Source organism: Bacillus sp. D7-8, assembly GCF_052055895.1.
GTDB classification, from domain to species: domain Bacteria; phylum Bacillota; class Bacilli; order Bacillales; family Bacillaceae; genus Bacillus; species Bacillus velezensis.
In genome coordinates this window covers 3,794,864-3,852,534 of record NZ_CP179922.1, presented here as the reverse complement: position 1 = coordinate 3,852,534, position 57,671 = coordinate 3,794,864, and the positions used below count along the sequence as shown (strand labels likewise).

Genomic DNA, 57,671 nt, shown 5'->3' with positions numbered 1-57,671 from the left:
GACATTAAAGCAGATGGGATATGAGGAGAAAGCACCCGAAAACCCGTACTGGGAAGAAAAAGGCGTGACCATCGAAGATCCTGACGGCTGGCGGGTCGTCCTGATGAATACAAGCGGCATATAAGTGACTGTCTGAAGAACCCTGATTACGGGTTCTTTTTCTTGTTAAAGCATGAAAGTTTCGGGAGTAATAGATAGCAAATGAAAGAGAAAACGCTTTTAATCATGTTTAAGGCGAACAAACATAGATTGATAAGATTTAAATGTTCGGATTTACGATTGACTTTCTGTTTCGGCACTGATACACTTAATTTGTTTGAATGAGATATCGTTTTGAAAGGTTAACGGAGGTGCACGGATATATGTCTTCAGTAGTCGTAGTAGGTACGCAGTGGGGCGATGAAGGAAAAGGTAAAATTACAGATTTCCTATCAGAAAATGCAGAAGTGATCGCACGTTATCAAGGCGGAAACAATGCAGGACATACCATCAAGTTTGATGGCGTCACGTACAAGCTTCATTTAATCCCATCAGGAATTTTTTATAAAGAAAAAGCGTGTGTCATCGGGAACGGAATGGTTGTTGATCCGAAAGCGCTCATAACGGAGCTTGCGTATCTTCATGAACGCAATGTGAGCACGGATAACTTGAGAATCAGCAACAGAGCCCACGTCATTCTTCCATACCATCTGAAACTGGATGAAGTAGAGGAAGAACGCAAAGGGGCCAATAAGATCGGCACAACGAAAAAAGGCATCGGACCTGCTTATATGGACAAAGCGGCGCGGATCGGCATCCGGATCGCAGACCTGTTAGATCGTGACGTGTTTGCAGAAAAGCTTGAACGGAACCTTGAAGAGAAAAACCGTCTGCTTGAAAAAATGTATGAAACAGAAGGCTTCAAAATTGAAGATATTCTGGATGAGTATTATGAATACGGCCAGCAGATTAAAAAGTATGTATGCGATACATCCGTCGTCTTAAATGACGCGCTGGATGAAGGCCGCCGCGTTTTATTTGAAGGTGCTCAAGGGGTTATGCTTGATATCGACCAAGGGACATACCCGTTTGTCACTTCATCCAACCCGGTCGCCGGAGGGGTGACGATCGGTTCAGGCGTAGGCCCGACAAAAATCCAGCACGTCGTCGGTGTATCTAAAGCGTACACAACCCGTGTCGGTGACGGTCCTTTCCCGACTGAGCTGAAAGATGAAATCGGGGATCAAATCCGTGAAGTCGGACGCGAATACGGCACAACGACAGGCCGTCCGCGCCGTGTCGGCTGGTTTGACAGCGTTGTTGTCCGCCACGCCCGCCGCGTCAGCGGAATCACAGATCTTTCTCTGAACTCAATCGATGTGCTGACTGGCATTGAAACATTGAAAATCTGTGTCGCTTACCGCTACAAAGGTGAAGTGATTGAAGAATTCCCGGCAAGTCTGAAAGCTCTTGCAGAGTGTGAACCGGTATATGAAGAAATGCCTGGCTGGACGGAAGATATCACAGGCGCAAAAACATTAAGCGATCTTCCTGAAAATGCGCGCCATTATCTGGAACGCGTATCTCAGCTGACAGGTATTCCGCTTTCTATTTTCTCTGTCGGTCCCGACCGTTCACAAACGAACGTCATCCGCAGTGTATATCGCGCTAACTAAGAATTTGCAGCAAACAAGCCTCCGGTCACGGAGGCTTGTTTTTTTATGTAGGAAAAAAATAATAGATTTTTTTCAAAAAAGTAGTTGCCACTTTCGAATGTTCTATGATATTATAAATCTCGTTGTTACGGAACAGCTTCAATAGAGTACTGCAAGAAAGCTTTTGTCTGAATGCTCTATGATACATAATCCGACACATCAGGAGCCATTAGCTCAGTTGGTAGAGCATCTGACTTTTAATCAGAGGGTCGAAGGTTCGAGTCCTTCATGGCTCACCACTTTTTATGGCCCGTTGGTCAAGCGGTTAAGACACCGCCCTTTCACGGCGGTAACACGGGTTCGAATCCCGTACGGGTCATTGATTTACTTTAGCGTTATTGCTAACTCCTTATTTGTCCTCGGAGGGCCGCCACGATACGGCTCTCCGGACAAATTACTGTAAGGTCCGGTAGTTCAGTTGGTTAGAATGCCTGCCTGTCACGCAGGAGGTCGCGGGTTCGAGTCCCGTCCGGACCGCCATTTTACTTTACTTTATAGTATAGAAAAGAAACATCTGGCTCGGTAGCTCAGTTGGTAGAGCAACGGACTGAAAATCCGTGTGTCGGCGGTTCGATTCCGTCCCGAGCCACTTACCCAAACGCATCTGCAATAGTAGGTGCGTTTTTTCTTTTGTTATAAAAAAAGGGAGAGCCGGCTTTTCAGCCGGCCCAGAAGAAGACGTCAAACACTAGACGGCGTTTTTTTTCGTGAGGTTTCAAAAAAATATTATTTTTTAAAAGAAAATAAAAAACATGACAAAAGGATGGCAGTTCAATACGTTTTTGCGCTGTTCTCTTTAATTTTTTTATCTTTTGACCTGAAACCGTTATAATAGACGGGGAACGTTTTTTACGATCCGAATTGTGATCATCATGAAACATCAATAGATGAAATGAAGTCATTCTGGCAGGAGGAAAATCAAGATGATGGATAAGAAAATCCTTGTAGTCGATGATGAAAAACCGATTGCAGATATATTAGAGTTTAATTTAAGAAAAGAAGGCTATGACGTGCATTGTGCGTACGACGGAAACGAAGCCGTGGAAATGGTGGAGGAGCTTCAGCCTGATTTAATTCTTTTAGATATTATGCTTCCGAATAAAGACGGAGTTGAAGTGTGCCGGGAAGTCCGGAAAAAATATGATATGCCGATTATTATGCTGACGGCAAAAGACTCGGAGATTGACAAGGTCATCGGGCTTGAAATCGGAGCGGATGACTATGTCACGAAGCCTTTCAGCACGCGTGAGCTTCTGGCCCGCGTCAAAGCGAACCTGCGCCGCCAGCTTACGGTTGCGCCGGCTGAGGAAGAATCAGCTTCTAATGACATTCATATCGGTTCTCTCGTCATCTTCCCTGACGCTTATGTCGTATCAAAAAGAGAAGAAACGATCGAGCTGACTCATCGTGAGTTTGAATTGCTTCATTACTTAGCCAAACATATCGGACAGGTTATGACGCGTGAGCATCTGCTGCAGACTGTGTGGGGCTATGACTATTTCGGTGATGTGAGAACGGTGGATGTAACAGTGCGCCGCCTTCGCGAGAAAATCGAGGATAATCCGAGCCATCCGAACTGGATCGTCACAAGACGGGGTGTCGGTTATTACTTGAGAAACCCTGAACAGGACTAACCGGCGATGAATAAGGTTGGTTTTTTTCGGTCGATTCAATTTAAGATCACGCTGATCTATGTGCTTCTCATTATCATCGCCATGCAGATTATCGGCGTGTACTTTGTGAAACAGGTGGAGAATTCTCTTCTCAAGTCCTATGAATTATCGTTAAATCAGCGCATTGACAATCTATCCTATTATATTGAGCAGGAATATAAAGGAGATAATGACAGCACCGTCATTAAAGATGACGTCAAACGGATTTTGAATGATTTTACGAAAAACAATGAAATACGGGAGATTACATTTGTTGATAAAAGCTATGAGGTCGTCGGTTCTTCGAGGCCTTATGGCGAGGAAATAGCGGGGAAACAGACGACTGACCCGATTTTTAAACGGATTTTCTCAACAAAACAGGCCTATTCAAAAAAATATTATGATCCTAAAAGCAAAAACAGAGTGCTGATTTCAGCAAAACCTGTCGTCACAGAGAATCAGGAAGTTGTCGGCGCGATATATGTCGTGGCCAGTATGGAAGATACCTTTAACCAGATGAAAACCGTCAACTCGATTCTTGCTTCAGGAACAGGCTTAGCCCTTGTTCTGACGGCTCTTCTCGGTATATTTCTCGCCCGCACCATTACCCATCCGCTGTCGGATATGCGTAAGCAGGCGATGGAACTGGCAAAAGGGAATTTCTCCAGAAAGGTGCGGAAATACGGGCATGATGAAATCGGTCAGCTCGCAACGACGTTCAACCATCTGACGAGAGAGCTTGAAGATGCCCAAGCCATGACGGAAGGGGAGAGAAGAAAGCTTTCTTCCGTTATCGCGTATATGACGGACGGTGTCATCGCTACGAATCGCAATGGAGCTATTATTCTTTTAAACAGCCCTGCGCTTGAGCTGCTGAATGTTTCACGTGAAACGGCTTTAGAGATGCCGATTACGTCTTTATTAGGCATAAAAGAGAACTTTACATTTGAGGATTTAGTAGAACAGCAGGATTCCATGCTGCTGGAGATCGAACGTGACGATGAAACGACTGTACTGCGGGTGAATTTTTCCGTTATTCAGAGAGAGCACGGAAAAATCGACGGTTTAATCGCGGTTCTTTATGATGTCACCGAACAGGAAAAACTCGATCGGGAACGCAGAGAGTTCGTTGCCAACGTGTCTCATGAGCTGCGGACACCGCTGACGACCATGCGAAGCTATTTAGAGGCGCTTGCAGAAGGCGCGTGGGAAAATAAAGATATCGCTCCGCGTTTCCTAATGGTGACCCAAAATGAGACTGAGCGCATGATCAGATTGGTGAACGACCTGCTTCAGCTTTCTAAATTCGACAGCAAAGATTATCAGTTTAATCGGGAGTGGATTCATATGATCCGCTTTATGTCACTGATTATCGATCGTTTTGAAATGACAAAAGAACAGCATGTCGAATTTATCCGCGAGCTTCCGGACAGAAATCTGTACGTGGAGATTGATCAGGATAAAGTGACGCAGGTTCTCGATAATATCATTTCTAACGCACTGAAATACTCACCGGAAGGCGGACATGTCACTTTCTCAGTCGATGTGAATGAGAAAGAAGAGCTGCTTTATATCAGCGTAAAAGATGAAGGTATCGGCATTCCGAAAAAAGATGTGGAAAAAGTCTTTGACCGTTTCTACAGAGTGGATAAAGCGCGCACGAGAAAACTCGGCGGCACCGGGCTCGGCCTTGCGATTGCAAAAGAGATGGTTCAGGCGCACGGCGGAGACATTTGGGCCGACAGTGTAGAAGGCAAAGGAACGAAGATTACATTTACTCTTCCATATAAAGAAGAGCAAGAGGATGATTGGGATGAGGCGTGAAAATATAAAAACAGTCATACTGTCAGTGCTGGTCGTCATTAGTCTTGTTTTAACATGGGGAATTTGGACATTCCAGCCCAATTTTTCAGAAGGCACGGCCTCTACCAAATCGACTGTCCGGGAAAAGCATAAAATTGATAAAACGAGCCAAAAAGTGTCGCAAACGGTAAAACCCCGGGATATGTTTATTCATACAAACGGCTCTCATTATAAAGTGGATGATGAGACGCTCTTTAATGACCTGTGGGCGGATTTGCCGCAATGGGAAGTAAAAGGGATGAAGGATATTTCCGATCAATACGACAAGCTCGGTTTTAAAAATTGGCTTTACGGCAGAAACGGCAATTCGGCAAAGCTCGATCTGCAATTCAATGACACCATTCCGATTGATTTCTTCCAATCGATGTTTAAATGGTCGAATCCGTCAATGGAATACAGCTCATTTGACCATATTGTCATTCCGTTTAATGAGAATAAGACAAATAAGAAGATTTACATGGTCTCATACAGCAAGCAGCTGATTTTGGAAGTGACTGTGGAATCGGCGAATTACCGCAATCTGATGAATGAGCTGTACAGCAAAAAGTCGAGTATGCCGTTATACCACCTCTATTCGGTCGGAAAAAGCAAAGAATTTCTCATGCCGAATGCGCGGTTTAATATGAAGGAAAAAGAATTTATCACTGAAACCATTAAGACGAACCTGTTTAAGCAGACGCTTTTTAATGATCCGAGCACGGTCAGAGAAGACCCGAATTACAATCGGAATGTGCTGACTGACGGAATCAGCCGTCTGGAAATCAATTCGACACAGCGGCAGATTCAATTCCAGCATCGGAACCTGGCACAAAGCGCTTCTTATCAAACAGGGGAGCTGATTAAGAAAAGCTATAAATATTTAGAGGATACGGGAAGCTGGACGGATCATTATCAATTTTTCAATGTGAGTGATAACCAGCAGCTGAGTTTCTACATGTTTAAAGACCAAATGCCTGTGATTAACAGCACGTCTAAGCCTTTCGGATCCGGACCTGTTTTGACCCTGCAATGGGCCAATGACGAGGTTCTCAGCTACAAGCGGCCGAACTATGTTCTCGGACCGAATCCGATTAAAACAAAAGACGTAAAAATGATGAACGGCAATGAGGTTGTGTCTCTGCTTGAGCAGCAGGATAAATACGACGTGAATAAAATCGACCAGATCTTCCTGTCCTATCAAATGGTCTCTTCATCAACGAATGATCTCGTTGAACTGGAACCCGTCTGGAGTATGAAAATCAACGGGAAGATCGTCCCGATTACGAAAGATCTGCTGGGGAAGGAGGAGGACGATAATGGAGTGGAATAAGACAAAAACGATCTTCATCATTGCCTTCCTCATCCTCGATATTTTTCTCGGCTATCAGTTTTTTGAAAAACGCTCGAGCAGTGAATACGAAGTGATTAAAAATTCAAATGTGGAAAAAGACATGGAGATGGATCATATCACTTTCGGCAACCTGTCTTCTGATTCCGCGACGGGCTACCGGCTGACGGCGGGCCAAAAGGTATTTACCGCCGAAGATATTGATGCTTTGAAAGATCAAAAGCCTTTAATGGAGATGCCGGCGGATGATCACAAGGTTACCACACTGAAAATGAAATTTACCGATCCGGTCGGTTTATCGAAGCAAAAACCGCAAGAGGATGCGGAATCGCTCGTCAGCTCTAAAATAACCGGCGGTGAAAAATATAAACTGTGGAAAGTCGACAAGGATAAAAAACAGATCATTTTTTACCAGATGTATGACGGCCAGTTGATTTATCAGGATTTTGACTCGTCCACGGATGCGATCGGACAGGTGATTCTGCATCTGAACGATAAAAACGAGGTCGTATCTTACGAGCAGACCATGCTGGAGTCATTCAAGCGAATCCAGACGGAGAGCCTGATTCCTGAGCTTGATGCGGTCGAATTATTGTATTCTCAAAATTACTTAAAAGCGAATTGCGCCGTTAAAAGCGTTAAGTTCGGCTATATTGCCCAATATCCGCTGACAAGTACGCAGGTGCTGGCGCCGGTATGGAGAATTACAATTGAAGATAAGTCAAAAGGGACGAAGAAAAAGACACAGCAAACGTACACTGTGAATGCATTGGAAAGCACAGTCATTGATAACAATCAAAATAAATAATGGAGTGAGACACAATGGGCTTGCAATTTAGCGTGCTTGCGAGCGGGAGTACCGGAAACGCGTTTTATCTGGAGACAGAGGAGCACTCTTTTCTGGTGGATGCCGGCCTGAGCGGTAAAGCGATGGACGGGCTGATGGAGAAAATCGGCCGCAAGATAGACGACGTCGACGGCATCTTTGTCACTCACGAGCACAGCGACCATATTAAAGGGCTCGGCGTCATTGCGAGAAAGTACGGTCTTCCCGTCTACGCCAATGAAAAGACGTGGAAAGCGATGGAGAATCAGATCGGCAAGCTGGATACCGGACAAAAGTTTCTGTTCCCGATGGAAAGCGTGAAATCCTTCGGCGGGCTTGATGTTGAGTCATTCGGCGTCTCTCATGACGCGGCCGAGCCGATGTTTTATGTTTTCCACTACCAAGGCAGAAAGCTCGCACTGATGACGGACACCGGGTATGTGAGCGACAGAATGAAAGGCATTATCCGTTCGGCCAATGTGTTTGTGTTTGAAAGCAACCATGATGTCGGCATGCTGCAAATGGGCAGATACCCATGGAGCATTAAGCGGCGGATTTTAAGCGATGTCGGCCACGTCTCCAATGAAGACGCGGCGCTCGCCATGACTGATGTCATCGGTGACGGCACATCGCGCATCTATTTGGCGCATCTGAGCCAAGACAACAATATGAAGGAACTGGCGAGAATGTCCGTGCAGCAGACATTGGCTGCGAAAGGATTTGTCGCCGGGGAAACGTTTCAGTTATTTGATACCGATCCGAAAATCCCGACGCCGCTGTGCGCCGTGTAATTTTTCCAAATGAATCATGATTATTAATCCGCGATCTGACCCACACTATAAGCAAATCGAGTACTCTTGAAAGGATTTGAGATAGGGTGGATTATAATCGCGATGATGAACAGTACGCCTCCGAACAGCCCCGCCGCAGCAAGAGAGGGTACTTTCTATCAAGTCTGATCGGCGTCATCGTCGGGGCCGCGCTCATGGCTTTCCTGCTGCCGTACTGGACAGGCGGAGATCATGGAGAAAACAGCAAAAGCACCAGCCAGCGTCTCGGCAGCGAACAGGTGAAAACAGTCAACGTAAATGTCAATGACGCTGTCACGAATATGGTCAGCCGTGTATCAGATTCGGTAGTCGGCGTTCTCAATATCCAAAAGACCGATATTTGGGGAGAGGGCGGCGAAGCGGGAAGCGGGTCGGGCGTCATTTACAAAAAGAACGGAAACACTTCTTATATCGTAACCAATCACCATGTCATTGAAGGTGCGACTGAGATTGAGATCAGCCTGAAGGATGGCTCACGCGTGCCTGCTGAGCTGATCGGGAGCGACAGTCTGATGGATCTCGCTGTGCTGAAGGTGAAATCTGATAAAATCAAATCGGCCGCCCAGTTCGGCAATTCCGATCAGGTCAAAGTCGGAGAACCGGTCATTGCGATCGGAAATCCGCTTGGGCTTGAATTTGCGGGATCAGTGACACAGGGGATCATTTCAGGCACGGAAAGGGCGGTGCCCGTTGACTCAAACGGCGACGGACAGCCGGATTGGAATGCGGAAGTGCTGCAGACCGATGCCGCGATTAACCCCGGCAACAGCGGCGGCGCTTTGATGGATATATCGGGCAAGGTGGTCGGCATCAACTCAATGAAGATCGCTGAATCCGCCGTTGAAGGGATCGGCCTGTCCATCCCGTCAAAGCTTGTCATTCCCGTTATTCAGGATTTAGAAAAATACGGAGAAGTCAGACGGCCTTTCCTCGGTATTGAGATGAAATCCTTAACGGATATTGCGAGCTACCATTGGAGCCAGACGCTGAAACTTCCGAAAGGCGTTAAAACCGGGGCGGTCATTATGGGTGTCGACGCGTTTTCACCGGCCGGAAAAGCGGGTTTGAAAAAGCTTGACGTAATCACCGGGTTCGACGGACATAAGGTCAATGACGTTGTGGATCTCCGTGAGCGCCTGTATCGCAAAAAGATCGGTGACCGTGTGAACATCACGTTCTACCGTTCGGGAAAGAAAAAAACAGCGGAAGTCAAACTGACAGAAGCGGATCGATTACAGAAATAAAAAAACAGCCCGGACATCCGGGCTGTTTTTTATTGATTCATTTGTTAATATTATACTATTATGAAAACGGGAGGTGAAACACGTGAAAACGGCTGATGTAATCATCGTATTGAATGAAATTGAAGGTGAATGTGAAGGAAGAATTATTTTAGAATGCAGAATTTAAGAACATGAAACATGTCATATCAAACGTCCTTTTTCAGGGCGCTTTTTTTATGCCGTTTTTCAGAAGCCATAAAAAAGAACTGAACGCGGGTCACAACACGTTCAGTTAAAAATGGATATATTTGAAAAAAAGGTAGACATGAACTTAGAACTTTGTGATTGAAACAGACTGGTGCTGCTGAATTGAAGCGGCAGATAATGATTTTTATTTGCAGATGGCTCCGTTTTCAGCGTTTACTTTCACCAATTCAGCTTAGATTCCGTTTTGTTTCAGATAAAAGCGAATAATAGAAGGGGAAGCGAAAAAAATAAAAACAGGCTGATACATCTAAGGAGAGACTGCATCATGGAAAAGTTGAAAGGCATCAAGCTGAGTGCAGACGGCGAGTCTGCACTCATTGATTCTTTAACGATGGGGCTTCATTACGGAACGGTCCTCGGGGAAGACAATATCGTCGAGGTGTACATCCGTTCTTTGCGCGAAAAGCTGAAGGACAAAGAACACAAGGTGATTCGCACGATTCGGGGCGCCGGGTACAGGGTGGATCTGGCATGAAACGGCTGTACAGAACCCTGCGGTTCCAGCTCCTGTTCAGGTCACTGGCGATTTTGGCTTTGCTGTTATGTTTCATCGGCGGCACTCAGTACATGTTTATGACACGGACGATGTATGAAAATCAGGCGATCAGCATTCAGAGTGATATCAATTCAATGGATCAAAGCGTATGGAGGTCCATCAAAACCCTTGCCCGTTCCGAAACACCGGCTCATCCGAATTTGATTTACCCCGGGGTGACGGTTGCTTTTATCAATCAATCATACAAGATGTCTGTTTTATCAGAAGACCCGCACGCGGGGGCCGCTCCTTCTTTCCCGAAAAAAGTGTACAGGGATGCGCTGACAGATACCATGGCGCTTCACTATCAGGTGGCTCACAATAAGTCAGGTCAGGAAATCATCGTCGTGTTTCAGGCGATTTCTGTTGACGGAAGGCAGGCGGGAGTTGTGCAGATGAGCAGGCTGACCCAGCCTTTGAATGATTCGCTTTTCCGCCAGATCAGCATTTTCGCGGTGCTTTCCTTTGCGGCTTTGGTCATCGGACTGTTTGTTTTCTTGCCAGTGATCCGGCTCACACTCAAGCCGCTGTCCCGCATTGTGCGTATGATGGGTGACATTCATGCCGGCAGTCTCGATAAACGGCTGCCGATTGATAAAAGGCAGACAGAAATTGAGTCGCTGGGCATCTCCATCAATCAGATGCTGGAACGGATTGAAACCTCTTTTCAGGCGGAAAAAGAAGCGAAGGAGCGCATCCGGCAGTTTGTATCAGACGCATCACATGAGCTGAAAACGCCGCTTACCTCCATTCACGGCTTTATCGAAATGTTAATGCGCGGAGCGGCGGAGAAGCCGGAGCAGAAAGAAAAAGCGCTTCAAAGCATGTACGCGGAATCCGCCAGGGCGAATAAGCTGATAGAGGATCTTCTGTTTCTCGCGAAGATTGACCGGGTGCCGAGCTTTGAAATGAAAAAAGGCGCATTGGGAGACGTCATTTTGGAAATGGAGGCTCAGCTGAAGCTGCTCGGGAGAAACCGGAAGCTCGAGTTCTTTGTCGATCAAAAGATAGAAGCCGTTTTTGACAAAGACAAAATGAAGCAGGTCATTCTCAACCTCTTTTACAATGCGGTGCAGCATACGGATGAAGACACAGGTGTCATCACCGTCTCCCTGCAGAAAGACGGAGGAATCATGCTTATGATTGCGGATAACGGAACGGGAATCGCTCCGGAGCATGTGCCTCATTTGTTTGACCGGTTTTACAGGGCGGAAACCTCCCGATCCCGTCAATCCGGCGGCGCGGGGCTGGGTCTTGCCATTACAAAAACCATTATCGACAGCCATAACGGAACAATTGAAGTGAAAAGTGAGCAGGGAAAAGGCTCCGTGTTCATCATCCGGCTGCCGGGATAAACCGGGAAGAAGGAAGAAATATCACAATTTATATATAAATTCTAAATTTTCAAAAAATAACTTGTCCTTTTCCAATATTGGTGATAATATCTAGTTATTGGTAAAGGGGGTGTGTACTGATGAAGATTGAAGAACTTGATCTTGATACAGAAACAGCAAGCTTGGTGCATCGTTGCTAGTAAAGCCGTGACTCCCCTCATTGGGGAGTTATTATCTTTCAGGGGGTATGTCATGATGTCAACGGACTGTAAGCGCTGGAAGTTTAAAGACAGCGTGCAGGTGCTGACCTACACGGCGCATATTATCATTCAATATCGAAAGGCGATTAAGCTTGCGCATACGAGTGAGATCAAAGAGGCGGTTGAACGGCTGACCATCGGCTGTGAAAAACAAGAGCTTTCTGATCTTCTGGGAGAGGAAGCGGGAAACCAGTTTTTCGATGCGTTAATGAAATTGGATGCTTTAATAGAGCCATGGCAAAACGGCCGTGAAGGCCGCATCACTGAAAAGCAGCTGTACCATTTTGAGAAATACAACCAAAACCCCAATCTGATCCAAAAGAGATTAGACGGCAGCAGGGCAGCGATCGTGGGTCTGGGGGGCGTCGGAACGATCATTCTTCAAAACCTTTTGGCGGCGGGCTTGCAGCATTTTATTCTCATTGATTTCGATGCCGTATCAGTACATAACCTGAACAGACAATTCGTCTATAATAAATCTTCTGTAGGCAAATTAAAGATCTCAGAATGCAGAGATTATATTGCGGGTATCAATCCCAATGCGGACGCAGCACTTTACCATAAGGAAATTACACAGCCGCAGGACCTGCGTGTGTTAGATCCGTATGAAATTGATATCGTCATAAATGCCGCTGACAAACCCCATAACATTTCTGAATGGGTTTACCGGTATTGTAAGGAGCGGAATATCGCGTTTATGACCGGGGGTGTCGGCAGCTTCAGCGGCCAATGGGGGCCTCTGCTCACGCCTGAATCCTATCAATCCGGCGTCACCTATGAAAAAAACATGCCGGCCGGACTTCTGAACTGTTACCCCGATGAACCGATCAAAGGTTCCTTAGGAGCGACAAACGGTATTATATCCTCGTTTATGTCTCATGACATTATCACATACCTTGCAGGCGGAAGCCCGAAATCCCTGAATACCCGCATCGGCCTGGACTTTGACGGCCTTCATATTACAGAAACGAAGCTTTCTCAAAAGGAAAGCGCTTTATGAAGACGATGCATCGTACGGCGAGAAAACCGGGCGACCCTCTAAAAATAGAAATCGACACAAGCCCGATACGCTTGAACCCATTAGATACGCAGGATTACACAAGCAAGATGATTTGCAGCATTATGTATGAAAGCCTGCAGGACGGCTATAACTGCCGGATCATCCGCAAAGATCCCCGCACCTGTCAGGTGGACATTCACCCGGACTATTTAGGTGACGCCGAGGGTGTGGTTCAAACGATCATCTATCATCTGACGAAAGAAAATCAAAGCCCCCATCTCGGCAGTTTCCTGAACATAAAACAGGCCGTTCCGTATGTAAAAGGCCTCGTCTCATCCGATCAGCTCGGGGTGAACGTAAAAGGCGAAAAACGCTTTGAAGTCACCTTGGACGAGCCGTCTGATGAAATAGAAGCCGTTTTGCAGAGCAGCTTTCTGATTCCGGGGACCGCCGGGGGCGATGTGCCGGAAAACGGCCCGTACCGATTCAAGCGCACGTTTGAGAAGGGGCTGGAATTTGAGCGGAATCCGCAATATAAAATGACGCCCGCGGATCACCGCACGGTTCAGACCATCCAATTTATTTTGAATGTTGATCTGGAAAAAAGCATCGGGCTGTACGAAGCGAATCAAACGGACGTGACCTGCCACACCCAGTTTCATCATTCAAACATGAGGTATCGGCAGTATGCTGATTTTAAAGAAAATCATTTGCCGATGTTATTTACCTTCAAGGTAAAGGACGACATGCTGAGAACTTTCATTCAGCATTATTTTGATAAACAAAAGCTGGCCGGGGATTTGGGGCATATCATCACACCGACTGATTCACTGATCGGTATATGGGAAAGCGGGAGGACACCGCAGAAAGATCCGCCCCTTTTGACAAAAGAAGAACCGATCCGAATCGTTTATGCCGATTATTATCCCAACGGAGAGATCATTGAAAGGCTGGCTGGTCTGTTTCGGCGGGCCGGAGCGGACGTATCCGTCTCCCGCGTCAGTCATTTCAATGATTATTACCATATGGATAAAAGCGGGTTTGATATTGAGCTCCATTTGTTCCTGCCGGCTTACATGCATGAGCTGAGCTATATCAGATATTTCATCCGCGACATCAGCGATCCAGAGAAGAAAAAAACGATCATTGATGCCATAGGATCTGAAAAAAAGAAGGAACTTTTTGGGTTATTCGAGAATACAACTCATTATTGCCCAATTTGTTTTGGGAAAAGTCTGTATCTGCAAGATCCATGTATAGAGGGTTTTAGTGTAAAGACTGACGGGCTCCTTTCTGTTCATGATGTTAAATGCAGATAGCTGGAAAGGGGTATTCATTTGCGGAATCGAAATTTGCTTTACTTCTCCGGTTTTTTCGGAAACTTCTTTTTCGAACGGGGAATTTGGATTTTATATTTAACAAGTATGAATTATTCATTGTTTCTTGTGGGCATCCTGCAATCGGTCCTGAATTTGGCGATGTTTCTGGCGGAAGTGCCGAGCGGCGTCATCTCGGACAGAATCGGGAGAAAAAAATCGCTCTTGCTCGGCCATTTTATGGTCATTATCTATTTGGTGATGTTCCTGAGCTTCCATAACTTCATCGCCCTCTTCATCGCCCATATTATATACGGTATCGGGCTGACGTTTATATCAGGAACGGATCATGCCTTTTTGTTTGATTCACTGAAAGAACAAGGGAAAGAAAAGTGGTACGGCAAATCCATCGGAAATTATAACGGACTTGTCATACTCGGTCTTGCGATCGCCATGGGCATCGGCGGCTACTTGCAGGAAATATCATGGTCGTATGTGTTTATCGCCGGGATTGTCACTCAGCTGATTGCAATGGCGGTCATTACACAGCTGACGGAAATCAAATTTGAAAACAGTGAACACGAAACGCAGACGGTCGGTGACATCTTAAAAGAAGTCAAAGATTTCTTCAGGCTGAACAAAGCCTTTAAATATCTGGTGCTGTCACTCTCCGTTTTCTTTGCGATTACATCGGTTTTTTATATGTACGGACAAGATTTGTTAAGTCAGGAAGGGCTGTCCGTGCGCAATATATCCATTATTTTTGCGGGACTGTCCATCTTGCAGGCGCTGTGCTCCATCTTTTCTTCCAAGCCGGCGGAAAAATTCACGCCGAGGCGCGTGCTTCTGCTGACATTCTGCATCATCGGGGCGGCCTACCTGTTTATACCTTCGGGCAGTCTGTACGTGACGATTGCAGCTTTTGTCGTCATTAACGCGCTCTATGATGTGATAGAACCCGTATCCAGTCAGGTGGTGAATAATGAGATTCCGTCCAGAACGAGAGCCACGCTGCTGTCCATTATCAGTTTGATGACCTCGCTCTTCATGTTCATTGCCTTTCCGTTTATCGGATTCTTAACGGACTATTTTGATTCAGCTTTGCTGCTGACCGCAATCGGGGTATTATCCATCTTATTGTCGCTGTTTATGATGCTCAGCTTTTACAAACTGAAAGCGAGCGTCGCCATCCAGAATAAAGTCGAGCTTTGAACCAGAATGACAAAGGGATGATGTGAGTTGCTGAATATTCATAATCTTACGGTAAATTTAGCGGGAGATACGATTTTCAAACAAGTTTCTTTTTTCATCAATGAAGGTGAAAAAGTGCTTGTGGCCGGGCCGAACGGTTCCGGCAAAAGCACGCTGTTCAGGGTGCTTTCCGGAGAGCTTGAGGCAGATGAAGGAACGATTGCGATCAACAAAGGGGCGAAGGTCGGTTTGCTGAAGCAGATCGCTGATCCCCATGAGGATCTGACGTTGTATCAATATCTGGAAAAATCATTTGAAGCTCTCGCGGCGATCCAGAAGGAAATGAAAGCAATTGAGCTGAAGCTTTCGGAACCGATGAGTGATGACGAGCTGACTGCTTTATTGGAAAAGTACAGTCAATACACGGAAACATTTGAGCGGAACAACGGCTACCAGATGCATGCGATGATTGACGAGGTATGCAACGGGCTCAGCCTCAGCGAATTAAAGGATCAGCCGTTTTCAAAGCTGAGCGGCGGCGAAAAAACAAAAGCCGGCCTTGCCGAAATTTTAATCCGCAACGACGACGTTATACTGCTGGACGAGCCGACCAACCATTTGGATGTCCATGCGATTGAGTGGCTTGAAGGGTTTATTAAAAAATCGAACAAAACCATTCTGTTTACGACCCACGATAAAACGTTTGCCGACCAAACGGCGATGAAGGTGCTCGAGATTGACGATACCGAGGTGAAGATTTGGCCTTACGGATTCAGCGAATACTTGAAAAAGCGGGAAGAATTCATCATCGCCCAGTTTGAGAAATATGAAGAACAGCAGAGAAAAATACAGAAGATGAAGGAATCCATCGCCCAGCTGAGAGATTGGGCCAACCGCTCAAATCCGCCGTCTGTCGGCCTGCACAGACGCGCGAATAATATGGAAAAGGCGCTGAAAAGAATCGAGCTGATCAATAAGCCGGTCCGGACGGAGCAAAAATTAAAAAACGCATTTCAGGAAGCGGGCGCCGGTTCAAAAGATATTGTGTTCATTGAAAACGGAAAGGTGACCAACGGATCTTCCCTTTTATATCAAAATGTGAACCTGCGCATAAAGCATAAAGACAGAATCGGCATCGTCGGCAGAAACGGCGTCGGCAAAACAACGCTGATCCGCTGTATCATCGGGGAAAGAGAACTGTCGGACGGCACCATTAAAGTGGGAGAAAATCTTAAAATAGGCTACATTGATCAAAAGAGCCATGTAGGAGATTCGAGTCAGACGATTCTGCAATTTTTTAAAGAAAATCTGCTGACTGAAGAGGGCATGGCCCGGAATATGCTGGCCAAGTACGGATTTTACGGGTCGTCTGTCTTTAAAAAACTTTCCGTCCTGTCGGGCGGTGAGAGAATCAGGCTGAAGCTGTCCATCTTAATGGAAAAAAAGCTGAATGTCCTGATCCTGGATGAGCCGACCAACCACTTGGATATTGAATCTCAGGAAATTCTCGAAAACAGCCTGATGCGGTTTCAAGGCACCATCATCTGCGTTTCTCACGACAGAAACCTGCTGGAGAAGTTCAACAAGATTTTCTGGCTTGAGAATCAAAACGTCACCATCTTTTCAGGTCCATACAGTTACGCCAAACAAAAAAAACGGCAGATTGCCGAATAAAAGGGGAATGGATATGACCATTGACAGACTGACAATCAATGAGTTATCGTACGATCTTTTTGTAAGCGAGTATGCTGATAAGAAACCTTTTATTTTGACGGGGGCAATGGATCACTGGGAATGCAGGCCGTGGACGCTTGAATACATTGACGAACACTATGGGGACAGAATGGTCACCATCCGGAAATCAGATATCGAAGGGGTCAAAACGTTTAAACAAGTAAAGCTTTCCAACTATATCGAGTACATTGATCAGAATGATGACAAATGGTACTGTGACTGGAATTTTACGCAGCTGAACCAAAATGACTTAGACCTTGTCTATTCCGCACCCGAGTATTTTACAAAAGACACATTGAGAGCGGATGAAGAAACGGGACGAGACTGGAAATGGTTCTTTCTCGGTTCTAAGCAGACAGGCACACCGCTGCATCAGGATTTTAACAACACGCACGCGTGGAACGGCGTCATTTTCGGGGAGAAGGAATGGATCTTCTATCATCCGGACGACTCTCCGTATTTGTACGAAGGAAATATCAATGTCTTTGATGAAAAAGACATTGAGCAAAAACCGCTGGTGCAAAAGGCGTCTCCGATCCGCTTCAGACAAAAGGCGGGAGAAATCATTTACGCGCCGCGCCATTGGTGGCATCAAGTCGAGAATACGGAACATACATTGGCAGTGAGTGAGAACTTTTGGTTTACCGGAGAGCGGCTTGCCAATCAGATATAAACGAAAGGCTGAGGAGCATCTCAGCCTTTTTTTGTATGGATTCATTTCATCCGGTCCAGACCGAATTTTTTCAGGCGGTATTGCAGGCTCTGTCTGCTGATTCCGAGCTCGTTTGCCGTTTTGGATATGTTATTGCCGTGTTTTCTCAGGATCTTTTCGATCATGTATTTTTCGAAGTTTTCCATTTTGTCTTTTAAATCGGTGCCGGGCTGGGTGCTTGCGGCGGCTTTGGTTTCCGTGTCAGCCGGTTTGATTTTCATCCGGTATTGGTAAGGCAGGTGGGCCGCCGTAATCGTCGTTTCATCCGTCATAAAGTTCATGGCGCCTTCAATCATATGTTCAAGCTCGCGGATGTTGCCCGGCCAGTCATATTCCAAGAAGAATCGCTGCACATCGTCACTGATCGAATCGACATGCATTTGGAACAGGTGATTGTTTTTCTGGATAAAGACTTCGGCCAGTGGCAGAATGTCCTCCTTGCGCTCCCGGAGCGGGGGAATGATCAGCGTGACAACGCTTAAGCGGTAGTATAAATCTTTGCGCAGCCGCTCTTCTGAAATGGCGGTGATCGGGTCTTCATTCATCGTGGCGATGATGCGGACGTCAATCGGTTTGTCCTGAGCTGATCCGATGCGCCTGATTTTCTTTTCCTGAAGGGCGCGGAGCAGTTTTGCCTGCAGGCTGAGATTGAGAGAGTTGATCTCATCAAGGAGCAGGGTGCCTCCCTGCGCCTGCTCAAATAAGCCGGGCTGGTCGATGGCTCCGGTAAAGGCGCCTTTTTTCGTGCCGAATAAAATACTTTCGACCAGGCTATCCGGCAGGGCGGCGCAGTTTTGTGAGATGAACGGGGCGCCTGAGCGCTGGCTGCCGTTGTGAATGCTTTGGGCGAACAGTTCCTTGCCCGTTCCCGTCTCGCCGGCCAAAAGCACCGATGATGATGTGCGGGTTGCCCGTTTTGCGTTTTCGATGACTTCCCGAATAACCGGGCTGTTGCCGAGAATACTGTCAAACGTGTAGCTGTTCTGTTCTTTCCTGTGCATGTTCTCCCTGATCAGCCGTTCGAGCTTGGTGACGTCCTTGGCGATTTCCACGGCGCCCTTGATCTCGCCGTTTTGCACAATCGGGAAGGTGTGGTTGATCGTCGTGATTTCCTGGCCTTTGTTATTGAAATAGCTTTGCTTTACATTTTTAATCGTTTTGCCTTCTTGAAGGGCCTGAACGAGCGTACTGTCCTGCTGATTGGAAAACATAAATACATCAGTCAGGTTTTTATGCAGGACGTCCCGTTCATCCATATCTTCAATCTGCATCATTTTCTTATTGTAAATGACGGTGCTGCCTTTTTCGTCCACCACATGCAACCCGACATCAATCTCTTCCAGAATGCTTTGTAACACGAGTGTGTAAAATTCGCTGGTTGTGTGCAGGTCAATTCCTCCTCTCAATCGTCTTAACATTCATTATTTTAAAATAAATCGAACGGGAAACGCAAAAAAATTTTGCGCTTGGCTGAAGTTTGCACGCAAACTGCCGGAAAATTTTGCGGGAAAAGAAAGAATGTTGGCGAAACATCCCGTTTTTTCGGATTGGCACGGAACTTGCTTTATAAAAAGGGAAAGCAAGATCTAATGTTGAATGATTACAAAACAAGGGGGAATCAGATTATGTCAGCTTTCACAAAATCTCAAGAAATTATCAGCCAAACTTCACATTACGGCGCGAACAACTATCATCCTCTGCCGATTGTTATTTCTGAAGCGCAGGGTGTTTGGGTAAAAGACCCTGAAGGCAATCAATATATGGATATGCTGAGTGCTTATTCTGCGGTGAACCAGGGGCACAGACATCCGAAGATCATTCAGGCGCTGAAGGATCAGGCGGATAAAATCACTCTGACGTCACGCGCGTTCCATAATGATCAGCTCGGTCCGTTTTATGAGAAAACAGCCAAGCTGACCGGAAAAGATATGATTCTGCCGATGAATACGGGGGCGGAAGCCGTTGAATCCGCTGTCAAAGCGGCGAGACGCTGGGCATATGAGGTCAAAGGGGTAGCGGATAATCAGGCGGAAATCATTGCGTGTATCGGCAACTTCCACGGCAGAACGATGCTTGCGGTATCCCTTTCTTCAGAAGATGAGTATAAACGCGGTTTCGGACCTATGCTTCCGGGTATAAAATTAATTCCATACGGAGACGCAGAAGCGCTGCGCCGGGCGATTACGCCGAACACAGCCGCTTTCTTATTCGAACCGATTCAGGGAGAAGCGGGCATCGTCATCCCGCCGGAAGGATTTTTACAAGAAGCGGCCGCCATTTGTAAGGAAGAAAATGTGCTTCTGATCGCTGATGAAATTCAGACGGGACTCGGCCGCACAGGGAAAACATTCGCGGTTGACTGGGAAAATATCGTACCGGATATGTTCATCTTAGGCAAAGCACTCGGCGGGGGCGTCTTCCCGATTTCGTGCATCGCGGCGAACCGTGATATTCTCGGTGTGTTTAACCCGGGTTCCCACGGCTCGACATTCGGCGGAAACCCGCTCGCTTGCGCGGTATCGCTCGCATCTCTTGAAGTCCTTGAGGAAGAAGGGCTGGCAGAGCGTTCCCTTCAGCTTGGCCGTTATTTTAAAGAAGAGCTTGAGAAAATCGATAATCCGATCATAAAAGACGTGCGCGGTCGCGGCCTGTTTATCGGCGTTGAACTGACAGAAGCGGCCCGCCCGTACTGTGAAAAGCTGAAAGGCGAAGGGCTTTTATGCAAAGAAACACATGATACCGTGATCCGTTTTGCACCGCCGTTAATGATTTCCAAGGAAGACTTGGACTGGGCGATCCAAAAGATCACAAACGTGCTTCAAAACGCGTAAAACCTTGATACGGCAATGCTTTCCCTCGGCTTGTATGGAATTTACAAATAAAAAATTCAGCACACTCTATTTGCGCGGCGACAGTATTTTAGTATAATGTATCTTTATGTACGAAAATGAATTTCATATAACATTCATATACAAATAGAGGCTCTTTGGACAGCAAATCGGTTTCAAAGCACCGGCTTGGTTCCAATACAAGTTGCTGAAGGGGTGCAGAATAGTGAATACAAATCAAAAAGAGAATCAGCTTCAGCGCACAATGAAATCACGCCATTTGTTTATGATTTCTTTGGGCGGAGTGATCGGCACCGGGTTTTTCCTGAGTACCGGATTTACAATTAACCAGGCGGGACCGCTGGGCGCGGTTCTGTCTTATCTGGTCGGCGGTTTTATTATGTTTTTGACAATGCTCTGCTTAGGCGAGCTTGCGGTTGCCCTTCCCGTATCAGGGTCGTTTCAGACGTACGCAACCAAATTCATCAGCCCCGCTTTCGGTTTCGCATTCGGCTGGCTGTACTGGCTCGGCTGGGCGGTGACATGCGCCATTGAGTTTTTATCTGCGGGACAATTGATGCTCCGCTGGTTTCCGCATGTTCCCGTATGGGTGTGGTGCCTCGTGTTTGTCGGACTGATGTTTCTTTTGAACGCCATTACCACAAAAGCGTTCGCTGAGTCGGAATTTTGGTTTTCCGGTATTAAAATTTTAGTCATTCTGCTGTTTATTATTTTGGGCGGCGCCGCCATGTTCGGCCTGATTGACATGAAACACGGCGAGCAGGCTCCTTTCTTCTCTCATTTTTATGAGGATGGATTGTTTCCGAACGGCATTAAGGCTATGCTTATTACGATGATTACCGTAAACTTCGCGTTCCAGGGAACGGAGCTGATCGGGGTTGCCGCGGGAGAAAGTGAAAATCCCGAGAAAACGATTCCGCGCTCTATCCGGCAGACGGTATGGAGAACGCTTGTCTTTTTCGTTCTCTCCATCATCGTCATTGCCGGCATGATTCCGTGGAAGCAGGCGGGAGTGGTCGAAAGCCCGTTTGTCGTGGTGTTTGAACAAATCGGTATTCCATATGCCGCCGATATTATGAACTTTGTTATCTTAATTGCGCTGCTCTCAGTGGCCAACTCAGGCCTGTTTGCATCGACGCGTATCTTATATGCCATGGCGAACGAAGGACAAGCCTTTAAATCGCTCGGCAAAATAAATAAACGCGGCGTGCCGATGAACGCTCTGATCGTGACGCTGGCCGTCGCCTGCCTGTCCCTGCTGTCTAAGGTGGCTGCGCCGGAAGTCGTTTATATGTTTCTCTTATCATTAGCCGGACTAAGCGCGCAGGTCGGCTGGATTACGATTTCCCTGTCGCAGCTGATGTTCAGACGGAAATACATCCGCGAAGGCGGCAAAGTGGAAGACCTGAAGTTTAAAACACCGCTGTACCCGGTGCTGCCTATTATCGGGCTGACGTTAAATACGGTTGTTCTGATCAGCCTCGCATTTGATTCAGAACAGCGGCTCGCCCTTTATTGCGGCATCCCGTTCATGGCGGTGTGCGTTATCGTCTATCATCTGTATGTAAAAAAGCATAAGCAGTCAGAAAAACAGATAGAGCTTTAAATCTTTTCGTGTCCAAGTCATCTTTGAGAAACCCGCACAGGACAACATACAACATGTTGAGGTGGAAAAACGGATGAACAAGAATATCTCAGTTATTGGAATGCCGATGGATTTAGGACAAGCACGACGCGGAGTGGACATGGGCCCGAGCGCCATCCGTTACGCGCATCTCATTGAACGGTTATCTGACATGGGGTATGCGGTGGAAGACTTAGGCGACATCCCCGTCAATCGTGAAAAACTCAAAAATGATGAAGAGCTGAAAAATCTGAACTCTGTGCTCTCGGGGAACGAGCAGCTCGCCCAAAAGGTGGACAGCGTCATTGAGAATGAGCGGTTCCCTCTCGTCTTGGGCGGCGATCACAGCATCGCGATCGGAACGCTGACAGGAACGGCAAAGCACTATAAACAGCTCGGCGTCATCTGGTACGACGCGCACGGCGACTTAAACACGCTGGAAACATCGCCGTCAGGCAATATTCACGGAATGCCGCTGGCCGTCAGCCTCGGCGTCGGGCACGACACGCTGGTGAATCTGGGCGGGTATGCCCCGAAAATCAAGCCGGAGAACGTCGTCATCATCGGCGCGAGATCGCTTGATGAAGGCGAGCGTGAGTACATTAAGGAAACAGGCATGAAGGTCTATACGATGCATGAGATTGACCGCCTCGGCATGACAAAGGTCATTGAAGAAACCATTGACTACTTGTCAGACTGTGACGGCGTTCACCTCAGCCTTGACCTCGACGGCCTTGATCCGAGCGACGCGCCCGGCGTAGGCACGCCTGTCGTCGGCGGCATCAGCTACCGTGAAAGCCATTTGGCAATGGAAATGCTGTATGATGCCGACATCATCACTTCAGCTGAATTTGTCGAAGTCAACCCGATCCTCGATCACAAAAACAAAACCGGCAAAACAGCGGTCGAGCTGGTGGAATCTTTGTTAGGAAAAAAACTGTTATAAAATATGCGCCTCCGCACCTGCGGGGGTTTTTTTGTTGCCACGAGGAAACTAGCGGGCTGCCACCCTCTTTTTGAACCTGTAAATATGATATATTTATTACACAAAATGGGAAAGGGAGGTGTCCTGACAGATGGCTGAGGTGATGGCCCACGAAACAGTTGCGAAAAAAATCAGTGACTGGTATGAGGAAATCAAAAAGCACAACACCGAATCGGCTGAGGCGTTAAGAGAACAACTGCTTACGGATCTGCAAAATATGACACAAAATCAAACGGTGCTCCTTTATTTTAATTTAATTGATTCCCGCTATAAGCTTTTGATGGAAGAGTATGAGAAAACAGACGGCATTTTAAAAACGATCCAGCTGAACGCCGATAAAGAAAAAACAGACCAGATGATTCAATACTATTATTATTTCTTTTCCGGAATGCACGAGTTTTACCGTAAACGGTTTATGAACGCCATTAATTTTTACCGGATTGCTGAAAGCAGGCTCCGGCACATACCGAATGAGATTGAAAGAGCCGAGTTTAATTATCAAGTGGCGATTGCCTACTATGAAATCCGCCAAAACTACTTTGCGATGAACCACGCGGAAAAAGCGTTGGAGATCTACAAAGCCAATGAAATGTACGCGGTCAGAGAAGCACAGTGTTTAATGGTGATCGGCTGTAACAGAATGGACTTGTTTCACTACCAGAAAGCCGAAGAGCTCCTGCAGACGGCGGTTCATCAAGCCGCCAAAGCGGGCGATCCGCATATTAAGGCGCTCGCCCACTTTAACGCAGGCATTTGCTATGAAAGACAGGAAAAGCTTGAGGAGGCGCGGGTCGAGTTTGAAACGGCTCTCGATCAAAAGGAGCATTTGCAATCAGCGTATTCGGTGCGGAGTCTGTACATGCTGGCCAGAGTGTTATTGAAACAGGAACAGACGGATGAGGGCCGGTTTTGGCTGCATAAAGCGCTGAATGCCGCTGAAGAGAAAAACGAGCCCGTATACACCCAAAAGCTGCGCATCTTACAGCATGTCTTTATTGACAACAATGAAGAAGCGCTTGCATCAGCTTTCGCCGAGTTAAGAAGGAAAGAGCTGTGGAGTGACGTTTCCGACTTGTCGTATCAGGCCGCTGCGCATTTTAAAAAACAGGAGAATTACAAACTGGCGGCGAAGTATTTTCAAGAATCAATTGATGCCAATGACCAAATTTTGAGATTAACGGAGGGGATTCGTAATGAAAACATGTAAATTCATTGTACTCTCAGCAGCCTTGGCAAGTCTCATTTCGATTGGATTATTTGCGCAAACTGGTTCAACGGCACAAGCCGAACAAATCATAAAACCGGCGGAAAACGGAGCCTTCGGATAATACTTCATGATCCCGCTTTCAGTCCGTGTTTTGTAAGGAGTGATTCAATGGCTATCACGCTGCGGCCGATGACAGGACAAGAATTTCAGTCCTATCTCGCTCATTCAACCAAGCATTACGGTGAAGAAAAGGTAAAAGCGGGAACGTGGCTGCCTGACGAAGCGCCGGAATTAGCGGAGCTGGCGTTTGAAGACCTGCTTCCTGACGGCTTGGAGACGGCCGATCACTATTTATGGACGCTGACATTGGACGGAAAGGAAAATGCCGGCTGGCTGTGGCTGCACGCCGATCCGGACCACCCGCAGCAGGACGCGTTTATTTATGATTTCGGCCTTCATCCGCCTTTCCGCGGCAAAGGCTATGCAAAAGAGGCGCTCGCAAGGCTGGAGGACAAAGCCAAAGACCTGGGTGTCCGCAAGATTTCTCTCCATGTGTTCGCTCATAACGAAACGGCGCGGAAGCTGTATGAGAAGACCGGATTTCTGGAGACGGATGTCATCATGAGCAAAAAGCTGTCATGAAAAGAGGCCCGCACGATGGGCCTCTTTTGTTATTCATCTAACAATGTCATCATGTGTTCCGGATAACGCTCGCCGGCCGCGGTGCCGATCGGAAACATCTCATCCAAACGCGCCTTCACATCCTCGGGAAGCACAATGTCGAGAGCGGCGAGGTTCTCTTCCAAGTAGTGTTTCTTTTTTGTGCCCGGGATCGGAATGAGATCATCGCCATTTGCGAGAACCCATGCGAGCGCAAGCTGAGGAGCAGTGATATTCATTTCCCGGGCAATGGCGGTAAGTTTTTGGACGAGCCCTATATTCACCGCCAAATTGTCTCCCTGGAATCTCGGCGTTCTTCTTCTGTAATCATCGGCATCCAGCTGATCGGTCGACGTCATCTTTCCGGAAAGAAAACCTCTGCCGAGCGGACTGTAAGGCACAAATGAAATGCCGAGCTCACGGCAGGCGGGCAGCACATGCTCCTCCGCTTCCCTGCTCCATAAAGAATATTCCGATTGAAGCGCGGCAATCGGGTGAATGCGGACGGCGCGCCTGATCGTTTCTGCGGAAGCCTCTGACAATCCGATATATCTCACCTTTCCTTCGTCTATCAGCTCCTTCATGGCGCCGACAGTTTCTTCAATCGGCACCCGCGGATCAACCCGGTGCAGAAAGTAAAGGTCGATATAATCCGTCCCAAGGCGTTTCAGACTGGCGTCACACGCTTTTTTCACATAATCGGGCCGTCCGTTAATTTCGATAAACTCACCCTTTTCGCTTCGGACATAACCGAATTTCGTCGCGAGGTAAAGCTCCTTTCTGAATGGGGCGAGTGCTCTGCCGACAAGCTCTTCATTTGCACCCAATCCATATTGATCAGCCGTATCAAACAAATTCACGCCGAGATGAACGGCATGATGCAGTGTGGAAATCGACTCTTCCTCACTCTGGCTGCCGTAGTATTCCGACATGCCCATGCACCCTAACCCCATTGCGGAAACCCGCATCGAACCGATCGTTCTGTCCTTCATATGTCCTCCCCCTTTCTTGTATGATAACCGGATTTCCTGATATTTGAAAATGATTTATGCATATGATTTACATATTGTTATAAAATTTTTAAAAATCTGTAAATTATCTATTTTTTTATCGCAATTCCGTCATATAATACAAATGTGGAAAAATTATACTCAAAGAAAAGAGGCGAAGTAATATGTGTAAAAAGCTGTTCAAAGCCGTCCTCCCGTTTGCCCTGTCATTCACCATGGTTCTGTCATTCTCCGGTATGAATGTAAAAGCAAAAGAAACAGAAACAGCCCGCTACGCAAAAGAAATCGCAGAGCTTCAGCAGGGCACGACTCCTCAAGACGTTCTCCAATCCGCCAAAGAGCTTGCCAAACAGAAGCACGTTTCAACAGAAGCAATTCTCAAGCAGTTTCATCAAGAAATCACGGCAGACAAGGTGCAGGGAAATGTAATCGCTTCCAAAGAAGGGCTCTCTGCGATGGGCGGATCGTCAGGAACCAAAAAACTTCCGAAAAGCACAAAAGGCAATATTTATTACACGAACTCATACACCGCTTATTACAACCACGGGCATGTCGGCATGTATTCATCCGCTGATAAAATTGTTGAATCCGTGCCGGGAGACGGCGTCCGCCAGATTGCTTATAACGGCAGAGAAGTCGAAGACAATTCAATCGTCCAGACCGTGAAAGTCACCGACGCCCAAAAACAAGCCGCCGCTGACTGGGCTGTATCAAGAGTCGGTGATGAGTACTCCTTCAACTTCGTCAATAACAGAAATACGGGCCATGAAGGCGCCAAAAACTGCTCAAAACTGCTGTGGTCGGCATTCCTCTTAAAAGCCGGGATTGATATCGACTCTAATGGCGGCTTAGGCGTATACCCGCGCGACATCACAAGCTCGTCCTACACAGCCACGATTCTGACCATTCACTAAGGAGAACAACGTGAAAAAAATCATTTGGATACCCTTAGTGATCATCGCCGCCGCAGCGGTCTTATGCTTCTTCTATTTCCGCACGGAAGATCCTGCGGAGGTTGCGAGAGACACATTAAATGACCCTGATTTTCTGAAAGATAAAGAGGCGCTGCTGTACTTCTCCACTGCGGCTGACCAAGACACGTTCGGCGGCGGAAAAAGCTATGCCCTCTTCGCCGATGAAAAAGGACGGCTTTCTTCTTATCACATGAAGGGGCTTGAGCTCGGGTCGGCCAAAGTGCATGACGGCAGCGTGCTGCTGGAGGACAAAAAAGGAATCTACACCGTTCAAAATGGCCTTCACACATATAAAAGAGCGTACCAGCATACGGGAGACAGCGCGGGATATATCGAACGGGCGAAAGGCTTTTACACGCTGTATAATTCGGGCTACGACAAGAGCGGCGGCAGCTATCGCTCAGAGCTGTATCGCCAGATTGACGGCAGGTGGAAGCAAGACGTCATTCCGCACTATATCCGCGCTTCAGGCTTTTTTAAAGATCATCTTTTCGCACTCACGCCGACAGATGACGAAAAAGGCTATCACGTTCAAGACATTCAGGCTGATAAAGAAAAGCTCCATACAACATCAATCGCGACATGGACGTATAAAGATGGCACGTCTGTCGAATCCCAGCTCGCCGCCGACGACAGCGCCGTCTGCTTTGTCACCAGAGGGGAAAAAGCAGATCACATCTATCAAATGGTGAAAGTTATGAGAAAGAGCGGCGCCATCAAAACGTATGACATCGCCGCTTATAAAAATGACGAACAGACGATCTATGACTCCATGCCGTTCAGCTTCAAAAAAAGCTTTTTCATGGAGCAGCGCAGCTTCTATTTCGTTGACGGCTTCGGAACCGTCTACCGCATCAACCCTGAGACCGGACAAAGCAAAAAAGCCTTCAAGCTCCCCGCATCACGAATGAAAGCCGACTTCAAAGAGCTGACGCATCAAAACGGAAAGCTGTATCTGTTTACGTACAGCTACAAAAAGCCCGCCAAAATCGAATCCTTCGACCTGAAAACGGGCAAAAAACTGAACGACCGAACCATCCCAAACCTAAAAAACATCGTCACGCCGAAAAGCCATCTCAAGCTGTATGATGTGCAGGTGATGGGTGGGTTTTGAAGAGTATAAACATTTCGGAAGAGCTTGCCGCTTTTGGTAAGCTTTTTATAATGAAACGTTACTGCAAGAAAGAAGGTGTTCATTTGAAATCATTCAGTATCTTCTTATTGTTGTCCGTCATTTGTATAACCATTGTTTTTGTCATAATGAATATGTTGATTGGATACCCTGATGTGAGTAACGGGGCATTGATGATGATTGTATATATCGTTGTGACCCTCATGATAAGGCTATATAGCAAGAAAAAAGCCGACCGAACATAGAGATAGAGGAATTTGAACCGTAAAAGCAGAAGACAGTCAGATGAAGGAGGGAGCCGATGAAGAAAAAGCTTGCCGCGGTGACCGTAACCATTCTCCTGGTTTCCGTAATAACCAACTCTTTTTTAAACGGCGGAAAGCCGGACTGGATCGATGTATGCTGTACGCTGCTGGCGTGTCTATTAGGAATTCTGTTCGTCCTTCGCTTAGAAAAAAGAGAAAACACGTAAAGAGCCGGATGCTGAAAACACCGGCTCTTTTTGCGCGTGATTTGCCGAATTGTGGATAAAACTCAGCCCGAAGCACTACTAACATGTGTATAAATAGGTTATATTGAAAAGAGAACAATTGCCGCGTGCAAAAGAAAATCGGAGGATGTAACAATGAAAACCGCTTATTATTCTTGTGAAGAACATATCGAAACCGTGCTGGACATGTACATAGATGATCATGAGCTTCCGCCCGAAATCAGAAAAATCGAACATACTAACAGTTTATCCACAGCCTGTGAATTATGTGGGGACACTGCAACATATCTAGTAGGGAACGAATGATCCTACACAAAATACAGAAAAGATATCCACAATTGTGGACAATATATATGAATAACTTGTTTCTAAAGTGGGGATGACCTGTGAATATCAATATTGTGACCATCGGAAAACTAAAAGAAAAATACCTCAAGCAAGGCATTGAAGAATACAAAAAACGACTCTCAGCCTACGCAAAAATCGACATCATTGAACTCCCGGACGAAAAAGCGCCGGAAAACCTGAGCGACCAAGACATGAAAATCGTCAAAGACAAAGAAGGCGAACGCATCCTGGCCAAAATCAGCCCGGACACCCACGTCATCGCCCTCGCCATCGAAGGAAAAATGAAAACATCCGAAGAACTGGCCGATACAATAGATAAGCTGGCGACATATGGAAAAAGCAAAATCACCTTCGTCATCGGCGGCTCACTAGGATTGAGTGACGCAGTGATGAAGCGAGCAGATGAAAAGCTGTCGTTTTCGAAGATGACATTTCCTCATCAGCTCATGCGGCTGATTTTGGTGGAGCAGATTTATCGGGCGTTTCGGATAAATCGTGGGGAGCCTTATCATAAGTGATAGCAAACAGTAAAATAGAACTTACTATTGAAATAAATAGATTAGAAATAAGTAGATAGCAAGGAAATCTATTAAAGGTAGTTCAATGAATATTTGAAGATTTCTCTAGAAAGTTCTTCGATAAATCTGATGTGAAAAAGGAGTAACCTTTAAATTGGAATATGTTTGGGTCGAAAAAGACAAAAATATTAAATATATAGTGAATGAAGAGATGAAAGTACATATAAAGTGGAGTAAAAAACCTGAAAAAGACTATGCAAAGTTATCTAGGCAGTATATGAACGCAGGCTATATCACATTAAAAGAGGTTATAGAAGTTCCACACAATAATAATAGCAAGTATGACATGTGGTTTTTACCTGGCGTTTATATGATACGGCAAGCTATAGAGTTATTGGTTAAGGCAGGCTTAGCTATTAAGGGTGCTACTAAGAGCGAATTACAGGAAATATTTATTGCAGAAAAACATAATGTAAGGGGGTTGTACAAAACCTATAAAGATAGATATGGTGTTGAAGAGTTAAATGAAGCTGAACAAACATGGTTAGAGAAATATTTAGATAGTATAGAAATAGTAGATTCCAGTTCAGATCTTTTTAGATATCCGTTTAAAGATGACTTCATGCAACAATATGGAGATAAGGCATTAGATATTTGTCATATGGGTAATCGACTTATATATTGTTATAGCACCTTGAATAAAATGATATATGGAGAATGGTCTGATGAAGTCGAATTAAATCTTGAGGTGGAGCCGGAATTTTTACAATTGGCAAGCTCAGGCATTAATAATTGCTATTTATGGGATTCACCATGGAGTGATGGATTTTATAAGCAGGTTACAGGATATAGTGAGGTTGCAACATTTTTGTTTGGAAAGTTTAAAGAATCAAAAGATGAAGCATTATTTTATCCGATAGTATTCTTAATGAGAAACGCTATTGAGATAGGATTAAAAAGATTACTTCATATGCAGATGAACCAAGGTATTGACTTGCATATCGTTAATAGTAAAAGGAACTCACATTTGTTATACAAAGACTTATGGAAGTCAATAAAACCTATGTTAATTCATTACTCTAAAGAAGATAATCAAAAGGAAGAAACACTTGAGCTAGCTGAGAGCTATATTAGATCTATAAGTCGTATAGATAAGCATGGAGATATGTTTAGGTATCCATGTTCATACAGTAATGAGTACAAGTTTAATGATGTAGAGATTGATGTAGATAACTTTTATAGCTACATGTTAGGACTTTTCCATTTTATCGAGGGCTGTGATGCGTGGTTGGATAATATCAAAGGCTATGAAATGGAAATGCGAAGCGAATGAGAATCAGAGATGAGAAGTTATATGGAATAAAAGTAAATAATAATTTTCGTACTAAAGGCAAGTTCTAAAGAGCTTGTCTTTTTAATCGACAGTTAAAAATTAATCATTACAGGTTTGTTATTTTGGTAAACCAAATCGTATGATGATGAATTAAAGGCACTCTTAAAAGCGTATAAAATATTTCAATTTTAATAATGATACTGTGAAAATTGAATTGTTTAATTAATAGTTTCTTTATGGCTGATTAATGTTAAAATATGTATTGTGAGAATTATTTAGGGGGAATGCAATTGAAACCGCCGATTGAGTTTATTAAAGAAAATAATAAAGAAAATTTAATTATTTTTATTCACGGATTTACTAGTGATTCTGAGACATGGACAAACTCATCAAAATATAAGTTTCCTGAAATGCTTTCAGAAGAAGATTTCATAAATGAGAATTTTGATATAGCGTATTTTAATTACTTTACTAAGTTAATAGACTTTAAGAAAGCTAGGTTCACTTCAGGGTTAATAAGGACTATTTTTGCTAAGCCTTCAAATATTGCAAAAAATATTAGTATCAAAAGTTTAAGTGAGCACTTAAAGTCCTCGATAGAAATATATTGCGAAGAGTACAAAAATATAATATTAATCGCTCATAGCATGGGAGGGTTAATATCAAAAGCATTTATTCTTGATGATTTGAACGAAAATGAAAGTACAAAAGTAAAATTATTTCTATCACTTGCTGTACCACATAAAGGCTCAAATTGGGCTAATATAGGTGGAAAACTAGCTAGATCCAACCCACAAGTAATTGACCTAAAGCCTTTAAGTGGCTTTCTTGACAAGGTTAATGAAGATTGGATACAAAATAAGAAAAGAATTCCCAAAACAGTATATTATTTTGGGCAATATGATGAGATTGTCGAAGAGCAAAATGCAGTTTCATATCAGGTGGGGAAAAAACTAAAGGTCGCTTGTAATAATGATCACTTTAATATATGTAAGCCTGAATCAAAAAACAGCATAGTATACAAGGGGATAAAAAAAGACCTCAGTACGTATGTGAAGGAAAAACACTTTTCTGAAGATATGAAACCAAAGACGTTTATTGATGATGGTAAATTAGATGATGAATTATTTGTATTGAAGTTATTAATAGCTGATGTTCATAATTCGCTAATTGATGACTCAAAGCAAACTTTCTTTAATGCGGAGTATATGATTAGGTCCATGATAAACAAAGGATATGATATCGAAGAATTAGATCAACTTTACAATAACTTAGAACGTTTATACCGAATTTATTTCAATAAACTGGTATATGGAGAAATAAAATCGAGTAATGAACTTCTAAATAAGATTTTAGAAAATATAATTGATAGAGACAAAGAGTTCTTAAAAACTGCAATCCCTCTAATAGATGCTAATAAAAAAACTGGTATGTTACAACAACTTGCAAACAGCCTAGATAAAGATATATGGTGGGCTAAAAGTCATTCCATAAAAAATATAGAGGATTTTAGAAAGGCTAGGGATCATAATGAGAAATAATATACCAATTATTATAACTGAAAATGACATCAATCTAAGATTGATTAGATTTTTAATAATAATAGAAATATTAGCGTATACAACAAGAGGGAAATTAATATTAAATTTAGATAAACTTACGATTTTTGATTTTTTAATTAAATATCCATTTTTGCTAAAACAGGTATTAGCTCTTAAAAACAAGACTAGCTTGAAATTGTTAAACATTGAATCTGGTTCGGTTTCTAGCTTATTTCCTAATAAAATTACTCTACTGGATATTAAACATGCTAAAGAACTAACTAAATTAATGATTGCATACAACATGATAGATGTTGTTCAAGAAAAAAACGAACTTTTTTATATCCTAACGGAAAAGGGAAAAACCATAGTTAATAGAACTGAAACGGATTACACAATGAGAATTAAGGAATTATGTAATGAGATGCTTATATTAAGATCAGTAAGTACAAGTGAACTCAAGAAAATTGTAAATCCTTTAGTAAAGGGGATATAAAATGGTTGTGAAATCACCAAAATTAATAATTAATAAGATGGTTTTAATAGGTAGGTCAAAATCGTATCATGTGAATTTTGAAAATGGAATCAATATTATCCATGGAGATTCAGACACTGGGAAATCAAGCATATTAAATCTAATCGATTATTTGTTAGGAAGCAAAAAAGTGTACATGTATGATGAGCTTGAACAGCATGGAAAATATGCTTTGCTAGAAGTATCGTTAAGTAATAAAGTTTATACAATAAAAAGAGACATATTCAATCCAAAAGCGGATATAGAAGTCTTTTCTTCAAATATTGAGAATATCGAGAATGTATTCCCTCTAGAGTATTCTCCTAATTATGAAAAAGAAGGGGCAGCTGGTTATTTTTCTGATTTTTTATTATCTAGCTTAAATATACCCATCATTAAAGTTAAAAAATCCCCCTCTAAGGAGAATTCTCCTATGGTAAGGTTAAGCTTTAGAGATATATTTAAGTATTGTTATTTTGATCAGGACGATGTTGGAAGTAGAGACTTATTGGATAGAAAAAATTATTCGTTAATGGCTAAAAACAAAGAAACATTTAAATTTTTACATAATGTGCTAGATACACAAATTACAGAATTGCAAAATATGATAGGAGAAAAAGTTAGAGAAAAGAAAGAAATTGAAAATAAGTATGGGGCAATTTCTTCATTTTTACTTGAAACAAAACTTTCAACTGAAGGTTCGCTGCAAGCTGAAAAAGAAGAATTAAATGAAAAGCTAATTTTTCTCGAAAAAGAAAAAAATAAAATAACTGACAAAATGAAGTCGAATAATGCAGAAATGGAGGAATTACGATCTATAGTACTTGAAATAGAACAAAAAATAAATATTCTATTTTCTAAAAAATCTCACAAAGAGGCTCAGTTAGAGCAAAACCTCAGACTAAAAAAAGAGTATTACAATGATATAAATAAATTACAAACTGTTTTACAAGTTAAGGATAGTATTTCAATGCTAAATTATAAGGTAGTTGAATGTCCTTTGTGTGATTCTAGGATGGAAACATCAGAAATAAAAAAACATTTTATCGAGCACAATGAAGATGTTCTAAAAAAAGAAATTAATAGTATAAAAAACAGATCTAAAGACTTGAATAAAATTGTAGATGAGTTACGAGATGAACTATTTATAATCGAAGATGAAATAATATCAAATAGAACTCAATTAGATAAAGCAAAAAGTATTCTAGATACTAAAGCCGAAACTTTTATTTCTCCTTATATAAGCCAGAGGGATATGGTGATTTCAGAATTATCGAGTTATAAAGAACAACTTGATAAGGTGAAATACTTTTTAAAGGTAAGATCACAATTAAGTGAATTAAAACAAAAACAAGAGGTAATCGCTAATCAGATTAGTGAGTTGGATTCTAGATTAGAATCATTAAAAGAACAAACACCGTCTGTGGAAGAAACATTAAGTGATTTAGGGACATACTTAAAAGAGTTTTTAGAGTATATTCCAATAAAGAATGCCTATGGTATAAGTTTTAGTGAAAAAACGTTTTTACCAATTGTTAGGGATAGAGAATATATAGATTTAACTTCGGGAGGTCTAAGAACTTTAGTTTCTGTGGGTTATATTACAAGTATATTAAAGAATAGCTTGATCAACGAAACTAATTTTCCAAGCTTAATAATGCTTGATACTATTGGTAAATATCTAGGTAAAACAAAAAAATATAGTGAAGACGCTGATGGTGCCAAAGAAAGTAAAATAGAAGGGCTAGATGACCCGAAAAAGTATATCAGAATCTATGATTATATACAAAAAATGTCAAATGACTTTCTTGAAAAGGGGATTGAACATCAGATTATTTTAGTCGATAATGACTTTCCTGATGATCTTGAAAAAGATTTTGCTCAATATGTGGTTAAAAGATTTAGTACGGAAGATAAAGAAGGTTACGAAATAGGTTTTATAAACAATGCAAACTAATAAACCCAAAGGGTGAAAAGTTTAATAAAAGAGTAACTCAAACGTTTCTAAAAAAGGAATTGATTAATTAATTCATGCTTCATGATGGTACAGCCTACAAGAGTAATTTAAATACCTAAATATAACAAAGCTCATTATCATCACCTAATGAGCTTTTTATATTTTTAATATTTTAATATTCTCCTTAAAATGCTGGGAAAAAATAATATATATTAACCTGAAACCAAAAGGAGGTCATAATTATGAAAAGTAATCAGCCAAGGAAACCATATTTTAACCCTTATGTACTGAAACAAGTGCTAGAAGGTGTTTACCTATCGCCTATGGTAAAAGAGTTATTGAAGAAAGAGGGAAAGAGTTATAAACAAGATTTTTTATTTCCGAAAATTAGAGATCGGTTTATGCCTGAAGCTAATAAAATAATTGAGGGTATAGAAGATACAGTAATACACGAACCCCTTATTCAATTATTCTAAGAATATGAAGTATACGTTAACCCTTCTGAGCGTGACAAACAGCGCTGGTATGACGAATTAAGAGAGCAATTTGACTTACCAAGTGATTATAACTTTGAATAAAAATAGTATTTTCAAAAAAGGGGTATGTCGTTATGACATACCTGCTTTTTATGATTCAATTATTAGAGCATTTGTCATAATACATTTTACACAGGTTTTTTATAAAAAGTTATACATAAGAGTTTACAAAAGTAACGAGAGGTCCTATCCTCATTTTATGAATTTAGGAAGGTGGTGTGTGTATGGAAAAAGTTTTTGGTTATGTTCGTGTTTCGACTGAAACACAAGCTGAAAAGGGATATGGAAAAGATGTTCAAGAAACAGGTATCGAAGAGTATTGCAAAATAAATAAGTTAGAATAAGTTGAAATTTTTATGGAACTAGGGAGTGGTATGTTATTTCCACGTGATAGAATAACGAATTTTTTCGCTGCTTTATCCGAGGGAGTTATCAAAAAGGTTGTTGTAATGAATACTAACCGTTTATGGAGAGCAGATAATGCCCAGGTAATGATTAAACGACAACTTATGAAAGACAGTGCAGGAGTATCTAGCATTGAACAACCTATCTATTCATTTACGACAGAGATCCAAATGACTTTTTACTTAATGGAATGATGGAGCTACTCGATCAATACGATCGATTAAGCATTAATATGAAACTCCAATGGAAGACATTAAAAAGCTAAAGATGGAAATAAGGCTTGTAGGAATCCTTCTACTTTTCACTCATAAATTCCCCCCCCCCGTTCCATTTTTATCTATTGTACATAAAAAGACTCTGTGCAGAAGACTTTTTAAAAGTGTCTACTACACAGGGTACAGTTTACTCTTGTTCTTGGTTCTTTCGTGAGAAATCAGTTACTTCTTCGATACTTCGTAACTAGATCATTCAATTGAATAACTCACTCTGAGAAGTATAATAATGCTCCAGAATATAACGCATCACAAAGTGTACCTCATAACTTTGATTTTCCTGCTATATTCCGGTATTATGGTTAGTTTTTTATCAACTTGAGTGTTATTTTCTAGATGTGATAAAATCCCCCCTCAAGGCAAACAGCTATTTTATTTCATCTGTCTACCTTCTAGGGAGACAGATCCTAATCTCCGAACCCCACATCCCGATACTCCCGCAACCTCTCCAAAATAGCCACTTCCTTCAGCAGTTCTTCACCGACGTTTGTTTTTCACTTTCTTCCACTCCAGCTCTTTGTCGTCTAATCGTTTCACTGTTAAGACGTCGGTTCCGGGGTTCAGCACTTCGGCCTTGGAGTTAAAGTGTTTAAGGGTGAATAACTGAATCCCGTGAGAGTTGTATACGAGCGTGTAGCCGGCGATCCTAGGCTTTGGAGAAGCCGCCGTTGATGACGATCATTTTTCCGTTTCCCAATGCTTCCCCAACCCCAAAAAAAGAAGCCGTCATTCAAGAATTCCCCCTCTGAACAACAGCTTCTTTCGCATTTTCCATACGACAGTATAAATCCCTTTGCGTCACGGAAACCTAGTGGAAAAGGTTTCTGAAAGGAGGGGGCGTATGATGAAAAGTGAAAAAATTCAAAACAAAACATCCTTGGTTTGGAAGATGGCGATTGCATCTGCTGTTTCGTGGGAAGCGGCAAAACTAGCGGGCTCTGATCACCCCTATTTAGCGCCTCTATCTGTTATCTTATGTTTGCAGCCAACGATAGATCAGTCAATTCGCTTTTCTTTTCATCGTATTGCGGGAACTGCGATTGGGATCATGCTAACATCCTTTCTTGTCAGTCACTTGCCAATGAATGGCTGGATGCTGGGGCTGTTCCTATTAGGCGGTACTTACATTGCGAAGTGGTTACGAATAGATGTAACGGTTTTACATCAGGTAGCGCTCACCATTTTGTTGGTCTTTACGTTTGAACGAAACGCTAAAGATTATGCATTCGACCGAATCATCGATACGGTGATCGGCGTCATCATTGCCATTCTGGTTCACATGTTCCTTTTTCCGCCGGACTACACAAAAAAGGCAGCGGACTCTTTTCAAACATTGGCTCGTCAGCTTTCCGGCACACTTTCAGACCTTTCCAAATGGGTGCAATCAGAGTGGGGACAAGGAAAAGGGAACCTCATGGCGTATAGAATGAACAATCTTCTGCAAGAGCTGCATACGGCAAAAGAGATGCTGCAAACAGCCTCTGACAGCTTAAAATTCAACCCCGTCAGAAAAAAACATAAAATCATCATTTCAAGCTATCAAATAGAGATGCAAAAGTTGAACGCCGGATTTGAGTATTTATCAAATATAGTGAAAACGTTAAAAGAATGGGAAAAAGAGGGGGAGTTATCTTCAAGTGACAAAAGGGAGCTGGGGAATGATTTACAAGTGTTAAGTGAATACTTTGCGGGCTTTAAAGGCATACAGCAGGGTGAAACAGACAATTGGAAACAGAAGGAACAGAACATGTTATTGGAATCTCTCCGCTCCGACATGCTGTCGCACCCGCCGCCCGGTCATAAGGTCTATAAAGACTCTTTTTTTTTAGAAACGAAGAAATTGCTGAAGCGTTTGTAATGTTTTCCGGGATTAAAGAATACGGATATACAGATGCAGAGATGATCAGGTAAAACGGGGGACATGAAATGGATGATATGCACCGGATTTTGGATGTCATCGCCAATTCTAAGAAAGCTAAGGTACTGGCTACCATCGTTAAAACAGAGGGGTCCGCTTATAAGAAAGAAGGGGCCTCCATGCTGATTTTAGGGGATAAAACAAGAGTCGGAATGTTATCCGCCGGCTGTCTGGAAGAAGATCTCGTTGAACGGTCGGAACAGGTCTGGGCTGCAGGAGAGCCGTTGATTGTCCGCTTTGATATGAGTGCGGAGGACGATTTATCCTGGGGACAGGGCATTGGCTGTAATGGTGTTTTGACGGTTTTACTTGAGCCTGTAAAAGGGGAATTGGAACGAAATCTGATGACAGTCAAGACATGCTTAGATGAAAAAAAGTCTGTGACCCGAATGAAACGATTCACTAAAACGTTAGAGCCGAAGGAAGATCTGTACATAGTGGAAGACGGCAGCGTGTTTGGAACCGGGGATGTTATGGAACAAGGCTGTATTCAAAAACTGAGACAGACGGAAAAGGGAATCAAAAGGGATGAACATACCTCTGATTTATTTTTTATCCATCAGATGGTGCCAAAACCTTGTTTATATGTCTTCGGAGCAGGGGAAGATGCGAAGCCGTTAGTTTCGTTGGCAGCTGGCACTGGCTTTCATGTGACGGTGATTGACTGGCGTCCCGCTTTATGTCATCACGGCCATTTTCCTGAAGCCGGCCATTTGATAACAGGAGCACCGGAAGAAGTCATGGAAGGTCTGAGCATGACAAAAAGGGATTTTGTTGTCATAATGACGCACAGCTTTCAAAAAGATCAGATCATTTTACATACATTAAAAAACGAGAATGTGTTTTATAAAGGTGTATTAGGCCCTAGAAGGCGCACCGAGCGGCTATTAGGCGGAGCGGAGATTCCAGAGGATATTCATTCCCCTATCGGACTTCCCATCGGGGCACAAGGCCCTGAGGAGATTGCTGTAAGCATTGTTGGCGAGATGATTCAAAAAATGCGAAAACAAAGGTCAGCTTTATGAAAACAGCAGCCATTTACCTGGCAGCCGGTACAAGCAGACGTATGGGGACGGATAAGCGAAGTTTATTTCTGAATGGAGTTTCCCTTGGAAGTATGGCTCTTAAAAATGCCTTGTTATCTGAATTAGATCATATTTTCGTTATAACGGGAAAGGGAGATCCACTGCATTGGCTTTCGGATGTTTTCTTTTTAAATCCTTTATCAAATAAGTGGAGTCAGGCAGAATGTGAGCAAGCGGATAAGGGCCAAGGCCATTCTATACAATGCGGTTTACAAAAAGCGGCAGAGTACGAGGCTGACGCTGTTATCATTCTCCTTGCAGATCAGCCGTTTGTCACCTCAGATATCATCAATACATTAATTGATTCCTATCAAAAGGAGCGCCGTTATTCATTTATCGCCGCTGAAAATCATCATCTTCCTATGCCCCCCATTTTATTCTCAAATCAATGTTTTCCGGTATTGCATCAGTTAAAGGGAGATCAGGGCGCCCGGCACGTCATCCGTGAAAGTATGATCAATACGGGAAAAATGATCAGCTTTCAAGACCCTTTGCTTTTTTATGACGTCGATACAGTTGAAGATTATACGCTGCTGCTGAATAAATTCGGGGAGTGAATGAGTTGGAGTATATCGGGAAGAGTGTCATTCGAAAAGAGGCTCTTGGAAAAGTGACGGGTAAAGCGAAATATACGGATGATTTTCAAGAAACAGGCACATTACACGCAAAAATGCTGGTCAGTCCATATGCGCATGCCGATATTGTGTCTATGGACTTTTCAGAAGCTTGGAAGATTCCCGGCGTGAGAGCGATATTGGGTGATGAACCTTTTCCGCTTGCAGGTGAGGAAATTAAAGACAGATCGCCGATTGCTTATAAAAGGGTTAGATACCATGGTGAGCCGGTTGCTGTTGTTGTTGCGGAAAATCCGATTACAGCTAAAAAGGCCGCGGATGCCATCAAAGTATCCTATAAACCTCTTCCCGTCGTCAATTCCCCCCGTGAGGCCTTTCAAAAGGATGCGCCGCTCGTCCATGAACATGCGGACCGCTATGAGAAGACAAAAGGTGTATTCCCGGTTCCGAAGACCAATATCGCAAACCTGGATAAGGTTAGAAAAGGAAATATTGAAGACGGGTTTAGGGAAAGTGATGTGACAGCAGAATTCCAGATTTCCTTTAACCCTTCTGATCACGCTGCGATGGAAACCAGATGCTCGATTGTTGAAATTCGGGCGGATGAGGAGATTATCATTACCACATCCTCTCAAGCTCCTTTTGCCATTAAAAAATTAATGCAGTGGTATTTTGGAATCGAACCCGGAAAGGTGATCGTCAAAACGCCTTTAGTAGGTGGGGCGTACGGAGGAAAAGCAGCCGTTCAGTTAGAGGTGATTGCCTATTTGGCATCAAAAGCAGTCGGAGGCCGGCCCGTCAAATTGTTTAATACGAGAGAAGAGGATCTGATCACATCTCCCGTTCATATCGGGTTGGATGCCATTGTCAAATTAGGGGCTACAAAGGATGGAATCTTAAAGGCGGCAGACATTCAGCTTTTATTTGATGGCGGAGCGTATTCTGATAAAGGAGTGGACATCAGCCGGGCTGCGGTGGTTGATTGTACGGGTCCGTACGCGATCGATCATATACGGTGTGATTCATATTGTATGTATACGAATCATCCATATCCAAGTGCATTCAGGGGATACAGCCATGCTGAAGTGTTATTTGCCTTTGAGCGGACGATGGATGTATTGGCGGAAAAGCTGAACATGGATCCATTAGAACTCCGCTATAAAAATGCCATTCGCCCCGGTGACACCACACCGACTCAAGTTCTTCTCAATTCAAGCACGGTCGGAAATGTGCCGAAATGCATTGAGAGATTGAAGGAATTAATGAATTGGTCCGAGGGACAGCGAATTGAAATCGATGGCCGGAAGATACGGGCGAAGGGAATCAGCTGCATTTGGAAAACCTCAACATTTGATACAAATGCAACGTCCGGGGTGATTCTAACCTTTAATCCCGATGGAAGCATTAATTTGATGTCAGGGGTAGTGGAAATTGGAACAGGGACAAAAACAGTGCTAGCCCAAATCCTGGCGGAACGAATGAAAATGGATATAAGCAAAATTCATGTAAAAATGCTTATAGATACACAAACAACACCCGAGCATTGGAAAACCGTGGGGAGCAGAGGGACGTTAATGGCCGGAAATGCCGTACTGAATGCAGCGGAGGAAGCCATTCGAAAGCTTAAGGACGTGGCATCATGTGTGTTGCGGGTTCCTGTCGAGGAATTGGAAGTGGCCGACGGAAAGGTTTATTTTATAGATCATCCTTCTGTACATGTTGAAATAAAAGACATTGCTTACGGATATACGTTTCCGAATGGAAATACCATTGGCGGCCAAATCATTGCGAGCGGCAATTACACATTAACCCGGATGACGAATTTAGACCGGGAAACGGGAAGAGGAAAGCCGGGACCCGAGTGGGCTGTCGGTGCTCAGGGAATTGAAGTTGAGTTGGATAAACGGGATTATACGTATCGAATTACAAAAGCCTATTCTGTTGTAGATATAGGAACTGTACTGAATGAAAAAGCTGCAAGGGGTCAAGTGATGGGGGGGATGAGTATGGGAATCGCATTTGGAGGAAGAGAAACCTTTGTATTTGATTCATATGGCAGAGTATTAAATCCTCAGCTTAGAACATACCGCCCCCTTCACTATGGAGAGCAGCCTGAATATATCATTGAATTTGTTGAAACCCCGCATGTGATTGCGCCTTATGGAGCGCGCGGCGGCGGGGAACACGGACTGTTGGGGATGCCGGCAGCATTGGGAAATTGCCTTTCCGCCGCTTTAGGTGTCCAATTGAATCAACTTCCTCTCATTCCCGAACAATTATGGAGGACGCAAGAGGGGTGGAAAGATGATACCGTTTGATTTCGACTATTTTAAACCGAAGGCCATTCAAGAAACAACCCGCCTGTTTCACTCTCTTGCGGCCGAAAAGAAAACACCAATGTATTATTCCGGCGGCACGGAAATTATCACGTTAGGAAGGCTGAATATCGTCTATACGGATGCGGTGATAGATCTGAACGCGCTTCCGGAATTTCAAACCATCCGCTTTTATGAACATGATCTGGTGATCGGAGCGGGCGTGTCATTAACGAAACTAGAGGAAGAAAATCCATTTCCGCTATTAAGTAAAACAGTCAGTGAAATAGCCGATCGGACGACTCGAAATAAGATCAGCCTGGGCGGAAACATTTGCGGGGGCATCTATTACCGTGAGGCCGTGCTGCCGTTGTTAATTTCTGATAGTTTGATAGGGATTGCAGGGAGAGCGGGGATTCATTACCGTCCCATAAATAAAGTATTTAACAAGGAAATACAGTTGCAAAAAGGTGATTTTTTATTTCATGTCGTTGTCGATCGAGCGTACGTTGACCTGCCATTTGTCAGTATCAAAAGAAGACAGCAGTGGAATGTCGGGTATCCATTGGTGACAGTCTGTGCGCTGAAAAAAGATGATGAGATCAGAATGGCCTTCAGCGGCGTATGTCCATTTCCGTTTCGTTCTGCTGAAATGGAGGCTGTGCTTAACGATAAAAGTTATTCATTAGAAGATAGGGTGCGCAGGTCTTTACAGTATGTACCCAAACCCGTTCTTGATGACGCAGAAGGCTCAAGTGAATACCGAATATTTGTCTTGCAAAATACAATTTTAGATGCCTTACGGGAATTAGAAGGAGGTCCAAATGTCTGATCCTATTACGTTGAAAGTAAATGGCGAGGAAAGACAGATTACGGTCAGGCCGGCTGATACTTTGTTATTTGCTCTTCGTCTTCGTCTCGGATTAACTGGTGCAAAACCGGGCTGCTTAAATGGGGATTGCGGCGCCTGTACGGTATTAACGGACGGGGTGCCGATGAAATCTTGCTTAATGCTTGCGGCAGAAGGGGAAGGAAAGGACATTACGACAATTGAAGGACTGATCAATACGCCGATTCAAAAGGCTTTTATTGAAAAATTCGCGTTTCAATGCGGTTATTGCACACCGGGTTTTCTCATGAATTGTCATGCTTTAGTGAATACTGAGCCGAATGCAAGTGATGACACGATAAACAATTGGCTGGAGTCCAATATTTGCAGATGTACGGGTTATAGGGAGATTGAAGAAGCGGTTAAATCCGTTTTACATACAGGGAAACCGTAAAAAAAGAGCCCAGAGAATCATCCCTGAACTCCATATTCTTCACTTCATATACCGATACTCCCGCAGCTTCTCCAAAATCGCCACTTCTTTCATCAGTTCTTCACCGACGTTTGTTTCTTTCACTTTCTTCCGCTCCAGCTCTTTGTCGACTAATCGTTTCACTGTTAAGACGTCGGTTCCGGTGCTCAGCACTTCGGCCTTGGAGTTAAAGTGTTTATGGGCGACGAGCTGCATGCCGTAAGAGTTGTATAAGAGCGTGTAGCCGGCGATGCCTGTTGTGGATTGGTAGGCTTTGGAGAAGCCGCCGTCGATGACGATCATTTTTCCGTTTGCCTTGATCGGATCTTCGCCTTCGATTTCTTTTACCGGTGTATGGCCGTTGATGATATGGCCGTGATCCGGGTTGAGACCGAATTCCATCAGGATGTTTCGGCAGGCTGCTTCGTCTTCACGCAAATAGTAATACGGGTTTTTCTTTTCTTTATGCGTTTCCTTCTCTTTAATGAAATACCGCTCAAAGGTTGTCATGGCGCGTTTTCCAAAGAGAGAGGAGTATTCGCCTGTCCATAAGTACCAAGTCATATCTGTCGCCAGATCATCGGTTTCTTCCGGATGGGCAAACGCTTCCCGTAAGAACCGTTCAAATACATCTAGCAGCTCTCGGCCCGCATAAGCTTTATCCTCTATCATCATCGTTTCCATGCTGCCGTTTTCATCGACGGGAATACAGCCGTGAATCAGCAGGTTGCCGTTATATTTTAAATAAAGGCTGCCTTTTTTCATCATAAAATTCATATGGCGGCCCAGCTTTTCGGAGTTCTGAACAGAGAACAGCAGCTTGTCCATGACTTCTGCTTCTTCTTCTAACAGCTCGTCAGGCTGTTTAGGATTCACCGTCGCAAAGCAGGTGTTTTCCAGTTGATATGTTTTTCCGTTCAGCGTGATTTCATTGCGGTCATAATCGATCTTTTCCAGTAACAGCCGTTCCTCCATATTAAAGTTCGGCCGTCTCTTAATAATCGGGCTCTCAAGCTTGAATTGGATCATCGCGATCGCCTGATGAATTTTTGTGATTTGTTTAATCTCATCTTCTGGTCTGTTTTCGTCCGCTTTCGGGCGGAAAGACGGGTTATCATCGTAATATTTTTCGGCAAGGTTCAATAGCGGTCTCAGATTGATGCCGTAAACGTCTTCAATAATATCCAGATTGTCATAGCGGGCACAGATGCGGATAATGTTTGCCAGGCATACTTTTGAGCCGGAATAAGCGCCTATCCAGAGAACATCATGATTCCCCCATTGAATATCCACTGAATGATAGTTGATCAGTTCTTCCATGATCTTATCCGGCTGCGGTCCGCGGTCATAAATATCGCCGACAACATGCAGATGGTCGACCACCAATCGCTGCGTGCTGTAGGCAAGGCCGGTGATCAGCTTATCGGCCTGGCCGAGCGCAATGATCTGTTCTATGATTTCGGAATAGTATTGTTCTTTGTTGGCGGCTTGTTCTGTTTTGTACAGCAGCTCTTCGGAAATATAAGCAAATTGGGCGGGCAGTGCTTTGCGCAATTTGGAGCGGGTGTACTTGGAAGAACAATAAGAAACGAGCTTAATCATCCGGTGAATCGTTTCTTTATACCACTCGTTTAATGCCTCTTTCGTATCAAAGTCATGTTTGATCAGCTTCAGTTTGTCTTCCGGATAATAGACCAAAGCCGCCAGTTCATCAATTTCTCTATCGTAAATGACGCCGCTGAAAATATCGCGGATCTTCTCTTTAACCCTTCCTGAACCGTTCCGCAGCACGTGCTGGAATGCCTGATACTCCCCGTGCAGATCACTGACGAAATGCTCGGTTCCTTTCGGCAGGTTCAGTATCGCTTTCAGATTAATGATTTCCGTGACCACTTTTTCTTCACAATCGTATTTTTGTGCGAGCAGATCTAAATATTTCGTTTCCAATCTCGTCCATCCCCTTTTTATTTACGAGCAATTGTATGATAAAGTGAATTTAAAGTATGACATAATGTTTAAATGATTAGACCTTATATGATAGTACCGCATAACGCCTTTTTGAGACAATGAAAACGGAAAATACGCGCTTCAGGCATTAAAAATTGGACCGGGATAACGCCGTGCAGCTCATCCCTCTATTGACAATGCATTCAAGTTCCATTAAAATAAAAAGTTAGCTGATAGGTATTTCTATCAGAAACTCAATACGTAGCAGGCTATGATTGCTGTGGGTCGAACTACAGCAGGAGCGGCTTCTGGAGAGACCGCGGGTTTTCCGCGGCGCCGAAGGGTTCACAATCTCAGGCAAAAGGACAGAAGAGTACCGAATATGTATTTGTCATGCTGTTGATTGTCAGCGGCGCAGATATAATTTGATATTCTTATGACCATGAGATTGGAGGGCATCCAATCTCTTTTTTTATTGGCTTTTTTTGCTCGTCGTTCACTAGAGAGGTAAGGAGGAGTCAGATGTGGAGCAGCGAGAGCTAAAGAGGGACTTATCGAATCGGCACGTGCAGCTGATCGCCATTGGCGGCACGATCGGCACCGGATTGTTTTTAGGGTCTGGTAAGGCGATTCAGCTGGCGGGTCCTTCTATCATCTTTGCGTATTTTATTGTAGGTATTGCGCTTTTTTTCGTCATGCGGGCGCTGGGAGAACTGCTGTTATCTAAAGCGGGCTACCAATCATTAACGGATATTGCCGAGGCGTATTTAGGGCCGCGTGCAGCGTTTGTCACCGGCTGGACCTACTGGTTTTGCTGGATTATGACGGCTATGGCGGATGTGATCGCCGTCGGTGTGTATGTGAAATATTGGTTTGATATTCCGCAGTGGATTCCGGCACTTATCTGTTTACTCATTTTATTAGGGCTTAATCTGTTAACGGTTAAGATTTTTGGAGAATTGGAGTTTTGGTTCGCCTTAATTAAGGTAGTCACGATTCTCGCGTTAATTGTCATCGGTGTGGTTCTGCTGGTGATTGGGTTCAAAACGCATACCGGAACGGTTTCAGCGGCGAATCTGTGGGAGCACGGCGGCTTGTTTCCGAACGGATTTTCAGGCTTTTTGCTTTCGTTCCAGATGGTGATCTTCGCCTATGTCGGTGTGGAATTAGTGGGTGTGTCGGCGGCGGAAACGTCAAATCCGAAAAAAAATATTCCATCCGCTATCAATAAAATTCCATTGCGGATTTTATTTTTCTACGTCGGGGCATTGCTCATTCTTTTATGTATTAATCCGTGGATGCAGCTGAATGCGGCGGAAAGTCCTTTTGTAAAGACCTTCAGTCTGGTCGGCATCCCGTTAGCCGCGGGAATCATTAATTTTGTCGTATTAACGTCTGCCGCTTCTGCTTGTAACAGCGGGATGTTTTCAACAAGCCGGATTTTGTATAACTTAAGCAAAACGAAACAAGCGCCGGCAAGTTTTGCGAAGCTGAATAAAAATCATGTGCCGAGCCGCGCATTATGGATATCGGTTATTGTGCTGTCAGCTGGCGCTCTTTTAAGCAAATTGATACCGGAAGCGGCTTTTGGCATCGTGACAACCATCAGCGCGATTTGTTTCATTTGGGTGTGGGGCGTGATTCTTGTCTGTCATATCAGATACAGGAAAACCCGTCCGGACTTACACGCAAGCTCGTCTTTCAAGGCGCCGTTTGCGCCGTTTATCAATTACGCCGTGCTGGCGCTGTTTGCCGTCATTCTGGTGATTATGCTGTTTGCGGATGCAACGCGCCCGGCTTTGCTGCTGACGCCGCTGTGGTTTATTGGATTATTTCTTATCTATCGGGCGAGAGGGAGAAAGACAGATTGAATTGCTTCAGACGGTGTACTGCCATGCAGTACGCCGTTTTTTGTTTTGATTGGAAAGCGAGAATATTTGTTAGAAATCAGGCTATAATGATTGTATAATTTAAAAAAGTGTATAATTTTAAATTAAGCGAGGTGATGATATGAAGTATGAGAAGTTATCTAAGCTTTTTTATAAAATGGATGCTGATTCATATGAGAAAGAATTTAAAAAGAGAACAAGCAGCTATGGCAGTTATTCAACATCATTAAACATACGGGGGTTCCGAAAAGGCCGACCCACGGACGATTCATTTGAGCTATTTTATGTGAATACACATAAACTCATGAAGCTGAATAATGAAGTGTTGTTAAACAGTTCCAAAATTTCATCCCTTATCAGTCAGCTCCCTGAATTTGCTGTCAAACCTTATTTTGATAAATTAATTATTAATGAAGCACAGAGTAATAATGAAATTGAAGGAATCCGCAGTACAAAAAAAGAATTGAAAGAGGCTCTTAAAGCGTTAGCACAATCCGAGCCCTCACATAAGCGGTTTGTCGGATTGATGAAAACATATCAATTTATAGACCGAATTCCGTCGTTTACAAGCATTCATGACTTTAGGGAATTATATGACGAGCTGGTCGCAGATGAAATCGGAACAGAAGATGCGCCGGATGGTGAGCTATTCAGAAAAGGCTATGTTGAAGTGAACGATGGGAACATGACCACCCATATCGGCGTTAATTCTGAACAGAAGATAACAGAAGCGCTTGAGGCTTTAATTGCTTATCTTCATGATGAAACACATCCCCAGCTGTATCGTTACATGACAGCTCATTACTACTATGAATACATTCATCCTTTTTATGACGGCAATGGAAGAACAGGACGCCTTATCGTTGGGAGTTATTTGTCCCGATACTTAGAAAAATATTCAGCCATCACTTTTTCTTACGCAGTTAATAAGAACAAAGATAAGTATTATAAGGCATTAGAGGAAATTCCCGCACCTTTAAACCGGGGAGAGCTGACTTTTTATTTAATGGATATGCTGGAGTTGCTTCTGTCAGGACAAAAAGGAATTATTGAGGATCTTGAATTTAATTTAATGAAACTGAAACGAATTAGGAACTATATTGATAGCGATCAATGGGCTGATTATAAAGATGAACGTGATATTTTTAATATCATTATCACGATTAATGTATTTGTAAATGATCAGGTTACGCTGTCGGTGCAAGATTTAATGGAGCTCTCAAATAAATCGAGACATAAAATTAACAGAGTAATGGATTATTTAGAACAGCAAGGATTTGTTGAGCTGGTAAGCAGAAGGCCAAAATCTTATAAAATCAGCGAGGATTGTTTAGAGGAAATACTGCCTTCTTAATTAGTATATGTAAAAAAGCCGCCATTCATATGGCGGCTTTCACATTAATTCCGGATCAAATAATCAAATGCGCCTAAAGCGGCAGTTGCACCTGATCCCATGGAGATAATGATTTGGTTGTACGGGCCGTCTGTGCAGTCCCCTGCGGCAAATAGGCCGGGAACGCTTGTCGCGCCGCTCTTATCGACGATGATTTCGCCGATGCGGTTGCGTTCGACCGTTTCGTCTAACCATTCTGTATTAGGCACGAGGCCGATTTGGACGAATACACCTTGAAGTTCAACGTGTTTTTCTTCGCCTGTTTCACGGTCAACGAACGTAATGCCGTTTACGTTTTGGTCGCCTGTGATTTCTTTCGTTTGTGCATTTTTGTGCACAGTGACGTTTGGCAGGCTGTAAAGACGTTTTTGCAGGACTTCGTCTGCTTTCAGTTCAGGCGCGAATTCCAGCACAGTCACGTGATTGACGATACCTGCAAGGTCAATCGCCGCTTCGATTCCGGAGTTTCCGCCGCCGATAACCGCTACGTCTTTGCCTTCAAACAATGGTCCGTCACAGTGCGGGCAGTATGCAACACCTTTGTTTTTGAACTCTTGCTCACCAGGTACGTTGACATTGCGCCAGCGGGCACCTGTTGAAAGGATCACTGTTTTACTTTTCAGTACAGCGCCGTTTTCGAGTTCAAGTTCGAAGAGGTCTTTTTTCTCAAGGCGTTTCGCGCGCTGAAGGTTCATGACGTCAATATCATAATCTTTCACGTGCTCTTCAAGGCTTGCAGCGAGCTTCGGTCCTTCAGTCGCTTTGACGCTGATGAAGTTTTCGATGCTCATGGTGTCGAGTACCTGGCCGCCGAAGCGTTCAGCGACGACACCGGTGCGGATGCCTTTACGCGCCGTGTAGATCGCCGCGCTTGCGCCGGCAGGTCCGCCGCCGACAACAAGAACGTCAAACGGCTCTTTGTCGGCAAACTCAGACGCATCTGCGCCGCTGCCCATTTTTGCGAGAATCTCTTCGATGGTCATACGGCCGCTTCCGAAAGATTCACCGTTTAAGAATACAGTCGGAACAGCCATGATGTTTTTGCTTTCCACTTCTTCTTTGAATGCCGCGCCGTCAATCATTGTATGAGTGATATTCGGGTTGAGCACGCTCATCATGTTTAATGCTTGGACGACATCAGGGCAGTTGTGGCACGTCAGGCTGATATAAGACTCAAAGCGGTATTCTCCGCTGATGTTCTTAATCTGGTCAATAACCTTTTGATCAGCCTTAGGCGCTCTGCCGCTGACTTGAAGCAATGCCAGCACTAATGATGTAAATTCGTGGCCGAGAGGAACACCGGCGAATGTAACGCCTGTGTCTTCTCCGGTACGATTAACGCTGAAGCTCGGTGTTCTGTTTAATTCAGTTTTTTCAACTGAAATTTTAGATGACATGGAAGCCAGCTCGTCAACGAGAGCCAGCATGTCCTTAGAAGTGTCATCGTCACCGGCGCTTACTTTGAGAACAATGTCGTTCTCAATTAGCTGCATGTATTGATTTAATTGTGCTTTGATATTTGCATCAAGTACCAATGGAATGCACTCCTTAGATTTTACCTACCAAATCAAGGCTAGGTGTAAGTGTTTCGCCGCCTTCTTCCCATTTAGCCGGGCAGACTTCACCTGGGTTTTGACGAACGTATTGAGCCGCTTTTACTTTGTTTACTAGGTTGCTTGCGTCACGGCCGATACCGCCTGCATTGATTTCAACTGTTTGGATGACGCCATCAGGATCGATGATGAATGTTCCGCGGTCAGCAAGACCAGTTTCTTCGTCAAGAACGTCGAAGTTGCGGGAGATCGTTTGAGATGGGTCACCGATCATTGCGTAAGTGATTTTGCCGATTTTTTCAGAGCTGTCATGCCAGCCTTTGTGTACGAAGTGAGTATCTGTAGAAACAGAGTATACTTCAACACCTAATTCTTTCAGTGCAGCGTATTGTCCTTGAAGATCTTCAAGTTCAGTCGGGCAAACGAAAGAGAAATCCGCTGGGTAGAAGCAGAAAACGCTCCATTGACCTTTCAAATCTTCGTTTGTTACATCGATGAATTCACCGTTTTTGAAAGCTTTTGCTTCGAATGGCAGTACTTCTTTTCCGATTAAAGACATAATATCTTCCTCCTGAAATGTGATTTGAAATATATTAAAAAGACAAAGCATTCACTTTATCTTTCAATAATAATTCTAATTATATATAGATTATTAAATAACATTTATTTTTTGTCAAGCTATATGGGGTATTATTTTCTGCTTTTTTTGCTTTAGATGTTTAAAAACGCCTGGTATAAGCGGTTTGGCGCTGTTTGTCATGTTTAGCGCCGGGCGAAAGGAGGATTCTCAATTGGTGCATCGAAACAGTAGGAATCAACCCTTCTATATGGCAGTATAAACCAAAGGGGGTATGATCATGCAAATAAATAACATTACTTTGTACAGTTGTGCGTTGGAGGAGACGAAACACTTCTATGAACGGGTGTTAGGTTTTTCTTTAATTGATGAGTCCGGTGATTCGTTTACCATCAAGGCGGGAGAAAGTGAGTTGGAATTCAGGCGCGCCGATTCTCACTCTCATCCGACGTATCATTTCGCGTTTAACATTCCGAATAATCGTTTTGATGAGGCGAAGGCGTGGATGAAGGATAAAGTCGTTTTTCAAACGGAAGATGGGGAGGATGAGGTGTATTTCTCTCATATTCAGGCGCGTTCCTTTTATTTCAAAGATCCGTCCAACAATCTGGCGGAATTCATCGCGAGAGAAACATCGCCGCCAAGCGCGGAACATTTTTCGATTGAGTCCGTTCTGAATATCGGCGAGGTGAATCTGACGGCTGCCGAAGTCGTATCAACCGGGAGGGAGCTGCAGCGTTTCGGCATTCCGGTGAGAAAGCATGCGCCTCTTAGTGAAAATGGGTTTCATTTTATGGGTGATTACAATGATGGGGCGTTTTTGCTTTTAGGGCCGAGCGGCCGCCGCTGGATTTTTTCTGATCAGCATGCGGAGTTCCATCCGCTGTCTGTCATTGTGAACGGGACGATCCGCATTGAGGCTGACGGAGAGGGCGGCATTGACATCAGGCGGGCACAGCCGTCATAAAAAAGCCCGGGCTCAAAAGGCCCGGACTTGAGGTCATTATTTATAGACAACACTGGTGCTGCACATGATGTCGTGCAGCGTTTTTTTCTCTCCGAAGGCGCCCATGATGAATCCGATATAAAGAATGAGCTTAGATATGATATATGCGAAAGCGCGTCCGAAGGCCTGGCCGATGGAAATGCGTCCGCCATCTTCATTGACGACCTTAAGGCCGAGCAATGCTTTTCCCAGGGTCCCCTGCATCTTTGAGGCCGTGAGCAGGCTGAAATATAAGATACTGATCACAAAAGAGCTCGCAAGAATCGGGATGACGCCGAACACCAGAAAAGAGATGTTAAACTGATTTTCGGTCATGAAGGGGTCAGCCGCCGCAACGCCTGCCGCAAATAAAAAAGAGACCATAAATTGAATGATAAAAATCGGAATTCCTATGATGATTTGATCAATGACGTAAGCCAGAAACCGAATCCAAAATCCTGCCGGTCTTTCCATGTATCTTTTTCTCTCCCTTGCTTTAATCTGGAATATTATACGTAATCATTCCGGATTTTGCAACGGAGCTTAAGCTTTTGCGAGCAGCCTCTTTCCCCATGCCAAGCGTCCCGTGATCAGCCCGAAAGCCAGAAGGGCAAACATGATGCCGCACCACATCAGCTGATGGATTCCCAATTGTGAAATAAACCAGCCGCCCGCCGCCGTTCCGATGGTGATGCCGAGGTTGGAAAAAGAGACAAACAGGCTGTTGCCGAATTCGGGCGCCTCCTTTGCTTCCGCAGTAAGCCATGTCTGGCTGACAATGAGACCGCCGGAATGAACGGCGCCCCATACGAAGACGAGGACGGCCATCGGCGCGAAAGACGTCCCAAACCCGTATATGAGCAAGTAGGCGGCTGTATAAAGAAGCGGAAACAGGATGACGGTCTTTTTCATATTTTTATATAACAAAGCGCCGAAGACGAAATTCCCGGCTATCATAATCACTCCGAAGCTCATCAGCATGAAGCTGACCCATGTGCCGTTCATATGGGACACCCGTCCGAGGTACTCCGCAAAATAGCTGTAGACAGAAAACATGGCCGCAAAGAGACAGGTGACGGCAGCGATATTGAGCCACAAAGCCGGTTTGCGAAGGATGCCGAGCTGACTTCTGAAAGACATTTTTTCTGTGACCGGCATGGATGGCAAAAAGAGAAGAATGCCCGTGAATGCGATGAGACTGATGATAGCGCCGAATAAGAAGGCGGCTTCAAGGGAGAGACGCTCCGCCAGATAAGACGTGAAAGGCACGCCGAACGCAAAGCCGGCGGTGATGCCTGAAAAGACTTTCGTTACGGCTTTTCCGGATTGGCCGGCGGGGACAAGCCGGGCCGCGGCCGCAAGCGCTACAGAAAAGAACACCGGGTGGCATAAAGCCGGAATGGTCCGAAACGCCAGCATGACACTGAAATGCGCCGTATACGCGTAGACCGCATTTGAAACGGCAAACATCAGCACCGCCAAAAGCAGAATGACTTTCCGGTTTATGCCTGAAGCAAGCAAGGTCAAAAACGGTCCCGACACAGCGACGATGAACGCGAAAATACTGACAAGCCACCCCGCTTTTGAAGCAGAAATATGAAATCTGTCCGCCACTTGCGGAAGGACGCCGATAATGCCCATTTCGGTCGTGATAATTCCGAAAACCCCTAATGCCAAAAACAGAATGAAGATGGAACTGCTTTTTTTCATTGTTATGTATGCCTCCTTTTATAACTACATATACAGAAAAATAGATATGTTAGAACAAAAAAAGCCCTCCTTTCATGGTTATAGCTGGTGCTGAACATAGTCAGCAAAGGCTTTAATTTGTTTTTCATTCCTTCTGTAATAGGTCCACTTTCCGATTCGCTCGGATTCCAGCAGGCCGGCTTTTTGCATGGTCAGCAGGTAGCTGGAGATGACGGACTGCGCAAGCCCCGACTTTGCCTGAATATCACCGACGCAAATTCCGGTGCGGAAACTGAGTCCCTGATCAAGATAAGGTCTTTCATCAAAATGGTCTTCCGGGTGTTTAAGCCACGTCATAATATCACTTCGTGTTTTGTTAGATAGCGCTTTATGAATCAATATCGGTTCCATAACGTTTATTATATCTATTTTTCTGGATTTGTAAATTCGTTTTCGACAAAACATTCTCAAATTAAGTAAAAATCGTGCTAAAATATAACATATTATCAGATTACCGGTAAAAAAGCCGGGTTATTGTCAGGAGGATATTCACATGAATCAAAAGAAAAAAGGTGCGGTTGCGGTGACCTTGCTTTCCGCTCTGCTGTTTTGTTTATTGCCGGTCCTCGTCTCGCTTTCTCCGCTTGCGGAAACGGGGCCGAACGCGAATCGTTTTAATTCCGCGGGCATGTGGGCCGCCGTCGGCGAGATCCTTGTTATATATGCGGTTCCGCTCATTATGTATATTCTCGGTATTCGTGTCATGAAAATCATCATGGCCGTTTTTTGCGGGATCGGGCTCATCATCTGCGCGGCTGTCTTGTTGGTGACGTTATTGACCGCAATTTCCTTAGGGCAGGAGCTGTCTCTTTATTACGGCCTTTTCGTTTGGTCAGGCGCGGCTTTCATCGTCAATGTGGTGTGGTATATTGCCGCGTTTCGATCATCCCCGAAGCATCAGCAGGCTATGTGACATTTGTTCTATAAATCTACCGAAAATACAAATATTTCATAGGTTAATTATGGTATGATCGAAGTGATATAGCAGCTTTTAATAGAAACGGGAGGAACTGACATTGAAAAAAAAGACAGCTTCATTGCGAATGAAAACATTGGCGGCCGGCGCTGCGGTTGCTGCGGCTTTATCTATGGGAGCGGTTACTGATCTGCCGGGGGCAAAATGGCTGCATCCGGCGGCTGCTCAAGCTGCGGAAACGGTATTTAAACAAAATCATGCGGCATCCGGTTTCTTGGCGGGACGGTATGACGCGCAGGCGATGTCTCCGACGATGTTCAACTGGTCAAGAGAAAGCCGGTTTACAAGCACTGCCGATGGCGCATTAAAATGGGAAAAGAATGTCCCGGCCACCCCTCAAAACGGTGCGGGAGCCGCGGTTGATGGGGACGGCACCGTATTTATTCAATCAAAAGACGGGAAGCTGACGGCGTATCATCCGGACGGTACTGTGAAATGGGTGACGGAAAACCTCGGGACGACCTATACGCTGACTCCGGTGCTCGGAACAAACGGTGTCATTTATCTTCCTTCTCACGATAAAAAACTATATTTCATCGACAAAGAAACCGGAAACATTTTAACATCGGTTCCGTTGAGCGGAGCGCCTAGTTCCGATGCGGCTATCGGCTCTGACGGCACGCTGTATGTGTCGACGCTGGATAACTATATCTATGCGATTAAACCGACGTCGCCTTCGACATGGACGCAAAAGTGGAAGTTTAAAACAAACGGCGTGGTCGGCTCCGCTCCCGTGTTAGCGTCAAACGGCACGCTGTATACGGCAACGTACAATAATATCTTTTACGCGATCAATTCCGGAACAGGCCAAGTGAAATGGTCAAAAACGACGTCCAACGGGTTTAAAGGCTATCCGGTTATTGATAGAGACGGCACCGTTTACGCCGGAAACCAGGACGGCAATTTATACGCCTATACATCAACGGGTGCTGTAAAGTGGACGTTCCCGTTAAACGGTTTCTCCAGCTCTTCATTAGCGATCGACCATAACGGCAATGTGTATATCGGTTCCGGAAGCGGCGAGCTGTTTTCCATCAGCAAAACCGGCAATATGAACTGGTCTTTCTATACGGACGGGCCTGTGAGAACGGCGCCGCTGATTGATGCGGACGGCAATGTGTACTTCGGTTCTGACGATAAAAATGTCTATGCGGTTGACGCTGACGGTAATGAAAAATGGCGCTATCAAACAGACAGCAATGTCATTTCCTCCCCGGTTCTGGCTGAAGACGGCACGCTCTATGTCGGCACTTATACGAAACTGCTCGCATTCGGGGCAAAAAAATAATAAAAAAGAATCCGCGTCATCTGCGCGGATTCTTTTTTTATTTAGAGGCTTGAATAAATACGCCTTTTTCATGAGAAAATTCTTTAAAGCCGTACACACCGTGATATGAACCGATCCCGCTCGTATTGACACCGCCGAACGGAAGGTTGACGTCAGTGAAATGAACGACGACATCATTGACAGAAGCATTGCCGGATGTCGTATGCTGCAGCACATAATCGATCAGCTCCTGATTATGGCTGAATACATACAAGGCAAGCGGCTTGTCCCGTTCAGTGATGTAATCAACGGCTTCACTGATATCTTCGTAATTCATAATCGGCAGAATCGGTGCGAAGATTTCTTCCTGCATGATCTTCATATCAGGCGTCACGTTTGTCAGCACGGTCGGAGAAATCGTGCGGTCATGCGCATCGAATACGCCGCCGAACGCCGTTTTCGCCCCTTTTTCAATGGCGTCATCATACAGGGCTTTGACACGGTTAAAGTTGCGGTCGTTGACAATCTGCGTGAATTTGTTGCGGTCAACCGTATGATCATCCTCCATAAAACCTGCATTGACAATGGTTTGCAGGAGATCTGTAAAGGTGCTCTGCACTTCTTTCTTCATAAGGAGATAGTCAGGTGCGATACATGTTTGCCCCGCATTGACAAATTTGCCGACGGCGATTTTTTTCGCCGCGTCCATCAAATCATAGCCGCTGTCGATGATCGTCGGGCTTTTTCCGCCAAGCTCAAGCGTGACGGACGACAAGTGCTTCGCCGCTGCCGTCATGACGATTTTACCGACATTCGTGCTTCCGGTGAAGAAAATGTGGTCAAACGGCTGGTCGAGCAGTTCTGTGGCGACATCGACCTCACCTTCAAAAATGGCGACTTCTTCTTCATGAAATGCCTCGCGAATAACTGTCGCGGCGATATGGCTCGTCTCCATTGTAAAATCGGACAGCTTCACAATCGCGCTGTTGCCGGCCGCAATGGCAGCTGCAAGCGGAGCCATCGTCAGCATAAACGGATAATTCCACGGGCCGAGAATTAAGGTAAGGCCTTTTGGCTCGTACATTAATACGCCGTCAGCGTCGGGGCTGACGGATGAGCCGACGCGTTTCGGCGCCATCCAGGTGTCGAGATTGTTCATATTATCTTTAATCGCCTTGATCGTTCCCTGCGTTTCCGCTCTTTTCACCTCATGATAAGGCTTGCGGACGTCCCGTCTGATCGCCTCAATGATTTCTTCTTCATGTGCGGTGACGGCATCTAAAAAGCGCTGAAGCTTTTCTCTGCGCTGCCCGGCTGTTGAAGCACGCAGCGTTTTTTGATTTTTTTTCTGAAGCTCAAAGACGCGTTTGATGTCTGCTTTTATATGCTGATCCATCGGTCTTCCCCCTCTGGTTGCTTTTTTGTTTCTTCAGGGCCTATTATAATGTGATGTGTTTTTGCGGCAAAGACAGCGTAAACACATCTATACGTTACCGTACAAATTGCGGTGATCTGTCTAATGAAAGGAGTGTCTCTTATGCCGGATTCTGTGACAACTGACATCAAACAAGCGCTTTTGACCATGCTTGGAGAGCGGGATATCCGCCGTGTGACCATGAAGGACATCGCCGAACGGGCGCATGTGAGCCGGGGGACACTGTACCTTTATTACGAAGATAAATATGCGATTTTAGAGGATATAGAAGAAGAAATGAAAGACGGGCTGAGCGAAGCGCTGTATGATTCGCTGAAGAATAAAGATGTGCTTCATTTACATGGCGGATGGCAAAAAGTGCATCCGACCCTGTCTTTTGTTGATCGGCATCGGGTGTTTTTTCAAACGATGATGGACCGCAATAAAATGCCCTATTTTCACTTTCATGCTTTTTTAAAAGATGTGTTCCGGCATGATGTGCTGCTGTCACCGGTCAATGCGGATTTCTCACCGACTGAACAGGATATGTACATTCATTACCGCGCTTTATACACGTATGCGATTGTGTTGTACTGGCTGAATGAGGA

53 protein-coding genes, 4 tRNA genes, 1 pseudogene and 1 riboswitch (2 of these 59 running past the window's edge) are annotated in these 57,671 nt (G+C 44.4%); of the genes and pseudogenes, 48 read left to right on the top strand and 10 right to left on the bottom strand.

Features of this window, described 5'->3' with window-relative positions:
* The 19 genes from ACKTRM_RS19045 to ACKTRM_RS18955 form a co-directional block, all read left to right on the top strand.
* Nucleotides 1–124, top strand: partial view of a VOC family protein gene (locus ACKTRM_RS19045; RefSeq protein ID WP_041482233.1) — the 3' portion only. It extends 290 nt beyond the left edge of the window; 124 of the gene's 414 nt are visible here — the last part of the coding sequence; its start codon lies off the left edge, out of view; the stop codon is at nucleotides 122–124.
* A gap of 238 nt (nucleotides 125–362) precedes the next feature.
* Nucleotides 363–1,655, top strand: coding sequence for an adenylosuccinate synthase (gene purA / locus ACKTRM_RS19040; protein WP_012118894.1), 1,293 nt, complete (start codon nucleotides 363–365; stop codon nucleotides 1,653–1,655).
* 202 nt (nucleotides 1,656–1,857) lie between these two features.
* A tRNA-Lys gene (locus ACKTRM_RS19035) sits at nucleotides 1,858–1,933 on the top strand.
* Nucleotides 1,934–1,941: 8 nt separating this feature from the next.
* Nucleotides 1,942–2,013: transfer RNA gene (locus ACKTRM_RS19030), tRNA-Glu, on the top strand.
* Between the two features lie 84 nt (nucleotides 2,014–2,097).
* Nucleotides 2,098–2,174 (top strand) — tRNA-Asp (locus ACKTRM_RS19025).
* A 36-nt stretch (nucleotides 2,175–2,210) separates the two neighbouring features.
* Nucleotides 2,211–2,283, top strand: a tRNA-Phe gene (locus ACKTRM_RS19020).
* 337 nt (nucleotides 2,284–2,620) lie between these two features.
* Nucleotides 2,621–3,328, top strand: a complete 708-nt coding sequence (gene walR, locus ACKTRM_RS19015; protein WP_004393104.1) for a cell wall metabolism DNA-binding response regulator WalR — start codon at nucleotides 2,621–2,623, stop codon at nucleotides 3,326–3,328.
* A 6-nt stretch (nucleotides 3,329–3,334) separates the two neighbouring features.
* Nucleotides 3,335–5,170, top strand: a complete 1,836-nt coding sequence (gene walK / locus ACKTRM_RS19010; protein ID WP_004393106.1) for a cell wall metabolism sensor histidine kinase WalK — start codon at nucleotides 3,335–3,337, stop codon at nucleotides 5,168–5,170.
* On the top strand, nucleotides 5,160–6,518 hold the full coding sequence (gene yycH / locus ACKTRM_RS19005; RefSeq protein ID WP_004393107.1) for a two-component system activity regulator YycH: 1,359 nt from the start codon (nucleotides 5,160–5,162) through the stop codon (nucleotides 6,516–6,518). Before walK ends, yycH begins: the two co-directional genes overlap by 11 nt.
* Nucleotides 6,505–7,344: a two-component system regulatory protein YycI gene (locus ACKTRM_RS19000; protein ID WP_012118893.1), complete on the top strand. Its 840-nt coding sequence runs from the start codon at nucleotides 6,505–6,507 to the stop codon at nucleotides 7,342–7,344. Before yycH ends, ACKTRM_RS19000 begins: the two co-directional genes overlap by 14 nt.
* Nucleotides 7,345–7,358: 14 nt before the next feature.
* Nucleotides 7,359–8,153 (top strand): MBL fold metallo-hydrolase, encoded by a 795-nt coding sequence (locus ACKTRM_RS18995; RefSeq protein WP_007407895.1) that lies wholly within the window; start codon nucleotides 7,359–7,361, stop codon nucleotides 8,151–8,153.
* Nucleotides 8,154–8,239: 86 nt separating this feature from the next.
* Nucleotides 8,240–9,436, top strand: a complete 1,197-nt coding sequence (locus ACKTRM_RS18990) for a S1C family serine protease (RefSeq protein ID WP_012118892.1) — start codon at nucleotides 8,240–8,242, stop codon at nucleotides 9,434–9,436.
* Nucleotides 9,437–9,947: 511 nt separating this feature from the next.
* Entirely contained in the window at nucleotides 9,948–10,157 is a 210-nt protein-coding gene (locus ACKTRM_RS18985; protein WP_012118891.1) for a winged helix-turn-helix domain-containing protein, read from the top strand.
* Nucleotides 10,154–11,572, top strand: a complete 1,419-nt coding sequence (locus tag ACKTRM_RS18980) for a sensor histidine kinase (protein WP_012118890.1) — start codon at nucleotides 10,154–10,156, stop codon at nucleotides 11,570–11,572. The genes ACKTRM_RS18985 and ACKTRM_RS18980 overlap by 4 nt, the downstream gene beginning before the upstream one ends.
* A gap of 231 nt (nucleotides 11,573–11,803) precedes the next feature.
* The gene (locus ACKTRM_RS18975) at nucleotides 11,804–12,811 is read left to right on the top strand and encodes a ThiF family adenylyltransferase (protein WP_023357221.1); all 1,008 of its coding nucleotides are present in this window, start codon (nucleotides 11,804–11,806) and stop codon (nucleotides 12,809–12,811) included.
* Nucleotides 12,808–14,130, top strand: a complete 1,323-nt coding sequence (locus ACKTRM_RS18970) for an ABC transporter substrate-binding protein (protein WP_012118888.1) — start codon at nucleotides 12,808–12,810, stop codon at nucleotides 14,128–14,130. The genes ACKTRM_RS18975 and ACKTRM_RS18970 overlap by 4 nt, the downstream gene beginning before the upstream one ends.
* Before the next feature lie 18 nt (nucleotides 14,131–14,148).
* On the top strand, nucleotides 14,149–15,339 hold the full coding sequence (locus ACKTRM_RS18965) for an MFS transporter (protein WP_012118887.1): 1,191 nt from the start codon (nucleotides 14,149–14,151) through the stop codon (nucleotides 15,337–15,339).
* A 27-nt stretch (nucleotides 15,340–15,366) separates the two neighbouring features.
* Nucleotides 15,367–16,992 (top strand): ABC-F family ATP-binding cassette domain-containing protein, encoded by a 1,626-nt coding sequence (locus tag ACKTRM_RS18960; RefSeq protein ID WP_012118886.1) that lies wholly within the window; start codon nucleotides 15,367–15,369, stop codon nucleotides 16,990–16,992.
* 13 nt (nucleotides 16,993–17,005) lie between these two features.
* Nucleotides 17,006–17,725, top strand: coding sequence for a cupin-like domain-containing protein (locus tag ACKTRM_RS18955; protein ID WP_007407887.1), 720 nt, complete (start codon nucleotides 17,006–17,008; stop codon nucleotides 17,723–17,725).
* Between the two features lie 41 nt (nucleotides 17,726–17,766).
* Here ACKTRM_RS18955 and ACKTRM_RS18950 read toward each other — a convergent pair whose 3' ends face one another.
* On the bottom strand, nucleotides 17,767–19,182 hold the full coding sequence (locus ACKTRM_RS18950; protein ID WP_015418605.1) for a sigma-54 interaction domain-containing protein: 1,416 nt from the start codon (nucleotides 19,180–19,182) through the stop codon (nucleotides 17,767–17,769).
* Between the two features lie 207 nt (nucleotides 19,183–19,389).
* Between ACKTRM_RS18950 and ACKTRM_RS18945 the strand changes: the two genes are divergently transcribed.
* The 6 genes from ACKTRM_RS18945 to ACKTRM_RS18920 all read left to right on the top strand — a co-directional run bounded on the left by ACKTRM_RS18945 (nucleotide 19,390) and on the right by ACKTRM_RS18920 (nucleotide 25,071).
* Nucleotides 19,390–20,595 carry an ornithine--oxo-acid transaminase gene (locus tag ACKTRM_RS18945; protein ID WP_004393130.1) on the top strand — a complete coding sequence of 402 codons (1,206 nt, stop codon included), beginning with the start codon at nucleotides 19,390–19,392 and terminating at the stop codon, nucleotides 20,593–20,595.
* 223 nt (nucleotides 20,596–20,818) lie between these two features.
* Entirely contained in the window at nucleotides 20,819–22,219 is a 1,401-nt protein-coding gene (locus ACKTRM_RS18940; protein WP_012118885.1) for an amino acid permease, read from the top strand.
* A gap of 73 nt (nucleotides 22,220–22,292) precedes the next feature.
* Nucleotides 22,293–23,183, top strand: a complete 891-nt coding sequence (gene rocF, locus ACKTRM_RS18935; protein WP_007407883.1) for an arginase — start codon at nucleotides 22,293–22,295, stop codon at nucleotides 23,181–23,183.
* A 130-nt stretch (nucleotides 23,184–23,313) separates the two neighbouring features.
* On the top strand, nucleotides 23,314–24,429 hold the full coding sequence (locus tag ACKTRM_RS18930) for an aspartate phosphatase (RefSeq protein WP_012118884.1): 1,116 nt from the start codon (nucleotides 23,314–23,316) through the stop codon (nucleotides 24,427–24,429).
* Nucleotides 24,416–24,550 carry a hypothetical protein gene (locus ACKTRM_RS18925; protein ID WP_007407881.1) on the top strand — a complete coding sequence of 45 codons (135 nt, stop codon included), beginning with the start codon at nucleotides 24,416–24,418 and terminating at the stop codon, nucleotides 24,548–24,550. Before ACKTRM_RS18930 ends, ACKTRM_RS18925 begins: the two co-directional genes overlap by 14 nt.
* Nucleotides 24,551–24,597: 47 nt before the next feature.
* Nucleotides 24,598–25,071: a GNAT family N-acetyltransferase gene (locus ACKTRM_RS18920; protein ID WP_012118883.1), complete on the top strand. Its 474-nt coding sequence runs from the start codon at nucleotides 24,598–24,600 to the stop codon at nucleotides 25,069–25,071.
* A gap of 29 nt (nucleotides 25,072–25,100) precedes the next feature.
* Here ACKTRM_RS18920 and ACKTRM_RS18915 read toward each other — a convergent pair whose 3' ends face one another.
* A complete protein-coding gene (locus ACKTRM_RS18915; protein WP_012118882.1) occupies nucleotides 25,101–26,081 on the bottom strand; it encodes an aldo/keto reductase in 981 nt (326 codons plus the stop codon).
* A 182-nt stretch (nucleotides 26,082–26,263) separates the two neighbouring features.
* Between ACKTRM_RS18915 and ACKTRM_RS18910 the strand changes: the two genes are divergently transcribed.
* From ACKTRM_RS18910 to ACKTRM_RS18860, 11 genes are all read left to right on the top strand, one after another.
* Entirely contained in the window at nucleotides 26,264–27,013 is a 750-nt protein-coding gene (locus ACKTRM_RS18910) for a YiiX/YebB-like N1pC/P60 family cysteine hydrolase (RefSeq protein WP_012118881.1), read from the top strand.
* Nucleotides 27,014–27,023: 10 nt separating this feature from the next.
* Nucleotides 27,024–28,187 carry a hypothetical protein gene (locus ACKTRM_RS18905; RefSeq protein ID WP_012118880.1) on the top strand — a complete coding sequence of 388 codons (1,164 nt, stop codon included), beginning with the start codon at nucleotides 27,024–27,026 and terminating at the stop codon, nucleotides 28,185–28,187.
* 319 nt (nucleotides 28,188–28,506) lie between these two features.
* Nucleotides 28,507–28,677 carry a hypothetical protein gene (locus ACKTRM_RS18900; protein WP_004393146.1) on the top strand — a complete coding sequence of 57 codons (171 nt, stop codon included), beginning with the start codon at nucleotides 28,507–28,509 and terminating at the stop codon, nucleotides 28,675–28,677.
* 153 nt (nucleotides 28,678–28,830) lie between these two features.
* A complete protein-coding gene (locus tag ACKTRM_RS18895; protein ID WP_004393147.1) occupies nucleotides 28,831–29,001 on the top strand; it encodes a CxxH/CxxC protein in 171 nt (56 codons plus the stop codon).
* 80 nt (nucleotides 29,002–29,081) lie between these two features.
* Nucleotides 29,082–29,561 carry a 23S rRNA (pseudouridine(1915)-N(3))-methyltransferase RlmH gene (rlmH, locus tag ACKTRM_RS18890; RefSeq protein WP_007407874.1) on the top strand — a complete coding sequence of 160 codons (480 nt, stop codon included), beginning with the start codon at nucleotides 29,082–29,084 and terminating at the stop codon, nucleotides 29,559–29,561.
* Between the two features lie 154 nt (nucleotides 29,562–29,715).
* Nucleotides 29,716–30,894 (top strand): hypothetical protein, encoded by a 1,179-nt coding sequence (locus ACKTRM_RS18885; protein ID WP_023357217.1) that lies wholly within the window; start codon nucleotides 29,716–29,718, stop codon nucleotides 30,892–30,894.
* Nucleotides 30,895–31,184: 290 nt separating this feature from the next.
* On the top strand, nucleotides 31,185–32,435 hold the full coding sequence (locus ACKTRM_RS18880) for an ABC-three component system protein (RefSeq protein ID WP_012118876.1): 1,251 nt from the start codon (nucleotides 31,185–31,187) through the stop codon (nucleotides 32,433–32,435).
* Nucleotides 32,425–32,931 carry an ABC-three component system middle component 4 gene (locus ACKTRM_RS18875; RefSeq protein WP_041482232.1) on the top strand — a complete coding sequence of 169 codons (507 nt, stop codon included), beginning with the start codon at nucleotides 32,425–32,427 and terminating at the stop codon, nucleotides 32,929–32,931. Before ACKTRM_RS18880 ends, ACKTRM_RS18875 begins: the two co-directional genes overlap by 11 nt.
* Before the next feature lies 1 nt (nucleotide 32,932).
* Nucleotides 32,933–34,906, top strand: a complete 1,974-nt coding sequence (locus ACKTRM_RS18870; RefSeq protein ID WP_023357216.1) for an AAA family ATPase — start codon at nucleotides 32,933–32,935, stop codon at nucleotides 34,904–34,906.
* 242 nt (nucleotides 34,907–35,148) lie between these two features.
* A complete protein-coding gene (locus ACKTRM_RS18865; RefSeq protein WP_012118874.1) occupies nucleotides 35,149–35,382 on the top strand; it encodes a hypothetical protein in 234 nt (77 codons plus the stop codon).
* A 284-nt stretch (nucleotides 35,383–35,666) separates the two neighbouring features.
* Nucleotides 35,667–35,786, top strand: a complete 120-nt coding sequence (locus tag ACKTRM_RS18860) for a recombinase family protein (RefSeq protein ID WP_023357214.1) — start codon at nucleotides 35,667–35,669, stop codon at nucleotides 35,784–35,786.
* A 740-nt stretch (nucleotides 35,787–36,526) separates the two neighbouring features.
* Here the strand turns inward: ACKTRM_RS18860 and ACKTRM_RS18855 are convergent.
* Nucleotides 36,527–36,810: pseudogene (locus ACKTRM_RS18855) on the bottom strand (fructose-bisphosphatase class III); the annotation flags it as partial.
* 150 nt (nucleotides 36,811–36,960) lie between these two features.
* Between ACKTRM_RS18855 and ACKTRM_RS18850 the strand changes: the two are divergent.
* The 6 genes from ACKTRM_RS18850 (at nucleotide 36,961) to ACKTRM_RS18825 (ending at nucleotide 43,295) form a co-directional block, all read left to right on the top strand.
* On the top strand, nucleotides 36,961–37,977 hold the full coding sequence (locus tag ACKTRM_RS18850; RefSeq protein WP_012118869.1) for an FUSC family protein: 1,017 nt from the start codon (nucleotides 36,961–36,963) through the stop codon (nucleotides 37,975–37,977).
* A 68-nt stretch (nucleotides 37,978–38,045) separates the two neighbouring features.
* Nucleotides 38,046–39,062: an XdhC family protein gene (locus ACKTRM_RS18845; RefSeq protein ID WP_012118868.1), complete on the top strand. Its 1,017-nt coding sequence runs from the start codon at nucleotides 38,046–38,048 to the stop codon at nucleotides 39,060–39,062.
* Nucleotides 39,059–39,679 (top strand): NTP transferase domain-containing protein, encoded by a 621-nt coding sequence (locus tag ACKTRM_RS18840; RefSeq protein WP_023357213.1) that lies wholly within the window; start codon nucleotides 39,059–39,061, stop codon nucleotides 39,677–39,679. Before ACKTRM_RS18845 ends, ACKTRM_RS18840 begins: the two co-directional genes overlap by 4 nt.
* A 5-nt stretch (nucleotides 39,680–39,684) precedes the next feature.
* Nucleotides 39,685–42,015, top strand: coding sequence for a xanthine dehydrogenase family protein molybdopterin-binding subunit (locus tag ACKTRM_RS18835; RefSeq protein ID WP_012118866.1), 2,331 nt, complete (start codon nucleotides 39,685–39,687; stop codon nucleotides 42,013–42,015).
* Entirely contained in the window at nucleotides 42,002–42,844 is an 843-nt protein-coding gene (locus ACKTRM_RS18830; RefSeq protein WP_012118865.1) for an FAD binding domain-containing protein, read from the top strand. Before ACKTRM_RS18835 ends, ACKTRM_RS18830 begins: the two co-directional genes overlap by 14 nt.
* Nucleotides 42,837–43,295: a (2Fe-2S)-binding protein gene (locus ACKTRM_RS18825; RefSeq protein ID WP_012118864.1), complete on the top strand. Its 459-nt coding sequence runs from the start codon at nucleotides 42,837–42,839 to the stop codon at nucleotides 43,293–43,295. Before ACKTRM_RS18830 ends, ACKTRM_RS18825 begins: the two co-directional genes overlap by 8 nt.
* A gap of 39 nt (nucleotides 43,296–43,334) precedes the next feature.
* Here ACKTRM_RS18825 and fbp read toward each other — a convergent pair whose 3' ends face one another.
* On the bottom strand, nucleotides 43,335–45,260 hold the full coding sequence (gene fbp / locus ACKTRM_RS18820) for a fructose-1,6-bisphosphatase (RefSeq protein ID WP_012118863.1): 1,926 nt from the start codon (nucleotides 45,258–45,260) through the stop codon (nucleotides 43,335–43,337).
* Nucleotides 45,261–45,558: 298 nt separating this feature from the next.
* A riboswitch (glycine riboswitch) is annotated at nucleotides 45,559–45,639 on the top strand.
* Nucleotides 45,640–45,784: 145 nt separating this feature from the next.
* On the opposite strand from fbp, the gene ACKTRM_RS18815 reads away from it, so the two are divergent.
* The gene (locus ACKTRM_RS18815; RefSeq protein ID WP_007614904.1) at nucleotides 45,785–47,131 is read left to right on the top strand and encodes an amino acid permease; all 1,347 of its coding nucleotides are present in this window, start codon (nucleotides 45,785–45,787) and stop codon (nucleotides 47,129–47,131) included.
* Nucleotides 47,132–47,270: 139 nt separating this feature from the next.
* Nucleotides 47,271–48,503 (top strand): Fic family protein, encoded by a 1,233-nt coding sequence (locus ACKTRM_RS18810; protein WP_012118862.1) that lies wholly within the window; start codon nucleotides 47,271–47,273, stop codon nucleotides 48,501–48,503.
* A 44-nt stretch (nucleotides 48,504–48,547) separates the two neighbouring features.
* Here ACKTRM_RS18810 and ahpF read toward each other — a convergent pair whose 3' ends face one another.
* Together ahpF and ahpC are read right to left on the bottom strand one after the other, a co-directional pair.
* The gene (ahpF, locus tag ACKTRM_RS18805) at nucleotides 48,548–50,077 is read right to left on the bottom strand and encodes an alkyl hydroperoxide reductase subunit F (protein WP_007614902.1); all 1,530 of its coding nucleotides are present in this window, start codon (nucleotides 50,075–50,077) and stop codon (nucleotides 48,548–48,550) included.
* Between the two features lie 13 nt (nucleotides 50,078–50,090).
* Nucleotides 50,091–50,654, bottom strand: coding sequence for an alkyl hydroperoxide reductase subunit C (gene ahpC / locus ACKTRM_RS18800; protein WP_004393188.1), 564 nt, complete (start codon nucleotides 50,652–50,654; stop codon nucleotides 50,091–50,093).
* 298 nt (nucleotides 50,655–50,952) lie between these two features.
* On the opposite strand from ahpC, the gene ACKTRM_RS18795 reads away from it, so the two are divergent.
* Entirely contained in the window at nucleotides 50,953–51,639 is a 687-nt protein-coding gene (locus ACKTRM_RS18795; RefSeq protein ID WP_012118861.1) for a VOC family protein, read from the top strand.
* 36 nt (nucleotides 51,640–51,675) lie between these two features.
* Here the strand turns inward: ACKTRM_RS18795 and ACKTRM_RS18790 are convergent, their stop codons facing one another.
* The 3 genes from ACKTRM_RS18790 to ACKTRM_RS18780 form a co-directional block, all read right to left on the bottom strand.
* Entirely contained in the window at nucleotides 51,676–52,131 is a 456-nt protein-coding gene (locus ACKTRM_RS18790) for an RDD family protein (protein ID WP_012118860.1), read from the bottom strand.
* Between the two features lie 69 nt (nucleotides 52,132–52,200).
* The gene (locus tag ACKTRM_RS18785; RefSeq protein WP_012118859.1) at nucleotides 52,201–53,367 is read right to left on the bottom strand and encodes an MFS transporter; all 1,167 of its coding nucleotides are present in this window, start codon (nucleotides 53,365–53,367) and stop codon (nucleotides 52,201–52,203) included.
* 78 nt (nucleotides 53,368–53,445) lie between these two features.
* Nucleotides 53,446–53,757 carry an ArsR/SmtB family transcription factor gene (locus tag ACKTRM_RS18780; RefSeq protein ID WP_007407855.1) on the bottom strand — a complete coding sequence of 104 codons (312 nt, stop codon included), beginning with the start codon at nucleotides 53,755–53,757 and terminating at the stop codon, nucleotides 53,446–53,448.
* 142 nt (nucleotides 53,758–53,899) lie between these two features.
* Here ACKTRM_RS18780 and ACKTRM_RS18775 point away from each other — a divergent pair, with 142 nt between their 5' ends.
* Nucleotides 53,900–54,319 (top strand): DUF5391 family protein, encoded by a 420-nt coding sequence (locus ACKTRM_RS18775; protein WP_012118858.1) that lies wholly within the window; start codon nucleotides 53,900–53,902, stop codon nucleotides 54,317–54,319.
* A 130-nt stretch (nucleotides 54,320–54,449) separates the two neighbouring features.
* On the top strand, nucleotides 54,450–55,670 hold the full coding sequence (locus tag ACKTRM_RS18770) for an outer membrane protein assembly factor BamB family protein (protein ID WP_123912823.1): 1,221 nt from the start codon (nucleotides 54,450–54,452) through the stop codon (nucleotides 55,668–55,670).
* A gap of 37 nt (nucleotides 55,671–55,707) precedes the next feature.
* Here ACKTRM_RS18770 and ACKTRM_RS18765 read toward each other — a convergent pair whose 3' ends face one another.
* On the bottom strand, nucleotides 55,708–57,045 hold the full coding sequence (locus ACKTRM_RS18765) for an aldehyde dehydrogenase family protein (RefSeq protein WP_012118856.1): 1,338 nt from the start codon (nucleotides 57,043–57,045) through the stop codon (nucleotides 55,708–55,710).
* Nucleotides 57,046–57,186: 141 nt separating this feature from the next.
* Between ACKTRM_RS18765 and ACKTRM_RS18760 the strand changes: the two genes are divergently transcribed.
* Nucleotides 57,187–57,671: the 5' end (the start) of a TetR/AcrR family transcriptional regulator gene (locus ACKTRM_RS18760; RefSeq protein ID WP_012118855.1), read on the top strand. 673 nt of this gene lie beyond the right edge of the window; only the first 485 of its 1,158 coding nucleotides appear in the window; its start codon is at nucleotides 57,187–57,189; its stop codon lies beyond the right edge, outside the window.

Coding starts and splice junctions, on each gene's coding strand:
- ahpC (WP_004393188.1), bottom strand. CDS start 50,654: ATGTCTTTAATCGGAAAAGAAGTACTGCCATTCGAAGCAAAAGCTTTC.
- rocF (WP_007407883.1), top strand. CDS start 22,293: ATGAACAAGAATATCTCAGTTATTGGAATGCCGATGGATTTAGGACAA.
- ACKTRM_RS18840 (WP_023357213.1), top strand. CDS start 39,059: ATGAAAACAGCAGCCATTTACCTGGCAGCCGGTACAAGCAGACGTATG.
- ACKTRM_RS18895 (WP_004393147.1), top strand. CDS start 28,831: ATGAAAACCGCTTATTATTCTTGTGAAGAACATATCGAAACCGTGCTG.
- ACKTRM_RS18930 (WP_012118884.1), top strand. CDS start 23,314: ATGGCTGAGGTGATGGCCCACGAAACAGTTGCGAAAAAAATCAGTGAC.
- ACKTRM_RS18870 (WP_023357216.1), top strand. CDS start 32,933: ATGGTTGTGAAATCACCAAAATTAATAATTAATAAGATGGTTTTAATA.
- ACKTRM_RS18920 (WP_012118883.1), top strand. CDS start 24,598: ATGGCTATCACGCTGCGGCCGATGACAGGACAAGAATTTCAGTCCTAT.
- ACKTRM_RS18790 (WP_012118860.1), bottom strand. CDS start 52,131: ATGGAAAGACCGGCAGGATTTTGGATTCGGTTTCTGGCTTACGTCATT.
- walK (WP_004393106.1), top strand. CDS start 3,335: ATGAATAAGGTTGGTTTTTTTCGGTCGATTCAATTTAAGATCACGCTG.
- ACKTRM_RS18970 (WP_012118888.1), top strand. CDS start 12,808: ATGAAGACGATGCATCGTACGGCGAGAAAACCGGGCGACCCTCTAAAA.
- ACKTRM_RS18845 (WP_012118868.1), top strand. CDS start 38,046: ATGGATGATATGCACCGGATTTTGGATGTCATCGCCAATTCTAAGAAA.
- ACKTRM_RS18875 (WP_041482232.1), top strand. CDS start 32,425: ATGAGAAATAATATACCAATTATTATAACTGAAAATGACATCAATCTA.
- ACKTRM_RS18915 (WP_012118882.1), bottom strand. CDS start 26,081: ATGAAGGACAGAACGATCGGTTCGATGCGGGTTTCCGCAATGGGGTTA.
- ACKTRM_RS18925 (WP_007407881.1), top strand. CDS start 24,416: ATGAAAACATGTAAATTCATTGTACTCTCAGCAGCCTTGGCAAGTCTC.
- ACKTRM_RS18900 (WP_004393146.1), top strand. CDS start 28,507: ATGAAGAAAAAGCTTGCCGCGGTGACCGTAACCATTCTCCTGGTTTCC.
- ACKTRM_RS18795 (WP_012118861.1), top strand. CDS start 50,953: ATGCAAATAAATAACATTACTTTGTACAGTTGTGCGTTGGAGGAGACG.
- ACKTRM_RS18865 (WP_012118874.1), top strand. CDS start 35,149: ATGAAAAGTAATCAGCCAAGGAAACCATATTTTAACCCTTATGTACTG.
- ACKTRM_RS18850 (WP_012118869.1), top strand. CDS start 36,961: ATGATGAAAAGTGAAAAAATTCAAAACAAAACATCCTTGGTTTGGAAG.
- ACKTRM_RS18955 (WP_007407887.1), top strand. CDS start 17,006: ATGACCATTGACAGACTGACAATCAATGAGTTATCGTACGATCTTTTT.
- ACKTRM_RS18830 (WP_012118865.1), top strand. CDS start 42,002: ATGATACCGTTTGATTTCGACTATTTTAAACCGAAGGCCATTCAAGAA.
- ACKTRM_RS18770 (WP_123912823.1), top strand. CDS start 54,450: ATGAAAACATTGGCGGCCGGCGCTGCGGTTGCTGCGGCTTTATCTATG.
- walR (WP_004393104.1), top strand. CDS start 2,621: ATGGATAAGAAAATCCTTGTAGTCGATGATGAAAAACCGATTGCAGAT.
- ACKTRM_RS18860 (WP_023357214.1), top strand. CDS start 35,667: ATGGAAAAAGTTTTTGGTTATGTTCGTGTTTCGACTGAAACACAAGCT.
- ACKTRM_RS18785 (WP_012118859.1), bottom strand. CDS start 53,367: ATGAAAAAAAGCAGTTCCATCTTCATTCTGTTTTTGGCATTAGGGGTT.
- ACKTRM_RS18945 (WP_004393130.1), top strand. CDS start 19,390: ATGTCAGCTTTCACAAAATCTCAAGAAATTATCAGCCAAACTTCACAT.
- purA (WP_012118894.1), top strand. CDS start 363: ATGTCTTCAGTAGTCGTAGTAGGTACGCAGTGGGGCGATGAAGGAAAA.
- ACKTRM_RS18775 (WP_012118858.1), top strand. CDS start 53,900: ATGAATCAAAAGAAAAAAGGTGCGGTTGCGGTGACCTTGCTTTCCGCT.
- ACKTRM_RS18975 (WP_023357221.1), top strand. CDS start 11,804: ATGATGTCAACGGACTGTAAGCGCTGGAAGTTTAAAGACAGCGTGCAG.
- ACKTRM_RS18765 (WP_012118856.1), bottom strand. CDS start 57,045: ATGGATCAGCATATAAAAGCAGACATCAAACGCGTCTTTGAGCTTCAG.
- ACKTRM_RS18910 (WP_012118881.1), top strand. CDS start 26,264: ATGTGTAAAAAGCTGTTCAAAGCCGTCCTCCCGTTTGCCCTGTCATTC.
- ACKTRM_RS18810 (WP_012118862.1), top strand. CDS start 47,271: ATGAAGTATGAGAAGTTATCTAAGCTTTTTTATAAAATGGATGCTGAT.
- ACKTRM_RS18780 (WP_007407855.1), bottom strand. CDS start 53,757: ATGGAACCGATATTGATTCATAAAGCGCTATCTAACAAAACACGAAGT.
- ACKTRM_RS18980 (WP_012118890.1), top strand. CDS start 10,154: ATGAAACGGCTGTACAGAACCCTGCGGTTCCAGCTCCTGTTCAGGTCA.
- yycH (WP_004393107.1), top strand. CDS start 5,160: ATGAGGCGTGAAAATATAAAAACAGTCATACTGTCAGTGCTGGTCGTC.
- ACKTRM_RS18950 (WP_015418605.1), bottom strand. CDS start 19,182: ATGTTAAGACGATTGAGAGGAGGAATTGACCTGCACACAACCAGCGAA.
- ACKTRM_RS18995 (WP_007407895.1), top strand. CDS start 7,359: ATGGGCTTGCAATTTAGCGTGCTTGCGAGCGGGAGTACCGGAAACGCG.
- ACKTRM_RS18985 (WP_012118891.1), top strand. CDS start 9,948: ATGGAAAAGTTGAAAGGCATCAAGCTGAGTGCAGACGGCGAGTCTGCA.
- ACKTRM_RS19000 (WP_012118893.1), top strand. CDS start 6,505: ATGGAGTGGAATAAGACAAAAACGATCTTCATCATTGCCTTCCTCATC.
- ACKTRM_RS18825 (WP_012118864.1), top strand. CDS start 42,837: ATGTCTGATCCTATTACGTTGAAAGTAAATGGCGAGGAAAGACAGATT.